At 72.7% G+C, this 57,671-nt stretch carries 46 protein-coding genes; 26 read left to right on the top strand and 20 right to left on the bottom strand.

All coding sequences use genetic code 11. From position 1 onward, the window contains the following. Positions 1–21 precede the first annotated feature (21 nt). The 3 genes from ABVB68_RS26880 (at position 22) to ABVB68_RS26870 (ending at position 3,831) form a co-directional block, all read left to right on the top strand. Positions 22–1,653 carry an ABC-F family ATP-binding cassette domain-containing protein gene (locus ABVB68_RS26880; protein ID WP_353603721.1) on the top strand — a complete coding sequence of 544 codons (1,632 nt, stop codon included), beginning with the start codon at positions 22–24 and terminating at the stop codon, positions 1,651–1,653. A gap of 204 nt (positions 1,654–1,857) precedes the next feature. Beyond that, the gene (ddaH, locus tag ABVB68_RS26875) at positions 1,858–2,634 is read left to right on the top strand and encodes a dimethylargininase (RefSeq protein ID WP_353603720.1); all 777 of its coding nucleotides are present in this window, start codon (positions 1,858–1,860) and stop codon (positions 2,632–2,634) included. 222 nt (positions 2,635–2,856) lie between these two features. Then, positions 2,857–3,831: an acyl-ACP desaturase gene (locus tag ABVB68_RS26870; RefSeq protein WP_353603719.1), complete on the top strand. Its 975-nt coding sequence runs from the start codon at positions 2,857–2,859 to the stop codon at positions 3,829–3,831. 47 nt (positions 3,832–3,878) lie between these two features. Here ABVB68_RS26870 and ABVB68_RS26865 read toward each other — a convergent pair whose 3' ends face one another. After that, a complete protein-coding gene (locus tag ABVB68_RS26865) occupies positions 3,879–4,127 on the bottom strand; it encodes a WhiB family transcriptional regulator (RefSeq protein WP_353603718.1) in 249 nt (82 codons plus the stop codon). Positions 4,128–4,395: 268 nt separating this feature from the next. Between ABVB68_RS26865 and ABVB68_RS26860 the strand changes: the two genes are divergently transcribed. Beyond that, complete coding sequence (locus ABVB68_RS26860) at positions 4,396–5,190, top strand: VOC family protein (RefSeq protein WP_353603717.1); 795 nt, start codon at positions 4,396–4,398, stop codon at positions 5,188–5,190. A gap of 220 nt (positions 5,191–5,410) precedes the next feature. On the opposite strand, the gene ABVB68_RS26855 is transcribed toward ABVB68_RS26860, so the two are convergent. Continuing rightward, positions 5,411–6,571: a LacI family DNA-binding transcriptional regulator gene (locus ABVB68_RS26855; RefSeq protein ID WP_353603716.1), complete on the bottom strand. Its 1,161-nt coding sequence runs from the start codon at positions 6,569–6,571 to the stop codon at positions 5,411–5,413. Positions 6,572–6,816: 245 nt separating this feature from the next. Further along, positions 6,817–7,836, bottom strand: a complete 1,020-nt coding sequence (gene ligD, locus ABVB68_RS26850) for a non-homologous end-joining DNA ligase (RefSeq protein WP_353603715.1) — start codon at positions 7,834–7,836, stop codon at positions 6,817–6,819. 73 nt (positions 7,837–7,909) lie between these two features. Between ligD and ABVB68_RS26845 the strand changes: the two genes are divergently transcribed. Beyond that, the gene (locus tag ABVB68_RS26845) at positions 7,910–8,983 is read left to right on the top strand and encodes an ATP-dependent DNA ligase (protein WP_353603714.1); all 1,074 of its coding nucleotides are present in this window, start codon (positions 7,910–7,912) and stop codon (positions 8,981–8,983) included. A 191-nt stretch (positions 8,984–9,174) separates the two neighbouring features. On the opposite strand, the gene ABVB68_RS26840 is transcribed toward ABVB68_RS26845, so the two are convergent. Continuing rightward, a complete protein-coding gene (locus ABVB68_RS26840; RefSeq protein WP_353603713.1) occupies positions 9,175–9,639 on the bottom strand; it encodes a MarR family winged helix-turn-helix transcriptional regulator in 465 nt (154 codons plus the stop codon). 183 nt (positions 9,640–9,822) lie between these two features. Here ABVB68_RS26840 and ABVB68_RS26835 point away from each other — a divergent pair, with 183 nt between their 5' ends. From ABVB68_RS26835 to pcaDC, 6 genes are all read left to right on the top strand, one after another. Further along, positions 9,823–10,578 (top strand): CoA transferase subunit A, encoded by a 756-nt coding sequence (locus ABVB68_RS26835; RefSeq protein WP_353603712.1) that lies wholly within the window; start codon positions 9,823–9,825, stop codon positions 10,576–10,578. Then, positions 10,578–11,222 carry a CoA transferase subunit B gene (locus tag ABVB68_RS26830; protein WP_353603711.1) on the top strand — a complete coding sequence of 215 codons (645 nt, stop codon included), beginning with the start codon at positions 10,578–10,580 and terminating at the stop codon, positions 11,220–11,222. The genes ABVB68_RS26835 and ABVB68_RS26830 overlap by 1 nt, the downstream gene beginning before the upstream one ends. Before the next feature lie 92 nt (positions 11,223–11,314). After that, the gene (gene pcaH / locus ABVB68_RS26825) at positions 11,315–12,088 is read left to right on the top strand and encodes a protocatechuate 3,4-dioxygenase subunit beta (protein ID WP_353603710.1); all 774 of its coding nucleotides are present in this window, start codon (positions 11,315–11,317) and stop codon (positions 12,086–12,088) included. 5 nt (positions 12,089–12,093) lie between these two features. Beyond that, positions 12,094–12,696, top strand: a complete 603-nt coding sequence (gene pcaG / locus ABVB68_RS26820; RefSeq protein ID WP_353603709.1) for a protocatechuate 3,4-dioxygenase subunit alpha — start codon at positions 12,094–12,096, stop codon at positions 12,694–12,696. After that, on the top strand, positions 12,693–14,024 hold the full coding sequence (pcaB, locus tag ABVB68_RS26815; protein WP_353603708.1) for a 3-carboxy-cis,cis-muconate cycloisomerase: 1,332 nt from the start codon (positions 12,693–12,695) through the stop codon (positions 14,022–14,024). Before pcaG ends, pcaB begins: the two co-directional genes overlap by 4 nt. Continuing rightward, entirely contained in the window at positions 14,021–15,160 is a 1,140-nt protein-coding gene (gene pcaDC / locus ABVB68_RS26810; protein WP_353603707.1) for a bifunctional 3-oxoadipate enol-lactonase/4-carboxymuconolactone decarboxylase PcaDC, read from the top strand. Before pcaB ends, pcaDC begins: the two co-directional genes overlap by 4 nt. A gap of 357 nt (positions 15,161–15,517) precedes the next feature. Here the strand turns inward: pcaDC and ABVB68_RS26805 are convergent, their stop codons facing one another. Further along, positions 15,518–18,199, bottom strand: coding sequence for an ATP-binding protein (locus ABVB68_RS26805; protein WP_353603706.1), 2,682 nt, complete (start codon positions 18,197–18,199; stop codon positions 15,518–15,520). A gap of 172 nt (positions 18,200–18,371) precedes the next feature. Between ABVB68_RS26805 and ABVB68_RS26800 the strand changes: the two genes are divergently transcribed. The 3 genes from ABVB68_RS26800 to ABVB68_RS26790 all read left to right on the top strand — a co-directional run bounded on the left by ABVB68_RS26800 (position 18,372) and on the right by ABVB68_RS26790 (position 22,752). Then, positions 18,372–19,958, top strand: a complete 1,587-nt coding sequence (locus ABVB68_RS26800) for an MFS transporter (RefSeq protein ID WP_353603705.1) — start codon at positions 18,372–18,374, stop codon at positions 19,956–19,958. A gap of 3 nt (positions 19,959–19,961) precedes the next feature. Continuing rightward, the gene (locus ABVB68_RS26795) at positions 19,962–21,149 is read left to right on the top strand and encodes an anhydro-N-acetylmuramic acid kinase (RefSeq protein WP_353603704.1); all 1,188 of its coding nucleotides are present in this window, start codon (positions 19,962–19,964) and stop codon (positions 21,147–21,149) included. 436 nt (positions 21,150–21,585) lie between these two features. After that, positions 21,586–22,752 carry a DUF2510 domain-containing protein gene (locus tag ABVB68_RS26790; RefSeq protein ID WP_353603703.1) on the top strand — a complete coding sequence of 389 codons (1,167 nt, stop codon included), beginning with the start codon at positions 21,586–21,588 and terminating at the stop codon, positions 22,750–22,752. Between the two features lie 454 nt (positions 22,753–23,206). On the opposite strand, the gene ABVB68_RS26785 is transcribed toward ABVB68_RS26790, so the two are convergent. Beyond that, on the bottom strand, positions 23,207–23,848 hold the full coding sequence (locus ABVB68_RS26785; RefSeq protein ID WP_353603702.1) for a TetR/AcrR family transcriptional regulator: 642 nt from the start codon (positions 23,846–23,848) through the stop codon (positions 23,207–23,209). Between the two features lie 257 nt (positions 23,849–24,105). On the opposite strand from ABVB68_RS26785, the gene ABVB68_RS26780 reads away from it, so the two are divergent. Then, positions 24,106–24,906, top strand: a complete 801-nt coding sequence (locus ABVB68_RS26780) for a phosphatase PAP2 family protein (RefSeq protein WP_353603701.1) — start codon at positions 24,106–24,108, stop codon at positions 24,904–24,906. Beyond that, entirely contained in the window at positions 24,903–25,997 is a 1,095-nt protein-coding gene (locus tag ABVB68_RS26775) for a DMT family protein (RefSeq protein WP_353603700.1), read from the top strand. Before ABVB68_RS26780 ends, ABVB68_RS26775 begins: the two co-directional genes overlap by 4 nt. Positions 25,998–26,070: 73 nt before the next feature. Here ABVB68_RS26775 and ABVB68_RS26770 read toward each other — a convergent pair whose 3' ends face one another. From ABVB68_RS26770 to ABVB68_RS26730, 9 genes are all read right to left on the bottom strand, one after another. Next, positions 26,071–26,916: an LURP-one-related family protein gene (locus ABVB68_RS26770; RefSeq protein WP_353603699.1), complete on the bottom strand. Its 846-nt coding sequence runs from the start codon at positions 26,914–26,916 to the stop codon at positions 26,071–26,073. Between the two features lie 66 nt (positions 26,917–26,982). Then, complete coding sequence (locus ABVB68_RS26765) at positions 26,983–29,031, bottom strand: phosphocholine-specific phospholipase C (protein ID WP_353603698.1); 2,049 nt, start codon at positions 29,029–29,031, stop codon at positions 26,983–26,985. Positions 29,032–29,253: 222 nt separating this feature from the next. Continuing rightward, entirely contained in the window at positions 29,254–31,431 is a 2,178-nt protein-coding gene (locus ABVB68_RS26760; protein WP_353603697.1) for a discoidin domain-containing protein, read from the bottom strand. A gap of 51 nt (positions 31,432–31,482) precedes the next feature. Continuing rightward, on the bottom strand, positions 31,483–33,096 hold the full coding sequence (locus tag ABVB68_RS26755; protein ID WP_353603696.1) for a glycoside hydrolase family 13 protein: 1,614 nt from the start codon (positions 33,094–33,096) through the stop codon (positions 31,483–31,485). 37 nt (positions 33,097–33,133) lie between these two features. After that, positions 33,134–34,012 (bottom strand): carbohydrate ABC transporter permease, encoded by an 879-nt coding sequence (locus ABVB68_RS26750; RefSeq protein ID WP_353603695.1) that lies wholly within the window; start codon positions 34,010–34,012, stop codon positions 33,134–33,136. After that, complete coding sequence (locus ABVB68_RS26745) at positions 34,009–34,962, bottom strand: carbohydrate ABC transporter permease (protein ID WP_353603694.1); 954 nt, start codon at positions 34,960–34,962, stop codon at positions 34,009–34,011. Before ABVB68_RS26745 ends, ABVB68_RS26750 begins: the two co-directional genes overlap by 4 nt. A 5-nt stretch (positions 34,963–34,967) precedes the next feature. Beyond that, complete coding sequence (locus tag ABVB68_RS26740) at positions 34,968–36,320, bottom strand: ABC transporter substrate-binding protein (RefSeq protein ID WP_353603693.1); 1,353 nt, start codon at positions 36,318–36,320, stop codon at positions 34,968–34,970. Positions 36,321–36,460: 140 nt separating this feature from the next. Beyond that, positions 36,461–37,459: a LacI family DNA-binding transcriptional regulator gene (locus tag ABVB68_RS26735; RefSeq protein WP_353603692.1), complete on the bottom strand. Its 999-nt coding sequence runs from the start codon at positions 37,457–37,459 to the stop codon at positions 36,461–36,463. 196 nt (positions 37,460–37,655) lie between these two features. Then, positions 37,656–38,327 (bottom strand): MmyB family transcriptional regulator, encoded by a 672-nt coding sequence (locus ABVB68_RS26730; RefSeq protein ID WP_353603691.1) that lies wholly within the window; start codon positions 38,325–38,327, stop codon positions 37,656–37,658. A gap of 240 nt (positions 38,328–38,567) precedes the next feature. Between ABVB68_RS26730 and ABVB68_RS26725 the strand changes: the two genes are divergently transcribed. Continuing rightward, positions 38,568–39,224, top strand: a complete 657-nt coding sequence (locus ABVB68_RS26725; RefSeq protein ID WP_353603690.1) for a helix-turn-helix domain-containing protein — start codon at positions 38,568–38,570, stop codon at positions 39,222–39,224. A 974-nt stretch (positions 39,225–40,198) separates the two neighbouring features. Beyond that, on the top strand, positions 40,199–40,426 hold the full coding sequence (locus tag ABVB68_RS26715; protein WP_353603689.1) for a hypothetical protein: 228 nt from the start codon (positions 40,199–40,201) through the stop codon (positions 40,424–40,426). A gap of 676 nt (positions 40,427–41,102) precedes the next feature. Here ABVB68_RS26715 and ABVB68_RS26710 read toward each other — a convergent pair. Beyond that, positions 41,103–41,783: a 4'-phosphopantetheinyl transferase family protein gene (locus ABVB68_RS26710; RefSeq protein WP_353603688.1), complete on the bottom strand. Its 681-nt coding sequence runs from the start codon at positions 41,781–41,783 to the stop codon at positions 41,103–41,105. Further along, on the bottom strand, positions 41,731–42,636 hold the full coding sequence (locus tag ABVB68_RS26705; RefSeq protein ID WP_353603687.1) for a metallophosphoesterase family protein: 906 nt from the start codon (positions 42,634–42,636) through the stop codon (positions 41,731–41,733). Before ABVB68_RS26705 ends, ABVB68_RS26710 begins: the two co-directional genes overlap by 53 nt. A gap of 693 nt (positions 42,637–43,329) precedes the next feature. Between ABVB68_RS26705 and ABVB68_RS26700 the strand changes: the two genes are divergently transcribed. Both ABVB68_RS26700 and ABVB68_RS26695 read left to right on the top strand, forming a co-directional pair. Then, entirely contained in the window at positions 43,330–44,445 is a 1,116-nt protein-coding gene (locus tag ABVB68_RS26700; protein ID WP_353603686.1) for an ATP-grasp domain-containing protein, read from the top strand. 164 nt (positions 44,446–44,609) lie between these two features. After that, positions 44,610–46,295 (top strand): carbohydrate binding domain-containing protein, encoded by a 1,686-nt coding sequence (locus ABVB68_RS26695; protein WP_353603685.1) that lies wholly within the window; start codon positions 44,610–44,612, stop codon positions 46,293–46,295. A 234-nt stretch (positions 46,296–46,529) separates the two neighbouring features. On the opposite strand, the gene ABVB68_RS26690 is transcribed toward ABVB68_RS26695, so the two are convergent. After that, positions 46,530–47,867, bottom strand: coding sequence for a 6-phospho-beta-glucosidase (locus tag ABVB68_RS26690; protein ID WP_353603684.1), 1,338 nt, complete (start codon positions 47,865–47,867; stop codon positions 46,530–46,532). Between the two features lie 579 nt (positions 47,868–48,446). Continuing rightward, entirely contained in the window at positions 48,447–48,785 is a 339-nt protein-coding gene (locus tag ABVB68_RS26685) for a nuclear transport factor 2 family protein (RefSeq protein ID WP_353603683.1), read from the bottom strand. A 229-nt stretch (positions 48,786–49,014) separates the two neighbouring features. Between ABVB68_RS26685 and ABVB68_RS26680 the strand changes: the two genes are divergently transcribed. Beyond that, a complete protein-coding gene (locus tag ABVB68_RS26680; protein WP_353603682.1) occupies positions 49,015–50,409 on the top strand; it encodes a glycoside hydrolase family 16 protein in 1,395 nt (464 codons plus the stop codon). Between the two features lie 118 nt (positions 50,410–50,527). Here the strand turns inward: ABVB68_RS26680 and ABVB68_RS26675 are convergent, their stop codons facing one another. Further along, positions 50,528–51,463, bottom strand: coding sequence for a helix-turn-helix domain-containing protein (locus tag ABVB68_RS26675; RefSeq protein WP_353603681.1), 936 nt, complete (start codon positions 51,461–51,463; stop codon positions 50,528–50,530). Positions 51,464–51,609: 146 nt separating this feature from the next. Here ABVB68_RS26675 and tkt point away from each other — a divergent pair, with 146 nt between their 5' ends. From tkt to ABVB68_RS26650, 5 genes are all read left to right on the top strand, one after another. Next, the gene (gene tkt, locus ABVB68_RS26670) at positions 51,610–53,685 is read left to right on the top strand and encodes a transketolase (RefSeq protein WP_353603680.1); all 2,076 of its coding nucleotides are present in this window, start codon (positions 51,610–51,612) and stop codon (positions 53,683–53,685) included. A gap of 19 nt (positions 53,686–53,704) precedes the next feature. Continuing rightward, positions 53,705–54,847 (top strand): transaldolase, encoded by a 1,143-nt coding sequence (tal, locus tag ABVB68_RS26665; protein WP_353603679.1) that lies wholly within the window; start codon positions 53,705–53,707, stop codon positions 54,845–54,847. Next, the gene (gene zwf, locus ABVB68_RS26660; RefSeq protein WP_353603678.1) at positions 54,847–56,436 is read left to right on the top strand and encodes a glucose-6-phosphate dehydrogenase; all 1,590 of its coding nucleotides are present in this window, start codon (positions 54,847–54,849) and stop codon (positions 56,434–56,436) included. Before tal ends, zwf begins: the two co-directional genes overlap by 1 nt. After that, positions 56,433–57,359, top strand: coding sequence for a glucose-6-phosphate dehydrogenase assembly protein OpcA (gene opcA, locus ABVB68_RS26655; protein WP_353603677.1), 927 nt, complete (start codon positions 56,433–56,435; stop codon positions 57,357–57,359). The genes zwf and opcA overlap by 4 nt, the downstream gene beginning before the upstream one ends. Position 57,360: 1 nt before the next feature. Next, positions 57,361–57,671: phosphoglucose isomerase-related protein (locus ABVB68_RS26650; protein WP_503006261.1), on the top strand; the 311-nt coding region annotated here is incomplete at its 3' end.

Here is a 57,671-nt window from a genome sequence, read left to right as displayed (position 1 = left end):
CACACCCCTCGCGAGGCCCTCATGTCCGCTTCCCTCACCTGTACGTCCCTGTCCTTCGCCTGGCCCGACGGCACCCCCGTCCTGGACGGCCTCGACATCGCCTTCGGCCCCGGCAGAACCGGGCTGGTCGGCATCAACGGATCGGGAAAATCAACCCTGCTGAAGCTGCTGGCCGGTGAACTCGTACCGGCCCGCGGCACGGTCAAGGCGACCGGCCGGATCGGGTACCTCCCGCAGAACGTCACCCTCGACACCGCGCTCCGCGTCGACCAGGCGCTCGGTATCGCCGACCGGCGGGCCGCGCTGCACGCCATCGAGGCGGGCGACGCGGCCGAGGAGCACTTCGAGACGGTCGGCGACGACTGGGACGTGGAGGAGCGCGCCCTGGCCACCCTCGGCGAACTCGGCCTCGGCCACATCGGCCTGGACCGCACCGTCGGCCAGGTGTCCGGCGGCGAGTCGGTGCTGCTGCGGCTCGCCGCCCTGCTGCTGAGCCGTCCCGACGTCCTGCTGCTGGACGAACCCACCAACAACCTCGACCTGTACGCGCGCCGGCGGCTGTACCAGGCCGTCTCCGGATGGCCGGGCGTGCTGGTCGTGGTCAGCCACGACCGGGAACTGCTCGACCTGGTCGACCAGATCGCCGAACTGCGCTCCGGAGAGGTCGCCTGGTACGGCGGCAACTTCACCGCCTACGAGGAGGCCCTCGCCGTCGAACAGGAAGCGGCCGAACGGATGATGCGCGTCGCCGAGGCCGATGTCCGCAAACAGCAGCGCGAACTGGCCGACGCCCAGGTCAAACTCGCCCGCCGCAAACGGTACGGGCAGAAGATGAACGACCAGAAACGCGAACCGAAGATCGTCATGGGCAACCGCAAGCGCGCCGCCCAGGAGTCGGCGGGCAAGCACCGCATCCTGCACGAGGAGCGGCTCACCGAGGCCAGGGAGCGCCTGGACGAGGCGGCGGAGGCGGTGCGGGACGACGACGAGATCCGCGTCGAGCTGTCCTACACGGCCGTGCCGCCCGGCCGGCGGGTACTCACCCTGGAGAACCTGGCGATGGCCTACGGCGCACGCGTGGACGGCGTCGTCGATCTGCGCGGCCCGGAGCGGATCGCGCTGGTCGGCCGCAACGGCGCCGGCAAGACGACGCTGCTGCGGACCGTCGCCGGGGAACTGGAGCCGGTGGCGGGAGAGGCGCGGGCGCACGTCCCGCTGCGGTTCCTGCCCCAGCGGCTGGACGTTCTCGACGACCGTCTGACGGTCGCCGAGAACGTGGCCCGGTTCGCGCCGGGCGCCGCCAACAACCGCATCCGGGCCCGCCTCGCGCGCTTCCTCTTCCGGGGCGCACGCGCCGACCGGACGGCGGCCACGCTCTCGGGCGGCGAGCGCTTCCGGGCGACGCTGGCCGCGCTGATGCTGGCCGAGCCCGCACCCCAGCTGCTGCTGCTCGACGAGCCGACCAACAGTCTCGACATGGCCAGCGTCCGGCAGCTGACCTCGGCCCTGGAGTCGTACGAGGGCGCGCTGCTCGTGGCCAGCCACGACCTGCCGTTCCTCGAATCGATCGGCATCACCCGCTGGCTGCTGATGGAGGAGGGAGAACTGAAGGAGACCACTCCCGAGGATGTCGGGTCCCCGGCCCGGTCCTGACATCCCGGACGGTGGATCACGGCCCGGTCCTGACATCCCGGACGGGTGGGGCACGGCCCGGTCCTGACATCCCGGACGGGTGGGGCACGGCCCGACGGCAGGGTTTTGCCCCGGCCGGGGCGCCCTGCATGATGGCGGACCGGTGCCGCACCGCCGGCACCGGAAAGACCGCACCACCGCCCCGACCGATTGGAAAGGTCCCTCGTGCCCAGCAAGAAGGCCCTCGTCCGCCGCCCCTCCCCCCGCCTGTCCGAGGGCCTGGTGACACACATCGAGCGGGAGAGGGTCGACGTCGGGCTCGCCGTGGAGCAGTGGGAGGCCTATGTCGAGGCGCTGCGCACGCACGGCTGGGAGATCGTCGAGGTCGATCCGGCGGACGACTGCCCGGACTCGGTGTTCGTCGAGGACACCGTCGTCATGTACAAGAACGTGGCGCTGATCACCCGGCCCGGCGCCGAGTCCCGGCGGGAGGAGACCACCGGCGTCGAGGAGGCCGTGGCCCGCCTCGGCTGCTCGGTGAACTGGATCTGGGAGCCGGCCACGCTGGAGGGCGGTGACGTCCTGAAGGTCGGTGACACGGTCTACGTCGGCCGCGGCGGGCGGACCAACGCGGCCGGCGTGCAGCAGCTGCGGGCCGCGTTCGAGCCGCTCGGCGCGCGGGTGGTGGCCGTTCCGGTGAGCAAGGTGCTGCATCTGAAGTCGGCGGTGACCGCGCTGCCGGACGGCACGGTGATCGGGCACATCCCTATGGTGGACCGGCCCTCGCTGTTCCCGGGCTTCCTGTCGGTGCCGGAGGAGGCCGGCGCGCACGTGGTGCTGCTCGGCGGCGGCAAGCTGCTGATGGCGGCGAGCGCCCCGCGGACCGCGGAACTGCTGACCGACCTCGGTCACGAGGTGATCACCGTCGACATCGGCGAGTTCGAGAAGCTCGAGGGCTGTGTGACCTGCCTCTCGGTACGCCTCCGGGAGCTGTACGCCTGAACAGGGGAACCTCCGACTCCGCAGCCCCGCGACCAGCGGTCCTGGGGCTGGGCCCGACACCGGGGAAAGTCCGTCCACGCGTCCTGATCAGCGATCTTTACGGACGCCTTAACCTACGGCTTCGTAACCTACGGATTCGTAGCCTACGATCTCGTAGGTTTCCCGGCACCGCTCGCCGGACCGTCCCTCCCCCTCATAGCCCGGCGTCCCCCTGGAGTTCTCGTGACGATCACCTCCCCTCACCTCGGCAGCCCGTCCGTCTGGACCGACGCGCGACTGCTGTACGCGCTGGAGGAAGTGGTCGAGAGGGAGCTGAACCGGCACCTGCAGGTCGCCAAGGACTGGATGCCGCACGAGTACGTTCCGTGGAGCGACGGCCGTAACTTCCCCGGCCTCTTCGAGGACGGCGAGGCCTGGGGCAAGGAGCAGTCCAAGGTGACGGAGGTCGGCCGCATCGCCCTCGTGGTCAACCTGCTCACCGAGGACAACCTGCCCAGCTACCACCACGAGATCGCCTCGCTGTTCGGCCGCGACGGCGCCTGGGGCACCTGGGTGCACCGCTGGACGGCCGAGGAGGGCCGCCACGGCATCGTGATGCGCGACTACCTGCTCACCTCGCGCGCGGTGGACCCGGACAAGCTGGAGCAGTTCCGCATGTCCCACATGAGCGAGGGCTTCGAGTCGGACAACCGGCACTCGATGCTGCACTCGATCGCCTACGTGGCCTTCCAGGAGCTGGCCACCCGGATCTCGCACCGCAACACCGGCCACCAGTCGGGCGACCCGGTCTGCGACCGCATGCTGGCCCGCATCGCGACCGACGAGAACCTGCACATGGTCTTCTACCGCAACCTGCTGAAGGCCGCCTTCGAGCTCGCCCCCGACCTGACCATGCAGGCGGTCCGGGACGTCGTGGTCGACTTCCGCATGCCCGGCCACGGCATCCCCGGTTTCGAGCGGGCCGCGGCGCAGATGGCGATCGGCGAGGTCTACAACCTGCGCATCCACCACGACGACGTCCTGCAGCCGGTGCTGCGCTTCCTGAAGGTGCTGGAGATCGACGGCCTCGGCCCCGAGGGGCGCCAGGCGCAGGAGGAGCTCGGTCTGTTCATGGGCGGCCTGGACGCGGAGGCTCTCAAGTTCGACGAGAAACTGGCCGCCCGCAAGGCCCGCATGGCGGCGCGCGCCGGCGGCTGATCGCCGGGCCGGGTGACCGGCGCCCGGGCCGTACCGCGCGGTGGGTGTCAGGAGGAGGCGCGCCTGAGTGCGAGGCGCTCCTTTTCGGACAGTCCGCCCCAGACGCCGAAACGCTCGTCGTTGGCCAGCGCGTAGTCCAGGCAGGCCGGGCGCAGTTCGCACAGGGCGCAGATCCGCTTCGCCTCGCGCACCGAGCTGCCGGGATCGGGGAAGAAGAAGTCCGGCCCGGTCTGCGCGCACAGGGCCTGCGCCCGCCAGGTGTCGTCCGCCGGGGTGATGGTCGTGTCGAAGTGCATGGCCAGGATCGTGCCCTGCGGCGAAAAACGTTCGATCAACGCCGGGTCAACGCGGCCGCCTTGCCTCCGGCCGTCCCGATGATGCTCCTCGGACGTACGCCCGTGCACGGCGGCGCGCGGGGCGAGCGGGAAGACCGGAGGAACGCGTCCGGTCACGCTCGCGGCGAGGGGCCGGTCGGGTGAGTGGCGGTGCTCCGGCGGCGATTGTCAGTGGGCGGTGCCAGACTCGGCAGTGCAGAGGACGAGATCCTTTCCGAGGAGGGCGACGATGCTCACCACCCGTTTCGCCGACGGCGCCCCGAACTGGATCGACGTCGCCACGCCCGACATCGCCGGTGCGGCCTCCTTCTACGGCGATCTCCTCGGCTGGCGCTTCCGGTCGGCGGGACCGGACGCCGGTGGCTACGGCTTCTTCCAGCTGGACGGCAGGACCGTGGCGGGCGGTATGCAGACCGGCCCCGGGCAGAGCCCGCCCGCCTGGACCGTGTACTTCCGCAGTAAGGACGCACAGGCCACCGCCGAGGCGGCCGAACAGGCCCACGGCAGCGTGCTCCGGCAGCCGACGGACGTGATGGACCAGGGGCGCATGGCGGTTCTCGCCGACCGCGCGGGCGTGGTGTTCGGCATCTGGCAGCCGGGACAAACCGAGGGCCTGGACGCGGCGAACGAGCCGGGCGCCCTGTGCTGGGTCGAGCTGTACACCCCGGACATCGCCGCGGCCGCCGCTTTCTACCGCAAGGTGCTCGGCCTGGAGACGTCGGCGGCGTCCTTCCCGGGCAAAACGTACACCTGTGTCAACCCGAGCGGCGCCGACGACGCGGTGTTCGGCGGCATGGTGCCGCTGGCCGACGCTTCCGCCGAGGCGCAGGCCGGTGCCGGTCCGTACTGGCTGCCCTACTTCGAGGTCGAGAACCCCGACGCCGTCGCCGACCGGGCCCAGCGGCTCGGCGGGGCGGTGCGCCTGCCCCCGACGACGGTGCCGGGCGTCGGCCGCATGGCACAGTTGGCCGATCCCTACGGCGCACGTTTCGCCGTGATCAGGAGCGAGTCGGCGCAGGACTGACCGACGTGCCCCGTACCGGTCCTGCCCACCTGACGGGGAGGCCGCGGGACGGGGAGGCCGCGGGACAGGGAGGCCGCGGGACAGGGAGGCCGCGGGACAGGGAGGCCGCGGGACAGGGAGGCCGCAGGACGGGGAGGCCACATGACCGGGACCCCCTGTGATCGTGGGCCGGGTGACCAGGAGGCCGCGTGACGGGGACGGCTACGCGGACGCGCGGCGGCTATGCGGACGCGCGGCGGATCAGCGTCGTCGGCAGGATCACACCGGCGTCCGGCGCGACGCGCGCGTCCGGCGTGACCGGTGCACCCCGCTCGCCCCCCGCACCCCGTGCGCCCTGTCCACCCCGTGCGCCCGCCGCGTCCCGTGCGGCCTCCTCCCGGCCCCGGGCGCCGGACAGGGTGCCCCGCAGCAGCAGCCGGGCCATCAGCCGGCCCATCTCCTCTATCTCCTGACGGACCGTCGTCAGCGGCGGGTCGCTCTGTTCCGCCACGGGCACCATGTCGTCGAAGCCGATCACGGCCACGTCCTCGGGCACGCGCCGGCCGCGTTCGCGCAGCACGCGCAGGGCTCCGAGCGCGGTGATGTCGTTGGCGGCGAACACGCCGTCCACGTCCGGGCAGCGGTCGAGCAGCGTGCGCATCGCGCGCTCACCGCCGGCCGGGGTGAAGTCGCTCTCCACGACCAGCCGGGGGTCACTTCCGCCCGGCAGGCCGTCCATGACGTCCCGGTAGCCGTCGAGCCGGTCCACCGCCGAGGTCTGGTCCAGGGCGCCGGTGATGTGAGCGATGCGCCTGCGGCCGAGGTCCACGAGGTGGCGTACGGCCGTACGGGCCCCGCCCCGGTTGTCGCAGTCGACGTACACGGCGTCCGCGTGCCCCCTCGGGGAGCCGTCGGTGCCGTCGCCCCAGCCCGGCCGGCCGCCGAACACGGTGGGCACACCGGCGTCCTGAATGAGCCCGGGCAGCGGGTCGTCGAGGTGCAGGGAGAAGACGAGCGCCCCGTCGACGTGGCCTCCGGAGAGATACCGGGCCACGCGCGCGTGGTCGTCGCGGCCCTCGGTGAGCAGCAGCACGAGCTGGTTGTCGTGGGCGGTCAGTTCCTTGCTGATGCCGCGCAGCTGGAGGGCGAAGAAGGGGTCGGTGAAGACCCGGGTCTCCGGTTCGGCGATGACGACCGCGACGGCGTCGTGCCGTTTGGTGACGAGGCTGCGGGCCGCCTGGTTGGGGACGTATCCCAGTTCCGCCACCGCTCGGCGGACCCGCTCGGCCAGGGGCTCCCGCACCCCGTCCCCGCCGTTGACCACCCGTGACACGGTGGCCCTGGACACGCCGGCCCGCGCGGCCACGGCCTCCAGCGTGGGGCGCGACACTGCCTCGGTCACTTGGGGACTCCTCATCGGCGGCTGCGGGCCAGGATAGCCGCGAGCCCGGCCCGCCGTACGCGCCACCTCGCCCCTCGCCACCTGACCCTCGGTGCGACGGCGTTCCGGCCAGGACGCCGCCCCTCGTCGCCTCCCCCGCGGCGCGACGGCGTTCCGGCCAGGACGCCGCCCCTCGTGACCTCCCCCGCGACGCGACGGCGTTCCGGCCGACCTGGCCACCGACCCTCGGCGCGACGGCGTTCCGGCTAGGACGCCGCCCCTCGGCGCGCGCGGCTGGGCTGGACCCGCTTCGGTTCGCCCGGCATCTTCGGGTACTCCGGCGGGTACGGCAGGTCGCCCAGGCCGTGGTCGTGTTCGTCGCGGCGGGCCAGCTCCAGCAGCGCGTCCAGCGAGTAGGCGTGGTCGTCCATGTCGGCGTGCACGTCGCCGAGTTCGGCGAAGCGGGCCGGCATGGTGGCGAGGTCGAAGTCGGCGGGGCGGGCCACCCCGACCTCTTCCCAGCGCAGGGGGGCCGAGACGGGGGCGTTCGGGCCGGGGCGCAGGGAGTAGGCCGAGGCGATGGTGCGGTCGCGAGCCGTCTGGTTGTAGTCGAGGAAGATGCGGCGCCCGCGCTCCTCCTTCCACCACTTGATGGTCACGTGGTCCGGCATGCGGCGTTCCATCTCCCGGCCGACCGCGATCGCGGCGCGCCGCACCTGGGTGAAGGTCCAGCGCGGTTCGATGGGGACGAAGACGTGCAGGCCCCGGCCGCCGGAGGTCTTGGGCCAGCCACGCAGGCCGCCGAACTCGTCCAGGACCGCGCGCAGTTCGTGGGCGGCGCGGACGGCGTCGTCGTAGTCGGTGCCGGGCTGCGGGTCCAGGTCGATGCGCAGTTCGTCGGGGTGGTCGACGTCGGTGGCGCGTACCGGCCAGGGGTGGAAGGTGAGCGTGCCGTACTGCGCGGCCCACACCACGGCGGCCGGTTCGGTGGGGCACATCTCGTCGGCGCTGCGCCCGCTGGGGAAGGTGATGTGCGCGGTGGGGATCCAGTCGGGCATGCCCTTGGGGGCCCGCTTCTGGTAGAACCACTCGCCGCCGACGCCGTCCGGGTAGCGCTCCAGGGTGGTGGGGCGGTTGCGCAGGGCGCGCAGGATGCCGGGGGCGACGGCGGCGTAGTACCGGGCGACGTCCAGCTTGGTGAAGCCGCGCTCCGGGAAGAACACCTTGTCCGGGCTGGACAGCCGTACGGTCCGGCCGCCCACCTCCAGTTGCACCGCATCGCCCATGCCGCCACGGTAGGCGCACCCCGCACGGCTCGCACACCGGGCGGCAACGGGCGCCGGCGCGCAGAATCGGACCATGGATCTGCCGGTGATGCCGCCCGTGAAGCCCATGCTCGCCAAGTCGGTGGCGAAGATTCCGCCGGGTATGCAATACGAGGCGAAATGGGACGGGTTCCGCTCGATCGTGTTCCGTGACGGGGCCGACGTCGAGTTGGGCAGCCGTACCGGTAAGCCGTTGACCAGGTACTTTCCCGAGCTGGTCGCGGCGCTGAAGGAGCGGGTGCCCGAGCGGTGCGTACTCGACGGGGAGATCGTGATCGCGCGCGAGGGCCGGCTGGACTTCGACGCACTGACCGAGCGCATCCATCCGGCCCAGTCCCGGGTGCGGATGCTGGCCGAGCGGAACCCGGCGTCGTTCGTCGCCTTCGACGTACTGGCGCTGGACGAGCAGTCCCTGGTCGATGTCCCGCTGACCGACCGGCGGGCCCTGCTGGAGCGGGCCCTGGCCCGGTCGGCCCCGCCGGTGCACGTGGCGCCCGCGACGACCGACATCGACGTGGCGCGGCAGTGGTTCGAGCATTTCGAGGGCGCCGGGCTGGACGGGGTGGTCGCCAAGCCGCTCACCCTGCGGTACCGGCAGGACGAACGGGCCATGTTCAAGATCAAGCACGAGCGGACGGCGGACGTCGTGGTGGCCGGGTACCGCCTGCACAAGAGCGGGCCGGTGGTGGGCTCGCTACTGCTCGGGCTGTACGACGAGCACGGCACGCTCCAGCACGTGGGCGTGTCGGCCGCCTTCTCGATGCGGCGGCGGGCCGAACTGGTCGAGGAGCTGGCGCCGCTGCGGATGGACGACGTGACGGGCCATCCGTGGGCGGCCTGGTCGGAGGAGGCCGCCCACGAGACGGCCCGGCTGCCCGGTGCGCCGAGCCGCTGGTCGGGCAAGAAGGACCTGTCCTGGGTGCCGCTGAGACCGGAGCGGGTCGCCGAGGTGGCCTACGACCACATGGAGAACGGGCAGCGTTTCCGGCACACGGCCCGGTTCCGCCGCTGGCGCCCGGACCGCGCCCCGGAAAGCTGCACCTACGCGCAGCTGGAGGAGCCGGTGCGCTACGACCTGGCGGAGATCCTCGGCGAGAAGGACTCCTGACGGCCTGACACCTGCCGCCGCACGCCCTCACGGCTGCACGAGGATCCTGACCGCGCCGTCCTGCTTGCGCTGGAACATCTCGTAGGCGTGCGGTGCCTCGGTGAGCGGCACCGTGTGGCGAAGTCCTCGACGCCGAGCGGGCCCTCTGCGTTGTGTGCAGGGATGGCCGGGTACGGCCGGACAGGCCGCCGTCAGCTCTCGGTCGCCGGCGGTTCGGCCGGGTGGCGCAGGTCCTCGGCCGCGTCCGCGACCCGGCGGATCAGCTCGAAGAAGACCGTCTGTTCGGCGGCGGACAGCGGGGCGAGGAACACCTGGTTCATCCGGGCGGTGCGCACGGTCAGCTTGCGGTGGGTGCGCAGGCCGTCGTCGGTGAGGCGGAGCAGGTAGCGCCGGCCGTCCTCGGGATCGCGGACCTTGTGCAGGAGCCCGCGGCGGCCGAGCCGGCTGATCACCTCGGCGATGGTCGAACGGTCCAGGCCCACCCGCTCCCCCACGGTCCGCTGGTCGAGACCGGGCTCGGCGACGAGCGCGTTCATGACGGCGAACTGCGGTGAGGTGATCTCCTCCGAGACCATGGTGTTCCACAGCAGGTAGTGCGCCTGCTGGAGCCGCCGGGCGAGGTGCCCGGGATGGGTGGCGAGATCCACCGCGGCCATGTGCACTCCCCTGATCGATTCGTTGGTGTACTGAACGATACTCGTCGCTCGGCCCCGCCGCCTGAGAGCGGTGCCCGTCATCTGTCCCGGCCTTGACGGTCTTCGCCTCCAGTGGCAGCGTGAGAGGCACCTCACTGAAATGCTCAGTGCGCTGACTAATTGCTCAGAGATGGGGCTTCTCAGATGGACAAGGTGGTCGCCACGGCCGCGGCGGCGGTGGCCGACGTCCCGGACGGCGCGTCGCTCGCCGTCGGCGGTTTCGGTCTCAGCGGTGTGCCGAACGTGCTGATCCAGGCGCTGCACGAGAGCGGCGTGGGCGGGCTGAGCGTGGTGTCGAACAACTGCGGGGCGATGGACACCGGGCTGGCCGTGCTGCTGGCCGCGGGCCGGATCGCCCGGGTCACCGGTTCGTACATCGGCGCCAACAAGGAGTTCGCCCGCCAGTATCTGGCCGGCGAGCTGGAGGTGGAGCTGATCCCGCAGGGCACGCTGGCCGAACGGCTGCGCGCGGGCGGCGCCGGCATCCCGGCCTTCTACACCCCGGCCGGGGTCGGCACCCAGGTCGCCGAGGGCGGACTGCCCTGGCGGCACGACGGCCGGGGCGGCGTCACGCTGGCCTCGCCGCCCAAGGAGGTCAGGGAGTTCGACGGCGGGCAGTACGTACTGGAGCGCGCCATCCGCACCGACTTCGCGCTGGTCCGGGCCGCGAAGGGCGACCGGCACGGGAACCTGGTGTTCAACAGGTCCGCCCGGAACTTCAACCCCCTGGCCGCCATGGCGGGCCGGGTCGCGATCGCGGAGGTGGAGGAGCTGGTCGAGCCCGGCGAGATCGACCCGGACGCGGTGCACCTGCCGGGCGTCTTCGTGCAGCGGGTGGTGGCGCTCACCCCCGGACAGGCGGCGGACAAGCGGATCGAGCGACGGACGGTGAGCGCCTGATGGCCTGGACACGTGAGGAGATGGCCGCCCGCGCGGCGCGCGAACTGCGCGACGGCCAGTACGTCAACCTCGGCATCGGGCTGCCGACACTGATCCCGAACCACCTCCCCGAGGGCGTCGAGGTCGTCCTGGAGTCGGAGAACGGCATCCTGGGCACGGGCCCCTACCCGGCCGAGGACCAGGTGGACCCCGATCTGATCAACGCCGGCAAGGAGACGGTGACCGTTCTGCCGGGCGCCTCCTTCTTCGACTCGGCGCTGTCCTTCGCGATGATCCGCGGCGGCCACATCGACGTGGCCGTGCTCGGCGCGATGCAGGTGTCCGCCGGGGGCGACCTCGCCAACTGGGCGGTGCCGGGCAAACTCGTCACGGGCATCGGCGGGGCGATGGACCTCGTCCACGGGGCCCGGCAGGTGATCGTGGTGATGGCCCACACCGCGAAGGACGGCACGCCGAAGATCCTGAAGGAGTGCACGCTGCCGCTCACGGGCAAGGCTTGCGTGAACCGGGTCATCACGGATCTGGCCGTTCTGGACGTCACCGGCACGGGGCTCGTCCTGGTGGAGACCGCGCCGGGTGTGACCGCCGCCGAGGTCACCGCCCGGACGGACGCCGAACTGACCGTCGCGGAGCATCTGCTGTGAACCCGACCCCGTCCCCCTCTTCGCCTTCGCCCTCGTCCCCGTCTTCGCCCTCGTCCCGGTCCGGGAACGGCAAGGAAGCGTCAGGTGGCCCCATGGCCCTCACCCAGCAGGACATCGACCGGGAGATCGCGGCCGAGCACGCGGCGTACGAGAAGCGGGTGGCCGACGGCGCTCCCGTGGAGCACCACCCGCGCCGCGACTACGCGCCCTACCGCTCCTCGGTGCTGCGCCATCCCGGGCAGCCCCTGGTCGCCGTCGACACCGCCAGGGACCCGGAGCTGGTCGAGCTGCACTCCCCCGCGTTCGGGGAGCGCGACATCGCGGAGACCGACAACGACCTCACCCAACAGCACACCGGCGAGCCGGTCGGTGAGCGGATCACCGTCTCCGGACGGCTGCTGGACCGTGCCGGACGGCCGGTGCGGGGCCAGCTGATCGAGATCTGGCAGGCCAACTCCGCCGGCCGCTACGCCCACCGGCGCGAGCAGCACGACGCGCCGCTCGACCCGAACTTCACCGGCGTGGGCCGCACCCTCACCGACGCCGAGGGCCGCTACCACTTCACCACCGTCCAGCCCGGCCCCTACCCGTGGCGCAACCACCTCAACGCCTGGCGCCCCGCCCACATCCACTTCTCCGTGTTCGGCGCGGCGTTCACCCAGCGGCTGGTGACGCAGATGTACTTCCCGAACGACCCGCTGTTCCCGTACGACCCGATCCTGCAGTCGGTGACCGACGACGCGGCCCGGCGGCGGCTGGTCGCCACCTACGACCACGGTCTGTCGGTGCCGGAGTTCTCGCTCGGTTACCGCTGGGACATCGTGCTCGACGGCCCGGCCGGCACCTGGATGGAAGAAGGACGCTGACCACCGTGGCGAAGACAGACACCAGCGGCCCGGACCAGGCGCCGCCCACCCCGTCCCACACGGTCGGCCCCTTCTACGGGTACGCGCTCCCCTTCCGCGGCGGCGAGGAGATCGCCCCGCTCGGCCACCCGGAGACCATCACCGTGCACGGGTACGTCCTCGACGGCGAGGGCGCGGCACTGCCGGACGCCCTCGTCGAGGTGTGGGGACCGCACCCGGACGGCACGGTCCCCCGCACCGACGGGTCCATGCGGCGCGACCCCGCCACCGGCGGCCACCTGGGCCGCAACGGCGTGGAGTTCACCGGCTGGGGCCGCGTCCAGACCGACGCGGACGGCCACTGGTACGTCCGTACGCTGCGGCCCGGCGCCCGCGGCGGCAACGCGCCGTACCTCAGCGTCTGCGTCTTCGCCCGCGGGCTGCTCGTCCACCTGTTCACCCGGATCTATCTGCCCGGCGACGCGGCCGCACTGGCCGCCGACCCGCTCCTCACCCGGGTGGGCGACCGGCGCGGCACGCTGATCGCGGCCGACGAGACGGCCGGCATCTACCGTTTCGACATCCGCCTTCAGGGCGAAGGCGAAACGGTCTTCCTGGAGTTCCAGTGACAACTGACGACGGCGGCCCCGGACTGCTCGGACCCGGCTGGGCCGGCGCCCCGGCCGCGAGCACGACGAGCGACTCCGCCCATCTGCGGGCCATGCTCGACGCCGAGGCCGCGCTGACCCGCGCCCAGGCGGCGCTGGGCCTGGCGCCCGCCGAGGCCGCCGGCGCGGTGACCGGGGCGGCCGACCCGGCCCGCTTCGACGTCCGTTCCCTCGCCGACCGCGCCCGCGCCGGCGGCAACCCGGTGATCCCGCTCGTCGCCGACCTCACCCGGGCGGTGGGCGAACCGTACGGCGCCTACGTGCACCGCGGCGCGACCAGCCAGGACATCCTGGACACGGCCGCCATGCTGGTCGCCGCGCGCACCCTGGACCCGGTCCTCGGCGATCTCACCCGCGCCGAACGCGCCCTCGCCCTGCTGGCCGCCGCCCACCGGGACACACCGATGCCGGGGCGCACGCTCACCCAGCACGCCGTGCCCACGACGTTCGGCCTGAAGGCCGCCGGCTGGCGCGCCCTGGTCCTCGACGCACGGGACCGCATCACCCGGGTACGCCAGACCCTGCCCGCGCAACTGGGCGGCGCCGCGGGCACACTGGCCGCCTTCCAGGCCTACGGCGCCGAGGACGCGACCACGCTGACGGAGGCCTACGCCCGGGAGGTGGGCCTCGCCGCGCCGCCGCTGCCCTGGCACACGCTGCGCACGCCGGTCGCCGATCTGGCGGGCTGCCTGGCCTTCGCGGCCGGCGCGCTGGGCAAGATCGCCGAGGACGTGCTGACGCTGTCGCGCACCGAGATCGGTGAGGTGACCGAGGGCGGCGGCGGTGGTTCGTCGGCCATGCCGCACAAGGCCAACCCGGTGCGCTCCACCCTCCTCGCGGCCGCCGCGCGCCGGGCGCCGCAGCTCGCGGCCACCCTGTTCGGCTCCGTCGCCGCCGGGGACGAGCGGCCGGCCGGGGCCTGGCACGCCGAGTGGGAGCCGCTGCGCGAACTGCTCCGGGTGACCGGCGGCGCGGCCCGCGACGCCGCCGACCTCACGGAGGGCCTGCGGGTGAACACCACGGCCATGCGCCACAACCTCGGCCTCACCCGGGGCCTGATCGTCTCCGAGCGGCTGTCCGCCGCCCTGGCACCCCGACTCGGTCGCGCCCGCGCCCGGGACCTGCTCACCGAACTCGCCGGCCGGGCCCACGCCGAAGACCTCTCCCTGGACCAACTCCTGGCCGACCAGCCCGAGTTGCGTGGCCTCGACCTCGCGGACCTGACCGACCCCGCCCGCTACACCGGCTTCGCCGGCCGGCTCACCGACCGTGCACTGGAGCGACCTTGAACGTGAAACTCCTGAACCACCTTGACGAGGACCCTTCTTCCGCTCCCCCGCTGCTGCTCGGCCCCTCCCTCGGCACCTCCCTCGCCCTGTGGGACGAGATCGCGCCCGAACTGTCGGCCGCCCACCGGGTCGTGCGCTGGGACCTGCCCGGCCACGGGGGCTCGCCGGCGGAGCTGATCGGGCCCGGGGCGAGCGTCGGCGACCTAGCCGCGCTGGTGCTCGCCCTCGCCGACACACTCGGCATCGACCGGTTCGCCTATGCCGGCGTCTCCCTCGGCGGCGCGGTCGGCCTGCACCTGGCCGTGCACCACCCCGAGCGCCTCTCCTCGCTGGGGGTCCTGTGCTCCTCGGCCCACTTCGGCGGCGAGGCACCCTGGCGCGAGCGGGCGGAACGGGTGCGCCGGGAAGGGCTGGAGTGGCTCGTGGAGAGTGCCGACGCGCGCTGGTTCACGGCCGGGTTCACCCAGCCCCGGCTGGTGCGCGACCACCGCGAGGCCGATCCCGGGGCGTACGCCGCCTGCTGCGACGCGCTCGCCTCCTTCGACCTGCGCGACCGGCTCGGCGAGATCACCGTACCCACCCTCCTCGTGGCGGGCCGGCAGGATCCGGCGACACCGCCCGCACACCTGCGGGAGATCGCCGACGCGGTGCCGTCCGCGACGCTGGTGGAACTGCCCGGCGCCTCCCACCTGGCGCCGGCCCAGTGCCCGCGGGCCGTGCTCACCGCCCTGCGCACCCAGCTCGACGGGCCGCCCGTGAGCGGCATGGCCGTACGCCGGCAGGTGCTGGGCGACGCCCACGTGGACCGGGCGCAGGCCCGGCAGACCCCGCTGACCGCCCGCTTCCAGGACTTCATCTCCCGCTACGCCTGGGGGGAGATCTGGACCGACCCGACGCTCTCCCGCCGCGAGCGCAGCCTGATCACCCTGACCGCGCTGGTCGCCCACGGCCACTACGACGAACTGGCCATGCATGTGCGGGCGGCCCGGCGCAACGGGCTGTCGGCGCAGGAGATCGGCGCGGTCCTGCTGCAGACCGCCGTGTACTGCGGGGTGCCGGCCGCCAACTCGGCCTTCGCCGTGGCCCAGCGGGTACTGGCCGAGGAGGAACCACCCGAGGACGAGAACACCCGCTGAGCGCGCGGGGTGCCCCGGCCGCAGGGACGGCAGGCGAGGCTGAGCGTCGGAGGTGACCTGACCTCACGGGTGGCAGGAACGAGGCCGAGCGTCGGCGGTGCCCCGGCCGCACGAGCGGCAGGTGCGAGGTCCGGCGGTGACCTGACCGCACGGGTGACAAGAGCGAGGCCGAGCGTCGGCGGTGAGCACTCCACGCTCGCCCGCGGTCCGGAGCTGGGGCCCGCGGACCGGAGCTCGGGCCCGCGGACCGGAGCTGGGGCCGCCCGGCATGCCCCGGCCGCACCCGGCCGCGGGCCGGGGCCGGGTGTCCGGGGTGAACCGGACGTACTGCCGGCCGCCGCCGGGCCCGCGGGCGGGCTAGCGTGCCCGTCCCTTCTGCAGGGCCTCCTGGGCCTGTGCCACCAGGCCGTCCGCTCCGCAGGCGCGGGCGAGGTCCAGGCCCCGGCCCAGCTCCGCCGCCGAGCCGGCGGCGATGCCGTAGCCGACCCGGGCCGCGGCGTGTTCGTACTGGCAGGGTGAGGCCTCCAGGTAGGTGACGGCCTGGGCGTGGAGGGCGACCGCGCGCGGTCCGGTCTCCAGCGCGGCGGCGCACCGCAGGGCCTCGCCGATGGCGGTGTCCGTGCCGAAGCGCTCGGCCTGCCGGCGGGCTTCGGCGGCGAGCTGGGCGGCGCGGGCCGGGTCCCGGCCGGCCAGGGCCTTGGCGAGGTCGATGGACCAGGGTGCGAGGACGGGGTTGTGGCCGCCGCGCGAGACCGCGGTCTTCTCGGCGGCCTCGAGCTCGTTGACGCCCTCCTCGGTGCGGCCGACGGCGAGCAGCAGCCGGCCGCGCACGGAGCGGATGTCGGGCAGCACGATCGTCGACGGGTACGGCGGCGCGAACCCGTACTGCCGGGCGATCGCCCACGCCTCGTCGACCCGGCCGCGGGCCAGCAGCGTGTCGACGAGTCCGCAGGTGGAGGACCAGTACAGGGGCAGGCGGCGGCCGACGCGCTCGGCGAGGGCCAGGCCCTCGCGCAGCGTGGTCTCGGCGTCCTTCAGGCGGCCCTGCCTGCGGTAGGCGAGACCTAGGAAGGCGTTGGCGAGGGAGAGGTGGCCGCCGCGCCAGCCGGCGCCGGTGTAGACGCGGCGGGCCTCGGCGAAGAGGCTCTCGGCACGGTCGAGCCGGTCGGCGTAGGCATAGGAGCTGCCCAGCATCATGAGCAGCTCCATGCCCCATTCGGGGTCGGTCCAGCCGAGGCCGGGCGCGAGGCGGCCGTTGACGAGGGCCCGGTCGCACAGCGCGACGACCTCGGCGGCGCTCTCGCCGTGGGTCATCGCGTCGAAGCCGCGCAGGATCAGCAGGGCGCGTTCGGCGTTGTCCCGGCCGGTGCAGGTGCGGGCGAGTTCGGCGAGACTCTGCGAGCGGGCCGAGGAGACGATCTCGCCGTGGATGCCCTCCCACATGTACTGGAAGGCCTGCAACCGCATCCGGACCGGTCCGGCCTCGTGCCGGGCCGCCTCCGCCTCGACCGTGCGGACGGCCTCCTCCAGCTGGTCGTTGTGGAGCAGTGCCTGGGAGAGCCGGACCACGGCGTCGACGCGGTGGTCGCCGTCGAGGCCGGGCATGCCGAGCGCGCTCTGCAGGTGGTCGATGGTGACGGCGGGCGCGGTCAGCAGGGTGGCGCAGCCCAGTTCGTACAGGACCTGTGCGTGGACCTCGGGTAGGGGCGGTTCTTCGAGGGCGCGTTCCAGGCAGCGGCGGGCGGCGTCCGGCGCGCCGACGGCGAGGTGTTCACGCGCGGCCTCGCGCAGTTGCTCGACGAGTTCCTCGTCGTCGTCCGGGTGCACCTTGAGCAGGTGCCGGGCGGCCTCGGCGGCGCCGCGGCCCAGCTCGGTGATGATCTGCGCGGCGACACCGTGCATGGCGGTGCAGACGCCGGGCGGGATGGAGTTGTAGACGGCGGTGGCGATCAGCGGATGGACGAACTCCAGCTCGCCGTCCTCGTGTTCGGCGCCGGACGCGTGGACGGGCTCGGTGAGGATGCGGGAGCTGCACAGCCGTTCGGCGCAGTGCCGGGCGACGTCGTCGTCCATGGTGGCGAGGCGGGCGACCATGTCGACGGTGATGTTGGTGCCGAGGATGGCGGCCGCCCAGGCGAACCGGGTGGCCTCCAGGCCGAGCCCCTTGAGCCGGTCGACCAGTCCACCACCGCGCGCGGCGCGGTTCAGCGCGCGCAGCTCCGCGGCCTGGGCCTCGACCGGCTGCAGTTCACTGTCCTGCACCTTGGCGAGGAGTTCGACGGCGTCGTAGGGATTGCCGGCGGTGACCGCCCAGACCTCGCGGCAGAAGGCGTCGTCGGCGTGCCGGCCGACGGTGGCCCGGGTGATCCCGGCGGTGGCGTCGGGAGTGAGGGCGCTGAGGTTGTTGACGGGGCGGCCCGCCGCCGCGGCCACCGCGTCGAGGTGACGGGCGCTCTCGCCGCTGACCTCGCCGGGCCTGCGGGCCACCACGACGAGCACGGACAGGTCCTGCAGGCGTTCGGCGAACGCGGCGAGCCAGCGCAGCGTCTCCTGGTCGGCCCAGTGCGCGTCGTCGACGAGCAGCACGAGCGGCCACTCGCGGCGGGCGAGCCGGCGTACCGCCGCGACGAGTCCGTCGCACACGTACTGCGGGTCCGGGCTGCCCTCCTGGGGGTCGGCTATACCGAGAGCGGGACCCGCGATGTCGTACCAGTCGCCGAGGTACTCTCGGGCCTCCTCGGGCAGCAGGGACAGCAACGCGGGCTGGAGCAGCTGCCGGACCACGTTGAACGGCACGGATCTGAGGGTCTCCGCGCCGCGGGCATACCAGACCGTGCAGCCGCGGCGTTCGGCGATGCGGCGCGTCTCGTTCAGCAGTGCCGTCTTGCCGAGCCCCGCTTCGCCGCGGAAGACGAGCAGGCTGCCCGCGGAGGACTGGTCGGCGCACAGGACATCGAGTGCCTGTGCGACGGTGGCGATCTCCGCGTCCCGCTCCCACAGAGAAGCCGAGGCGGCCGCCGGCGGCCGTCCCTCCGTCATCCCGTTACCTCCCCAGGTCGCCCGAATGACGTACAGACCACGAGCGTAGCCGTCCGGTGGGATGTGTGGTGGCCGGTCGGGGCACCTGTTGCCCCGCCGGGTGAAAACGGGTGCCGCCGGGCAACGCGCACCCGCCCCGACCACCCGGTCAGCAGCGGACGGAGCGTCAACGGTGTCTGGGACGAAGCCGGTTTCCGGCGACCGCGCGGTGACGCGGGGGCCGCGGGTGCGCGCGGTGGCGGCGGGGTCGGTGGGGAACCTCGTCGAGTGGTACGAGTTCGGTGTCTACGGCTTTCTGGCCACGGTGCTGGCGGAGCGGTTCTTCGCCCCGGCGGGCGGCGGCACGGCCGCGGCGCTGGTGCGCACGTACGCCTCGTTCGCCCTGGCGTTCTTCTTCCGGCCGGTCGGCGCGGTGGTGTTCGGCAGGCTGGGCGACCGATGGGGACGGCGGCCGGTGCTGATCGGGGTGGTCTCGCTGATGTCGGGTGCGACCGCGCTGATCGGCGTGCTGCCGACGTACGACGCCGTGGGCGCCCTCGCACCGTGGCTGCTGACGTCGCTGAGAGTCGTGCAGGGACTCGCGGCGGGCGGGGAGTTCGGTGGCGCGGTGGCGCTGCTGACGGAGTCCGCGCCGCCGGGCCGGCGGGGACTGTACGGGGCGTGGCAGTCCTTCACGGTGGCGCTCGGCCTGCTGGGCGGGGCCGCGGTGACGGCGGTGACGGCGACGGTGCTCAGCGATGCCCAACTGACCTCGTGGGGATGGCGGTTGCCCTTCCTGCTGGCACTTCCACTGGGACTGGTGGCGCTGTGGCTGCGGACAGGACTGCCGGAGTCGCCGTCGTTCGCGGCTCGCGGGGCGGAACCGGAGCCGTCGCCGTCACACCTGGCACGCGGGACGGAACCGCAGCCGTCACCGTCACACCTGGCACGCGGGACGGAACCGCAGCCGTCGCCGTCACACTTGGCACGCGGGGCGGAACCGGAGCGGCCGCCGTCGCACCCGGTACGCGCGGCGGAGCCGGAACCGGAGCGGTCGCCGTCGCCGTCACACCTGGCGCGCGGGGCGGAGCCGGAACCCGAGCGGTCGCCGTCGCTGTCGCACCCGGCACGCGGGGCGGAACCGGAGCGGCCGCCGTCGCACCCGGTACGCGCGGCGGAACCGGAGGGTTCGGTGGTGCGGCTCGGGGGCGGGGCGCTCGCGCTGGCCGCGGCGCGGGTGATGGGCTGGTCCGCGGCCGGTTACACCTTCCTGGTGGTGCTGCCGTCGTATCTGCAGCTCACCCTGCACACGGGCGTCCGGCACGCACTGCTCGCCGCGGTGCCCGCGAACGCCGGGTTCGCGGTGGCGATCCTCCCGGCGGGGCTGCTCAGCGATCGGGTGGGACGGCGGCCGGTGCTGCTCACCGGGGCCGTGCTGGTGGTGGTGACGGCACTGCCCCTGCTCGGTCTCCTGCGGGATCCGGGCACGTCGAGCGCGGTGAAGGCGTGGGCGCTGTGTGCGGCGGGCGTGATCGTGGGGCTGATGGCGGGGCCGGGACCCGCGCTGCTCGCCGAGATGTTCCCCACCCGGGTGCGCTGGACCGGACTCGGGCTCGCCTACGCCCTGTCGAACGCGCTCTTCTCCGGCTGCGCGGGCCTGATCATCACGGAGGCGGTGCGGCGCACCGGCAACCCGGACGTGCCCGCCCTCTACGCGGCGGCGGCGTGCGCGGTGAGCGCCGCGGCCCTCCTGAAGCGAACCTCCGGAACGGGGAGTTGACCCATGCTGGTGATCGGGCTGATGTCGGGAACGTCGTACGACGCGGTCGACGCCGCGGCGGCCGGCCTGCGGCTCGACGGCGGCACACTGGTGCTGCGGCCGCTGGGGATGGTGAGCACCCCGTACGACGACGGCCTGCGGGCCGCCCTCTCGGCCGCCCTGCCGCCGGCCTCGCTGCCGCTCGCCGAGGTGTGCCGGCTCGACACCGGCATCGGACGGGCCTTCGCGGCGGCGGCCGTCCACGCCGATCGTGAACTGTGCGGGGGCCGGGCGGAGTTGGTGGCCTCGCACGGGCAGACGGTGTTCCACTGGGTGGCGGACGGCCGGGTGCACGGCACGTTGCAGCTCGGGCAGCCGGCCTGGATCGCGGAGGCGACCGGGCTGCCGGTGGTCGCCGACTTCCGGGCCCGGGACGTCGCGGCCGGCGGCCAGGGCGCGCCGCTGGTGAGCCTGTTCGACCTGCTGTGGCTGCGGGGCCGGCCGGGCAGACCGGTGGCCCTGAACATCGGCGGCATCGCCAATCTGACGGCCCCGGACGGGACGGCCTTCGACACCGGGCCGGGCTGTGCGCTGCTGGACGCGGCGGTCCGCGAGTTCAGCGGTGGGCGCCTGGCGTACGACGCGGACGGCGCGCTGGCCGCGCGGGGCCGGGCGGACCGGGGGTTGCTGGAGCGGCTGCTCACGGAGCCGTACTACGCGCTGCCGACGCCGAAGACGACCGGCAAGGAGCTGTTCCACGCGGGGTACCTGCGGGCGTCGGGGCTGCTCGACGGGGTCCGCCCCGAGGACGCGCTGGCGACGCTCACCGAGCTGACGGCCCGGACCGTCGCCGACGCGGTACGGTCCGTCGGCGCCACCGAGGTGATCGCGTCCGGCGGGGGCATGCGCAACCCGGTGCTGGCCGGGACGCTCCGCCGGCTCCTCGCCGGGGTCCCGCTGCGGGCCTCGGACGAGCTGGGGCTGCCCGCCGCGGCGAAGGAGGCGTACGCCTTCGCGGTCCTCGGCTTCCTCACCGCGCACGGTCTGCCGGGTACCGACCCGCGCAGCACCGGCGCCCGCCACGCCCGCGTCCTGGGCTCACTGACCCCGGGCTCCACCGGATTCCCGTCGCCCCCGCCCCCGCACCGCGCGCCGGAACGCCTGGTGGTGGAGGCGCCGGCGGGCACACGGGGGCCCGACAGCGCACCCTAGCGACGCCGCAGCGGGCAGGTGCGGGCCGGACAGCGGCAGACCGTCATCCCGCCGCAACGGGCAGGGTCCGAGCCGGACAGCGGCAGACCGTCATCCCGCCGCAGCCGACAGGATCCGAGCCGGACAGCCGCAGACCGTCGACCACCGCAACGGGCAGGGTTCCGAGCCGGACAGCCGCAGACCGTCGAACCACCGCAACCAACAGGATCCGAGCCGGACAGCCGCAGACCGTCGACCACCGCAGCCGACAGGGTCCGAACCGGACAGCCGCAGACCGTCGAACCACCGCAACGCGCAGGTGCGAGCCGGACAGCGGCAGACCGTAGTACCGCCGTAGCGGACACGGGAGGAAATTGCGTGGCGAAGCGGGCGGGTCGGCCGGCTTCGCGTGGGATCCTCTCATCCCTCTTTCACGGTCGCCTCTTACGGTGGGGGCATGACGCAGGTGACTCCCCCCGGGTGGTACCCCGACCCCGGGCAGACGAATGACGGGCCGCCCACCGAGCGCTGGTGGGACGGCGCGGCCTGGACGGACCGGACGCGCCCCGCCGGGACGGCCGCCGCGTGGGGGCCCCCGCCGCAGCCGGCGCCCGGCGCCCCGCAGCCGGGCCACCCGGTACCCCCGGCCTACCCCGCTCAGCCCGCCGGTGCCACGCCCTCGGCTCCGGGTGGCTACGGCCCGCCCACCGGTGCGGCACCCCCGGCTCCCGGCGGGTACGGCCCGCCCACCGGTGCGGCGCCCACGGGTCCCGGCGGGTACGGCGCCCATCCGGGGTACGCGGGCTTTCCCCAGCCGCCCGGGGCCGGTTCGCGGCGCGGGCTGCGCACCGGCACCGCCGTCGCGGTGGCGGTCGCGGTGCTGGTGAGCATAGGCGTGGGCGTCTACGCCCTGGCCAAGGACGACGGGGGCGGCGGCGCCCGCGCCGGGTCGCAGGGGCAGGGCCAGGACGGCGGCCGGGGCGGCCCGTTCGGCGGGCCCGGTGGATCCGGCGGGACAGGTGGGTCCGGCGGGTCCGGTGGCTCCGGTGGTGGCGGCTCGCCCTCGCCCGGTCCCTCGGAGGCGCCCAAGGTCCAGGGCGGCGGCACGGTGCCGGACCCGGTCGACGGCATCAGCCTGCCGGTGCCCGAGGGCTGGACCGGGCAGACGCTCAAGGTCGGCGCGCAGATCACGTCCGGCGGCGCCTACAAGTGCCCGGGCAGCAGCGACCAGACGTGCACCCCGGGCGGCGCCTACACGGCACCGGCCGCGCTGCTGGGCCACAAGGGCGCCACGGCCGAGGAGGTCGCCAAGGCGGACGTCGGGGCCAACGCCGAGCAGTCGTACGGCGGCGCCACCTACGGCGCCATCACCTCGCACAAGGTGCTGGCGTCCAAGGCGGTGACGGTGGCCGGGCAGAAGGGCTACCGAGTGCGCTGGAAGGCGGTCACGAGCAAGGGCGCCGACGGCTACGTCGAGTCGGTCGCCTTCCCCTCCCCGGACAACGCCCGGCAGATCGTGGTGGTGCGCTTCGGCGTGGACGTCGGCCAGAAGGTGTCCGTCATCGACGAGATCCTGAAGGGGATCAAGGTGTCGTCGGGCGGGGGCGCGGGCCAGGACGTCTGACGGTCCCGGCGCGAGAAGTGACCGGCCGGTTGTGACATTCCCCCGGCACCGGAAGTCCGCAAGGGCTGACGGTTCCCGGTGCACCAGGTCGGCCAGGGCCGACCGTTCCCGGCACAGGGGATCGCGCCGGATCCGACGGTCCTGGCCGGTCCCGGCAGAGCAAATCGGCCGGGTTCGACGATCCGGTCAGGCCCGGCAGGCCCGGGAGCCACAGTAGGCCTGGGAGCCACGGCAGGCCCGGCAGGCCCGGGAGCCACAGTAGGCCTGGGAGCCACGGCAGGCCCGGCAGGCCTGGGAGCCACGGCAGGCCCGGACACACCGGGTCGGCCACAAGCGACCGGTCCCGGCGCGACGAGTCGGCCGGGTGGGGCGCCCCTCCGCTCAAGGGGGGCCCCACCCGGCCGGGGGTGCGCGCCGCCCCCGTCCCCACGGTGCGGCGCGAGCAGGTCACCGTTCAGTCATCCCGTGAACGGCGGCCTGGGTCCTGGGTCAGTCCGAGCGCGGGCAGCACGGTGGCCTCCACGAAACGGACGAGGTAGTCGGCGTCGGCGTACTGGCCGCTGAGCACGGGCCGGACGCGCAGGACGCCGAACATCATGGCGGGGACGTACTCCAGCGCGGGGTGGCCCGCCGCCACCTCACCGCGCTCCACGCCCCGCTCCAGCATGGCCTGGAGCGCCGCGATCTCGGGCAGCACGAGCGCCTCGCGCAGCGCCTGGGCCAGTTCGTGGTCGGCCGTGACCGCGTGTCCGAGGGCCTGCATGAGCGTGGCGTCCTTGTTGGACCAGTCACCGGCCGCCCGGGCGGCCTGGCGCAGGTCGTCCGCGAGCGATCCGGTGTCGATGCCGGCGAAGCGCACCTTGCGGCTGGCGCGCAGGGCGGCCGCGACGAACTGCGGCTTGTTCCTCCACTGCCGGTACAGCGTGGACTTGCTGCAGCGGGTGCTGGCGGCGACGCCCTCCATGGTGACGGAGTCGTAGCCGCACTCACGGATCTGCTCCAGCACGGCGTCGAAGAACTCCCGCTCACGCTCCGGCGTGATCTTGGAGCGGCGCGAGGAGGCAACCGCCTCCGGTCCGTGCGCCTGCGACGTCATGCCGTTCTTCCCCTCACTCGTGTGTGGCCCGTTTCCCTGCGCGTGCGGCGTCCTGGATCCGGGCTCGAGCCGGTCTCCAGCCCGCGTCTCCAGTGTGGCGCACATCAATCGATACGCCAGTGTACCGGTACTCGACCGTATCGGTACACTGGCGTATCGGTACGGCAACGTATCGATGAGTTTCCGGGCCCGGTTCCGGACTCGCATGGACCACCCACGCACCGCACACGCACCACCGTCAGCGAAGGGGCCGGGGGATGACTGCCCGAACCGAGCCCGCAGCGGCAGAAGCCGGGCCGGACGCGACCGCGCGCCCGGCTCTCATACGTGAGTTTCTGCTGGTCGCGGGACTATTCCTCGTCTACAAGCTCGGCCGTCGGCTGGCCGTCGGCCACACCGGGGACGCCTTCCGCGACGCCCACCGCGTCTGGGATCTCGAACGAGCGGTGCACCTGCCCGACGAGACCTCCGTGCAGTCCGCACTGCTGCACGGCAAGGCCCTGGTCCACCTCGCGAACACCTACTACGCGACCGTGCACTTCCCGGCCACGGTGGCCTTCCTGGTCTGGCTGTACCTCAGGCGGCCCGCGCACTACGTGTGGGCCCGCCGGGTCCTGGCCGTGCTCACCTCGGCCGCCCTGGTACTGCCGTTCACGTTCCCGCTGGCCCCGCCGCGGATGCTGACCGGGACGGGCCTGGTGGACACCGCCCGGATCTACGGCCCCTCCGTGTACGGCCCGCCGTCCAGCGACCACCTGTCCAACCAGTTCGCGGCGATGCCCTCGCTGCACTTCGGCTGGGCGCTGATGGTGGCGGTCGGCCTGATCGCGGCCATCCGGTCCCGGTGGCGCTGGCTGTGGCTGGCACACCCGCTGATCACGCTGCTGGTGATCGTCGGCACGGCCAACCACTACTGGCTGGACGCGATCGCCGCGACGGTCATGCTCGGTCTCGCCCTGATGGTCATCCACCGGCCGCAGCGGACGCCCGGCACGGCGGAACGCGGCACGGACCGGCTCGCCGCCGGCCCGCCGGTCCTCGTGGGAGCGGGCCGATGAGTGCCGCCGCCCTGGTCGCCGTGGGCCTCTCGCTGGTCTCGGCGGTCGCCTACGCGCTGGCCGCCGTCGCCCAGGAACGCCTCGCCTCCCGTGACGCCGGAGCCGGCCTGCTGCGGCTGCTGGGCACCGGTGCCTGGTGGTCGGCCGTCGGGCTGAACGCGGCCGCCGCCCTGCTGCACGTCGTCGCCCTCAAGTACGGCCCGCTGACCGTCGTACAGCCGCTGGGCGCGCTCACCCTGGTGGCGGCCGTACCGCTCGGGGCGCGGGCGGCCGGGCGCCGGGTCGACGCGGTGGAGTGGCGAGGGACGGCGCTGACGCTGCTCGGGCTGGCCGCGCTGCTGGTCACCGCCTCCGGTCCGGCGCCCGCTCGGGTGCTGTCGCTGACCGGGGCACTGGCCGTCGCCGGTACGACCGCCGCCGCGATCGGTGTGCTGTCCCGGCCCGGCACGAAACCGGGGCTCAGGCACGCGACCGCGTCCGGGTTCGCCTCGGGGGTCGCCTCGGCGCTGACCCAGACGGTGACCGTGGCGGCCACCCGGCGCTCCGGCCCGGCGCCCGCCGTCGAGGTGATCGTGGTGGCCGTGCTCGTGGCCGCGTTCGCCGTCGGCGGCCTGCTGCTCTCGCAGACGGCCTACCGCGGCGGCCTGGGGGCTCCGCTGGCGGTGGTCACCCTCGCCAACCCGGTGGCCGCCGCGGTCATCGGCCTCACCCTGCTGGGACAGGGACTGCAGGGCGGCGTCGCCGGTGTGCTGCTGGCCGTGGCCGGAGCGGGCGTGGCCGCGTGGGGCGTGCTCCTGCTGGCCCGCAGGGCTCGGGCACCCGAGCGCACCGGCCGGCCCGGGGAGGCCGGGGAACACGACGGTCCCACCGGGCGTGAGGGGTACGGCGGACACGGCGAACGCCCCGAGCAGACCGGGCGGTACGGCGTGCAGGACGAGCACGCCGAGCGGCGCGACACGCACGACGCGCACCCGGTCGCGGCGGTCCTCGCGCTGGAGCCGGGGACGGCGACGACGGAACCGGCACTGGTGCCCCGGCAGCCGGGACAGCCATGCCGGCCGGGACATCCGGGGCATCTCACCGCCCTGTGAGCGGGGACGGCGGCGGCCGGTGCCCGGGGAGACCCGCGCACCGGCCGCCGCCGTCGCCGTACCCGGGGCTGTCTCAGCCCAAGCCGCGCGCGTCCTGCTTGAGCGCGGTGTCGACGGTCAGCGCCGTCGCCACCACGAGGCTGAGCAGCGGCTCGGGCAGCTGGTAGTGCACCTGCAGGACGTAGTTGTCCGCGGTCGTGAACAGGGCCTTGGCCAGACCCTCCCAGGTCTTGGTGATCCGGGCGACCTCGTTGTCCGCGTGGTCGACGATCGCGAAGTTCCAGGCCCGCCAGTTCTCCGCCTTGATCGCGCCGACCTGCCGGCCGTCCACGTTCATCGCGAAGTTGATCTTGCCGATCATGTTCTTCTGGACGATCTCGCCGACCGGCGAGCCGTCCGGACGGCTCACGATCACCCGGGACTTGAAGATCTTCGCCGGCCGGGTCAGCAGCAGCTGCGGCCGGCCGTGGGCATCGCGGATCTCCAGCTTGTGCGTCATGAACTGGTCCAGGCTGGAGACGAAGCGAAGGATCTTCTTCAGCACGCCCTGGCCGACCTGGGTGACCGAGCCGATCTCACGGCCGTTCTGATCCATGACCTTGTACTCGTTGGTCACCTCGATCAGCTTGGCCTTCTGGTTCACCACGAGCACCGGCTCGGTGAACAGGGTGCCGCCACCGGGGCCGCCGGCCGCGACGCCGGCCTGCTGCCGCACCTGGCGCTGCACCCTGGCGTCGGCGGTCTGCTGCTGCGGGAAGGCCGGCTGCCGGGGAGCGGCCTGCGGCGGCGCCTGCCCGGCGGCCTGCTGCGCCGGGTTGGTGTGGTCGGTCCACTGCGAGCCGTCCCAGTAGCGGAGCGTCTGAGCCGCCCCGTGCGGGTCCGGGTACCAGCCTGCAGGAGTCTTCGATTGCGTGGTCACCGGGGCACACTACCCCGCTGTGACCGGTACCTGACCAGTCCGCACGAATGGGTCTTCATCGCCCGTTCACCCCGTCACGATCGCCGGGTCGCTGACGCCGGGCAGCCCGTTCTCGACGTGCCCGGCGAAGCCGCGCACGAACGCCGGATCGGTGTCGCAGGTGACGGTCAGGTCGTACCAGCGCCCGCTCGCCGTGAGGTCGACGCTCTGCCTCACGGTGGCACCGGACCGTACGGTCACCGTGTTCGCGCTGCCGCCGTAGCCGCTCGTGACCTTCAGCCGCACCGTGCCGGATGCCTTGTTGGTGAACGTCAGCTCCAGACAGCCGCCTGCGTACCGCGCGGTGACCTCGGGGCCCGCGACCTTGTTGCGTCCCCTGAACACGCGCAGGAAGCCGTTCGGACCGTGCACGGCGAGGTCGTACGAGCCGTCCGAGTAGGTGGAGTTCCAGGTGTCGGACAGGGTCTTGCCGGCCTCGGTGGTGTAGGGCCAGGGGCCGTCGGTGCGATTGCCCGAGGTGACGAGGAAGGCCGCGCCCGCCTCTGCTCCCGAGGCGAAGGTGAGCGTGAACTTCCCGGCCGCGGTGTCCGCGGAGCCGTCCACCACCGGGGCGTACTTCAGCGGGCGGGCGGGCCGGCTGCCGGGTTCCTGCCTGGGCAGGGAGGGGTTGGCGGGCGGAGTGGGCACATAGTCGGGGTGACGGTCGCGGTCCGGCGGCTGGTAGCCGGCCGTGGAGGGCAGCGCGGCCGGTGCGGTGTCCGGGCGGGAGAAGTCGAAGGCGCTGGTCAGGTCGCCGCAGACGGTGCGCCGCCAGGGGGAGATGTTCGGCTCCCGTACGCCGAAGCGGCGCTCGATGAACCGGATGATCGAGGTGTGGTCGAAGGTCTCGGAACAGACGTAACCGCCCTTGCTCCAGGGAGAGACGACCAGCATGGGCACCCGCTGGCCCAGCCCGTAGGGTCCGGCGGCGTGACCGGCGTCGCCCTTGAAGAGGTCCAGGGAGGCGTCGACGGTCGACCGGCCCTGGGCGGCGGAGGCCGGCGGGTAGGGCGGGATGACGTGGTCGAAGAAGCCGTCGTTCTCGTCGTAGGTGACGAACAGCGCGGTCCTGCCCCAGACCTCGGGGTTGGAGGTGAGCGCGTCCAGCACCTGGGCGATGTACCAGGCGCCGTAGTTCGCGGGCCAGTTGGGGTGCTCGGTGAAGGCCTCGGGGGCGACGATCCAGGACACCTGCGGCAGGTTGCCGGACTTCACGTCCGCCTTCAGCCGGTCGAAGTAGCCCTCGCCCTTCCTCGCGTCGGTGCCGGTGCGGGCCTTGTCGTACAGCGGGTTGCCGGGCTGCGCGTTCCGGTACTGGTCGAAGTAGAGGAGCGAGTTGTCGCCGTAGTTGCCGCGGTAGGCGTCACCGATCCAGCCCCACGAGCCGGCGGCGTCGAGGCCGTCGCCGACGTCCTGGTAGATCTTCCAGGAGACGCCCGCCTGCTCCAGGCGCTCGGGGTACGTCGTCCATCCGTAGCCCGCCTCCTCGTTGCCGAGGACCGGACCGCCGCCCTTGCCGTCGTTGCCGGTGTGTCCCGTCCACATGTAGTAGCGGTTGGGGTCGGTGGAGCCCATGAACGAGCAGTGGTAGGCGTCGCAGACGGTGAACGCGTCGGCGAGGGCGTAGTGGAACGGGATGTCGTTCCGGGTGAGGTACGCCATCGTCGTCGCGGACTTGGCGGGCACCCACTTGTCGTACTTGCCCTGGTTGAAGGCCACATGGCCGTCGTTCCAGCCGTGCGGCAGGTCCTGGATGAAGGCCAGTCCCAGGTCGTCGGCGTCCGGGTGGAACGGCAGGATGTCCTTCTTGCCGTCGGACTGCTTCCAGACGGACCTGCCGTTCTGCGTGACGGGGCGCGGGTCGCCGAAGCCCCGGACTCCCTTGAGTGAGCCGAAGTAGTGATCGAAAGAACGGTTCTCCTGCATGAGCACGACGATGTGCTCGACGTCCTCCACCGACCCCGTGCGGTACCGGGCGGGCAGGGCGGCCGCGCGCTGGATGCTGCCGGACAGCGCCGTGAAGGCCGTGGTGGCTCCCGCGAGCTGCAGGAATCGCCGCCGATTGACTTCGGACATAAATAAGGACCCTCTCATCCTGACGTACGTGATGCCGTCGGATGACGGAATCTGCTGCGGAGTGAGTGTTCCAAGAGCAACAAACGTCAGGGAAGGGTCCGGTGGCGCCTATGTGAATCTCGGCGGTCCGTGCGGTGCGGCATCCGGCCACCGTCCACGCCGTCGATGCCGCGTCCCGGGACACCCTCGTTCCCCCGGGGACGCGGCGGACGGCAGCGGCGGTCAAGGTGTCAGGTAGGCCTCCACCTCGCTGAACTGGGCGGCCGGCCAGCCCGTGTTGGCGCTGACGCTGAGCCGGAGATGGCGCAGACTGGTGGACGCGGGCAGGCTGATGGCGGCCGTGTTGCCGGTGGCCGGGTCGAAGCGGTACGCCTGGGCGCCGAGCACGGTGGTGTACCGGGAGCCGTCGGTGCTGCCGAGCACGGTGACGGTCTGGGTGCGCGCGCCCCAGGCCGAGGACGGGGGCAGCTTCAGCACCAGCCGGCGCACGGCGTAGGAGGATCCGAGGTCGACCGTCAGGGCCTGCGGGAAGGCGTTGTTGGCCGACTCCCAGTAGGAGTCGGCGTCGCCGTCGACGGCCCTGCCGGGGGTGTAGACGTCCTGGGAGCCGGTCGCGGTGGCCGGGCGGCCCTTGGCGAGGTTGCGGCCCGGGTCGGGATCGGGGTTGCCGTGACCGGGCTGGGGCCAGCTGGAGCAGTCCGACCAGGTGCTGGACCAGCCGGAGTTGCCGCCGCCGTCGGTGAGCGTGAAGGGGCCCGAGTTCGCCGGGTAGGGGCAGTTGTAGACGCCCGCGGCGCCCACCTGGGTGGCGGTGACGTTCCGGAAGGTGGCCGCGCCCTGTGCCTCGGCCTGGACGACGACCGTGCCGGTGTTGCGCACGGTCGCGCCGGTCACGTTGACGTTCCGGACCGGGTACTCCTGTCCGCCGCCGGCGACGAACTCGAAGGCGCTGTACGGGCTGTCGGTGATCGTCGTGTTGGTGATGTCGACGGTCGCGTTGATGGCGCTGTCGTAGGAGTCGACGCGCAGCGCGCCCATCGGATGGTTCCAGTTGGGGTTGATCGCGCCGGTGCGCACCAGGGTGTTTCCGTCGACCGTGATGGTGCCGGACAGCGGGGAGAACGGGTCGGCGAACTTCTGGTTGGAGATCGCGATGCCGCTGCCGAGGGCGTTGGTGTCGGAGATCAGGTTGTTGCGTACGGCGATGTCGGTGCCGCCGTAGACGGCGATGCCGTTGGCGAGGTTGGGCTGCGAGATGGTGTTGTTCTCGAAGCTGCTGTTGGTGTCGGCCGAGTACAGCGACCACATCGCGAGCGAGTCGTCGCCCTGGTTGCGCAGGAAGTTGTTGCGGACGCGGACCCCGCGGGCGTTGCCGTTGAGGTTGAGTCCGTCGGCGGTGGTGTCGAGGATGCGGCTGTTCTCCACCACCAGGTTGTCGTTGTTGCCCGTGAGCCACAGGCCGACCTTCAGGTGCTGGATCCACATGCCGGACACGGACGAGTTGGGGCCGAGGGAGCCGTTGACGAAGTTGTCGGGGCTGGAGTCGACGCGTTCGGTGACCTCGCCGATGACCGCGAAGTCGCTGATATGGACGTTGCCGGCGGAGCTTGACTGGTCGATGAAGCGGGAGGTGTGCACGACCGAGTACCAGCTGCCGGCGCCCCGCAGGGTCACGTTCTGCACGCCGTTGAGGGAGGACGTGACACGGTAGTCGCCCGGCGGGATCCAGACCGTTCCGCCCTGGGCGGCGGCGATGGCGTCCCGGAACGCCTGGGTGGAGTCGCCGTTGCCGCTGGGGTCGGCGCCCTTGGACACGACCGACACCGACCCGGCGGGCTGGGCGGCGGCCGCGGCGACCTGCTCGAAGTCGGCGACGTCCACGGTCACCTGGGTGCCGGTCGACTCGACGGCGACCCGGTCCCCGGCCTGGACGCCCTGCCCGAGCAGCAGCCGGGCGTTGTCGAAGAAGTGGTGTGTCTTCGCGCCGGTGATCCAGCCGGTGTCCACGTACGAGTACTTGGAGGTCACCGGGATGGTCCTGGCGATCTTCGTGCCGTTGACGTACACGTTCAGCGAACCGGACTGGCCGTCGGGGACGCTGTAGGCGACGTTCACCGCGTTGGCCGCGCGCGGCACGGTGAACTCCACGCGCTGCCCCGAGGTGAGCCGCACGGCCTGCCGTCCGGAGGCCTCCGAGGCGAGCGAGCCCTGGGTGTGGTCGGGGCCGATCCGGGTGCCGGTGGTCGTCGCGGACTCGGCCTCCACGGAGGTGAAGGGGAGCGTGGCACCGGCGGCCGCGTGTGCGGCCGGGGCCACGGTGACGAGCATGCCGGCGGCGAGGGCGACGACCGCGCCGATGGCCGACATGCGCCTGACGTGTCTGGCGGTGCTGCTGTGCATGTGCTGATCCCTTCGTGGTGGGGGTGCGTGGGACAGCTGCGGGTGGTCGGCTCAGGCGCGCAGCCAGGCCGCCGTGTCCCGCGGCAGCCGGCCGGCGTCGTCCAGCGGGCCGCTGCTGAGCAGGATCCGGGAGTGGGCGGGGAGGTCGGCGGGGGCGGGGGCGAGGTTGACCACGCACACCGCGCCGGCACGGGCGAAGGCGAGCACGCCGTCGGGGGCGGGCAGCCAGGTGAGGGGGCCGTCGCCGAAGACCGGGCGGGTGGCGATGGCCTCGCGGTAGAGCGAGAGCATGGACCGCGGGTCGTCGCGCTGGCGGTCGACGGCGTACGCCGGCCAGCCGGCCGGCTGCGGCAGCCACGGCTCCTCGCGCGAACCGAAGCCCGCGTACGGCAGGTCGGCGGCCCACGGCAGGGGCACCCGGCAGCCGTCGCGGCCCGGATCCACGCCGTGCGACCGGAAGTACATGGGGTCCTGGATGCGGTCGGCCGGGATCTCGGCCTCCGGCAGGCCCAGTTCCTCCCCCTGGTAGACGTACACCGATCCGGGCAGTGCCAGCGACAGCAGGGCGGCCGCACGGGCCCTGCGGGCGCCGAGCGCGAGGTCCGTCGGGGTGCCGAAGGCCTTGGTGGCGAAGTCGAAGGCGGTGTCCGCACGGCCGTAGCGGGTGACGGTGCGGGTGACGTCGTGGTTGCACAGCACCCAGGTGGCCGGTGCTCCGACGGGGGCGTGCTCGGCCAGGGTGGTGTCGATCGAGGCGCTCAGCCGCTCGGCGTCCCAGGGGCAGGAGAGGAAGGAGAAGTTGAAGGCGGTGTGGAGTTCGTCGGGGCGCAGGTAGCGGGCGAAGCGCTCGGCGTCGGGGAGCCAGACCTCCCCGACGAACACGCCGTCGTAGGCGTCGGCGACGGATCGCCAGGAGCGGTAGATGTCGTGGAGTTCGTCGCGGTCGACGAACGGGTGCGGCTGCGGGTCCGCCGCGAGGTCGGGCAGGTCCGGGTCCTTGACGAGCAGGGCCGCCGAGTCGATGCGGACGCCCGCGACACCCCGCTCGAACCAGAACCGCAGGATCTCCTCGTGCTCCTGGCGGACCGCCGGGTGCGCCCAGTTGAGGTCCGGCTGCTCGGGCGTGAACAGGTGCAGGTACCAGTCGCCGTCGGGCAGCCGGGTCCACACCGGTTCGGTGGAGCCGACGAACTGCGACGGCCAGTCGTTGGGCGGCAGTTCGCCGTTCGGGCCGCGTCCGGGCCGGAAGTGGAACAGCTCCCGTTCCGGGCTGCCGGGTCCGGCGGCGAGCGCCGCCTGGAACCAGGGGTGCCGGTCGGACACGTGGTTGGGCACGATGTCGACGATGGTCCGGATGCCCGACTCACGGGCCTCGGCGATGAGTTTCTCCGCCTCGGCCAGGGTGCCGAAGGCCGGGTCGATGGTCCGGTAGTCGGCGACGTCGTAGCCGCCGTCCTTCAGGGGTGACAGGTACCAGGGGGTGAACCACAGGGCGTCGACGCCGAGTTCGGCGAGGTACGGCAGGCGGGCGCGGACGCCCGCGAGGTCGCCGGTGCCGTCGCCGTCGCCGTCCGCGAAGCTGCGGACGTACACCTGGTAGATGACGGCGGAGCGCCACCAGTCCTGGTCCGGCTGGGGGTTGCGGGCAGGGGTGGGCTGTCCCACGGTGCGTGCCTTTCTGTCTCGGGGGCTCCAGGGCGGTTCAGCCCTTGGTGCTGCCCGCGCTGATCCCGGCGATGATGTGCCGCTGGAAGACGAGGAACAGCGCCACCATCGGGATGCTGGCGATCACCATCGCGGCGATGAGCACGGTGAGCTGGATGTTCTGCGACAGCTGGACGAGCGCCACGCTGATCGGCTGTTTGCCGGTGTCGGAGAAGACCATCAGCGGCCACAGGAAGTCCTGCCAGACGGCGACCAGCGCGAAGATGGACACCACCCCGAGGACCGGCCGGGACATGGGCAGCACCACCGACCACAGGATGCGCAGCTTGCCGGCGCCGTCGATCTCGGCGGCCTCCAGCACGTCGCGCGGCAGCTGGTCGAAGAACCGCTTGAGCAGGTACAGGTTGAAGGCGTTGGCGGCGGCCGGCAACCAGATGGCGAGGGGGTCGTTGAGCAGGCTGGTGTGGAGGATCGGCAGGTCGGCGACGGTGAGGTACTTGGGTACGACGAGTGCCTGCGCCGGGACCATGAGGGTGGCGAGGATGCCGCCGAGGATCACGTTGCCGAAGGCGGGCTTCAGCTTGGACAGGGCGTAGGCGGCGGCCGTGCAGAACACCAGTTGGCAGGCCCAGGCACCGGCCGCCTGCACCACCGTGTTCCACAGGTGCTGCGGCAGCTGCATCAGGTCCCAGGCGTCGGTGTAGCCGCCGGTGTGCCAGTGCTTCGGTATCAGTGTCGGCGGGGTCTGGGCGACCTCGTCCGGGGACTTGGTCGCGCCGGTCACCATCCAGTAGACCGGGAAGAGGAAGGCGAGCGCGAAGAGGAGCACGACGGCCGTGAACACCGCCCAGTAGACGGCCTTTCCGCGGGGGCGGGCGAGGGTGGCCGGGGAGATCAGGGTGCGGGTCTCGCTCATGCGTCCCCCTCGTTCCGGGTGAGCCGCAGGTAGAGGGCGGAGAAGACGCCGAGCAGGGCGAGGAGCATCACGCTGAGCGCGCAGGCGCCGCCGAAGTCGTTGTAGAGGAACGCGTACTTGTAGATGAGGTAGAGGACGGTGACCGTCGCGTTCTCGGGGCCGCCGCCGGTGATGACGAACGGTTCGGTGAACACCTGCATGGTGGCGATGATCTGAAGCAGCATCAGCATGAGGATGACGAACCGGGTCTGCGGGATCGTCACGTGCCGGATGCGCTGGAGCAGGTTGGCTCCGTCCAGCTCGGCGGCCTCGTACAGCTCGCCCGGGATGGACTGCAGGGCGGCCAGGTAGATGAGGACGGTGCCGCCCATGTTGGCCCAGGTGGCCACGATGACCAGGGAGACGAGCGCGGTGTCGGCGCCGTTGGACCAGTTCGAGGTGGGCAGGTGCGCGAAGCGCAGCACCTCGTTGGCGAGGCCGGCCCCCGGGTCGTAGAACCACTTCCACAGCAGGGCGCTGACCACCGGCGGGATCATCACCGGCAGGTAGACCACGACCCGGAAGAAGGCCTTGGCGTGCCGCAGTTCGTTGAGGACGAGCGCGAGGACGAAGGGGACGGCGAAGCCGATGAGCAGGGCCAGCACCGTGAACGTGAAGGTGTTGCGCCAGGCCGCCGTGAACTCCGGGTCGTGCAGGACGCGGGTGAAGTTGGCGGTGCCGACCCACTCGGGCGAGGAGCCGGGCGTGTACTTCTGGAAGGCGATCACGACCGCGCGGATCGCCGGGTACCAGGAGAACAGGGCGAAGCAGAGCAGGCCGCCGAGGAGGAAGCCGTACGCGCGGGCCTGGTCGATGAGGCGGCGCCGCCTCCGGTCCCCCGCCGGGGGCGGCGCCGGGACCGGGTGGGCGGCCGGCTGTGCCTGGATCCGCCGTTCGGCCGTCTTGGTCATGGCGGTCAGCTCCGGGCCAGGATGCTGTCGATCTTCCCGGAGGCGTCCTCCAGGAGCCGGTCGATGTCCGCGTCCTTCTTGGTGAGGACGGCGGAGACGACGCCGTCGAGGACCGAGTAGATCTGCTGGGCGTTCGGCGGCTCGATCTTCATCCGCAGCCGCTGGTTGCCGTCCAGGAAGGCCTGGTAGTTCTCCACCGGCACATTGGCGTTGGCCTTCTTGACCTGCTGGTCCTTGGCGTCGGCGGCGCCGGTGAACAGGCGCGGCTCGGGCAGGCCGACAGGGGCGTCGCTCTGCTTGGCCCGGGCGTAGTCGCCGAGGAAGCCGGATCCGGGGGTGAGGAACATGTGGTCGAGCCACTTCAGGCCGGCGCGGATCTGGGCCGGGCTGTCCTTCTTGTTGAACATGTAGCCGTCGCCGCCGATGAGGGTGCCCTTGCCGCCGGGCATGGGGGCGAGGGCGAGGTCCTTATAGTTGCCGCCCTTCTCCTTGACCAGGATCGGGATGTTGTCGGGGGCGCTGAGGTACATGCCGAGCTTGCCCGAACCCATCATCTGCTGGACGTCGTTGATGACGAGGAGCTGCTTGCTGCCCATCGAGTCGTCCGTCCACCGCATGTCGTGCAGGTTCTGCAGCACCGCGTGGCCCTCGGGGGTGTCGATCGTCGCCTTCTTGCCGTCGGGGCCGACGACGTCGCCGCCCTGGGAGTAGAGCTCGGCGGTGAAGTGCCAGCCGCCCTGGTTCTGGGCGCTGTAGTCGGCGTATCCGACGGTGCCGCCGCCGAGGGCCGCGATCCTCCTGGCGTCGGCGCGGACCTCTTCCCAGGTCGCCGGCGGCTTGTCCGGGTCGAGTCCGGCCTTCTGGAAGAGCTTGCGGTTGTAGATCAGCCCCATGGAGTAGCCGGTGCGCGGGATGCCGTAGACCTTGCCGTCCACGGTGTAGATGTCCCGCAACTGCTTCTGGAGGGTGCCGTAGCTCTTCAGTTCCTTCAGGTACGGCGTGAGGTCGGCCGCCTGGTTGATGTCGACGACGTGGCCCGCGTCGGTGAAGTACGTGTAGAAGACGTCCTCCATCTGACCGCCGGCGAGCTTGGCGTCGAAGGTCTTCGGGTCCTGGCAGGGGAAGGCGTCGTGGGTCACGACGTCGATGTCCGGGTTCTTCTTCTCGAAGGAGGCGACATCCGCCTCGAAGAACGTCCGGTCGACCTTGGCGCTCTTCGGCGGCTCGCAGTTGACGGTGATGCGCGTCTTGCCGTTCGCCGCGTCGTCGTCACTCGACCCGCAGGCGGTCGCGGCAAGCGCGAGGGCGGAACAGACGCCGATCGCGACATAGGTACGGCGGAACCCGGTGCTTCTCATCGGTGGACCCCTTGTGGCACTCATGGCAGGAGCGGTGGGCGCCGCACACTCAAGCACCGCCGACAAGCGACCGCAAGATGTCGCGCAGAATCTGTAATTATTTGACAGCGGATGGAAGGACTCCGGCGCGTTCCCGCTTCTCAGGTGCGCGGTGCTTGCGCGGTAGAGCCGCGCACCACCAGCTCGGGCTCGAAGAGCAGTTCCTCGGCCGGTACGGCGGTGCCGCCGATCTGCGCGTTCAGCAGCTCGACGGCCGCGCGGCCCATGGCCTCGATCGGCTGGCGCACGGTGGTCAGCGGCGGTTCCGTGCAGTTCATGAAGGCCGAGTCGTCGTAGCCGACGACGGAGATCCGGCCGGGGACGTCGTACCCCTTGCGGCGGGCCGCCCGGACGGCGCCGAGCGCGAGCGGGTCACTGGCGCAGATGATGCCGGTGACGCCGCGGTCGATGAGCCGGGAGGCCGCGGCGTGGCCGCCCTCGATGGAGAAGATGGCGCGGGCCGTGAACTCCTCGGGCAGGTCGCCGGCGATCGCCCGCGCGGCCGCCAGCTTGCGGGCCGAGGGCACGTGGTCGCCGGGGCCGAGCACCAGGCCGATGCGCTCGTGCCCCAGGGAGGCCAGGTGCCGCCAGGCCTGTTCCACGGCGACGGCGTCGTCGCAGGACACGCTCGGGAAGCCGAGGTGCTCGATGGCCGCGTTGACCAGCACGACGGGGATGTGCCGGTCGGCGAGCAGCCGGTAGTGGTCGTGGGGTGCGTCGGCCTGCGCGTACAGACCGCCGGCGAAGACCACTCCGGAGACCTGCTGTTGCAGCAGCAGTTCGACGTAGTCCGCCTCCGAGACGCCGCCCTTGGTCTGCGTGCAGAGCACCGGGGTGAGGCCGAGCTGGGCGAGGGCGCCGCCGATGACCTCGGCGAAGGCGGGGAAGATGGGGTTCTGCAGCTCCGGCAGGACCAGGCCCACGAGCCGGGCGCGTTCGCCGCGCAGCTGGGTGGGCCGCTCGTAGCCGAGCACGTCGAGGGCGGACAGCACCGACTGCCGGGTGGCTTCCGAAACCCCGGGTTTGCCGTTGAGCACCCGGCTGACCGTCGCCTCGCTGACCCCGACCTTCTTCGCCACTTCCGCAAGTCGTCGCGTCATGAGCGCAAGCGTAGCGCAAGAAACGCAAACAGTTTGCGTAAAGGCGTGGCCGCCTCATGGGGGTGGGGTCGCCGGGCGGGAGGGGGCCACGGAAGGGGGCGGAGGGTCGTGCCGGGACGAGGGGGCGGAGCGCCCCGGAGGGAGGGGGTCGTTTCGACCCGGCGCCGCCGGTGACCTGAACACCGGCGGTGCCGGGTCAGTCCTCGGGCGCCGAGACGACCGTCAGGTGCGTGCCCGTGCCGCGGTGCCGGCGTGAGCGGCGCGCCGGCGCGGCCGTCCGGCGGGGCTCGCGCAGGACCATCGTCAGGCGCCGGTGGCCGAGGTCCCGCAGGGTCTGCGGGGTCTCCTCCACGATGCGGCACTCGACCGGGCCCCGGCGCGGGTCGGGGTGGAGCAGCAGCCGGACGGCTCCGTCGAGGCGCGTGGCGGCCTCACCGACGGCCCGGATCCAGTGCGGCAGACCCTGCCGGTAGGCGGCCTCCATGAGCGGGTCCTGACCGATGTCCCGGCGGATCGCCTGGAGTTCGTGGTCGTGTCCCCCGCTCTCCAGCGCGGCGCGCAGATGGGCCAGCATCGGCAGGCACCAGCCCGGCTCGTGCTCGCCGAGGATCTCCCCCGCGTCGGGGTGGAACAGGACGAACCGCAGGAAGTTGTCGCCGGGCATGGCCGTCGGGTGGGGGCGCATGCCGCGAAAGAGCGTCGCGAAGGCGTTGTTGGCCATGACGACGTTCCAGTGCCGGTCGACGACAAGGGACGGGTAGGGCACGGACTCCAGCAGCGTGGCGTAGTCCTGCAGGTACGACTGGGTCTCGCAGGTCGCGGGGAGGGGCCGCGGTGCCGGCCGCTGCCCTCCTGCCTGATGTGCCATCGGGAGGTCACCCCTCTTGCCTCTGCGGCCTTCACGCGGCGATGTGATCCTGGTGCCCCGCCACGATCGGTGTCAACTATCGTGGCATTTCATGCCGCTCGACGGCTGAAATTCGCCACAGTTGTGGCGAGACCTGGATGTGAGTTCGAGGCACCCGCTACTCTCCGGGAAGTTCACGGCGACCGCTTGCGAGAAGCACGCACGCGTCTGAAACCCTCGAGAGACGTAGGAGTTCTGTCGGTGACGGATGGCTACGAGGATCCGGGCGCCGCGGCGACCGCCCAGCTGCCGGCCGTCGTCGCCCGCGTCACCGCGCTCGCCGACCGGCTCGGCGTCCCGCACGCCGAGGTCTTCGACGTCGCGCGGCTGTGCACCGCCTGCGGTGTGCCCGAGCCGGTGGTCAAGGCTCTGCTCAGCGGGCGGCCGGCGGGCGAACCCGACGTCCAGGCGCGGTTCCTGCAGCGCCTGGACCTGTTGCGGCGCACGCGGCTGAAGCCCAACGGCCGCAGGTACACCCAGCAGGAGATCGCCGACGGCGCGGGCATGTCCCGGCAGCAGGCCGGCGCCCTCATCAACGGCGACCGGCGGCCCACGATGGAGCACTGCGACGCGCTGCAGCGTTTCTTCCGGGTGCACGCCGGCTTCCTCACCGCTGAGGACCCCGAGGCACTGGCGGGTGCGCTGCAGCGCACCGAGCAGGAGTTGCTGCAGAAGCTCGCCGACCGGGAGCGGGCCGCGGCGGAGGTGGCCGAGGACCCGCTGGAGCGGCTGCTACAGGACCACGGGGTGCGCGGAATCGCCTGGCGGGCCGCCCAGTTGCCCACCGATCAGCACCGGGACAAGGTCGCCGAGTGGCTCGACATGCTGCTGGAGAGCGTCAAACGACCCGAGTCGTGAGCCGGGGGTGGACCGTGGGCGTCGCCAGGGAGATGCGCCGGTGTGCGACGACCTGGTGGGCGGGCTGACGAGGCCCGCACCCGCGCCGCCGCACGAGCTGTACCGCGCGCGGTGCGAGGCGATGAGCGGACGCCGCGGACGTCCCGTGCTCTGCCGTACGGCCGTCCTCCCACCGGGTACGGCGAGCGGACTCTGGCTGGATCTGGCCGATCGCGATCTCGTCGTGGTGGAGGAACGCACCGCTCCGGAGCATCAGTTGGTGATCCTGGGCCACGAACTGTGGCACATGCGGGCCGACCGGTGTGTTGCCGACGGCGGCCGCGGGGGCGGCCCCGGCAGCGCCGCGCGGCTGCTGCGGGCCGGCGCGGCCGGTCCGGCGCCCGCGGACCGCGGACCGCGGACCGCGGGCGGCGGGGCATCGGGTCGCGGCCCGTACCCGCTTCGACCACGCCGAGGAACGCCAGGCCGAGACCTTCGGGCTGCTCCTGGCCGGCAAGTGCCGTAGGCGGCTTGCCGGTTCGGCGCCACGCGGCCCGGCGCGACGCGACGGTCTCGCCGGCCGCATCGGCGCGTCCCTGGCTGAGCCGGACGCGGGGCGCCGCGGACTGACCCGGTCCGGGGCCACAGGAGTTGACCGGACGCGGCGCCTGCCCCCGCCTCGGGTGCGAGCCGTTGCGCGCGTCCGGTCCGACGGCAGCGCCGTCCGCGGGCGCGGCCGCCCCGCACGCGCCGGTTGCTGCCGCTCCACGCGCGTCGGCCGCGCCGCCGCATCGTCATGCGCCCCGTACAGCCGCACGTCCGGGACCTCGTCCGCCGGGTGCGGTGCGGTTTCAGCTCCGCTGAGCGGGCGAACCGACGCCGCGGCGGACGGCGTTGTCAGTGGTGGGCGGCAAGCTGGAGGCGTGCGCCGTACGACTCGGCGCACGGCGCCGCAGGGCGCGTGACCGTGACGCCTACTCGGGGAGAGCCGACCGATGCCCACCGCCGTACTGACCGACCGTGAGCGCACCGCCGTGCAGGCCTACCTGCGGCTGCTGCATACGGTGCGCGCCGCCTTCGACGGGCCGCCGGACGGCGACCGGCCCGCCGTCGTCCCGCCCAGCGCGCTCGCCGAGGCGGAGGCGGCCCTGGCCCGGGCGGGGCTCTCGGGCAACGAGGAGCGGTTCTTCCTGCTGCTGCGCGAGTGGTGCCCGGCCTCCTGACCGGCCGGAGCCGGTCCGCCGCCCCCGGGGCCTGCGCGCGTGTCGCCGTCGGCGAGGGGTCCCGCGACGCGCGGCAGGGGGCGGCGGCCGTATCGGCGGGTGCCGCCAGGGGGCTCGGCACGTCGTGACGGGCGCGTGCGCGGGCAGGAGCGGCGGCCGCTCGGGCTGCGTGCCGCTGGCAGCGCCGTAACCGTTCGGGATGCGTACCGCTCACGGGCACTGGCCGTCCGCGCCACGCGTCCGGGATGCGTGCGCCCAGGGGAGGTGGCCCTCCGCGCCGCGCGTCCGGGATTGGTGCCGCTGGCAGCGCCGGTAACCGTTCGGGATGCGTGCGCTCAGGGGCGGTGGCCGTCTGCCCCGTGCGTTCGGGATGCGTGCCGCTCACTGGCACTGGCCGTCCGCCCCGCGCGTTCGGGATGCGTGCCGCTCGCGGGCACCTGGCCATCCGCGCCGTGCGCCCGGGCTGCGTGCCGCTGGCAGCGCCGGTAACCGTTCGGGATCCGTGCCGCTCACGGGCGCTGGCCGTCCGCGCCCGGCTCGGGGACGTGGCCGCGCGCGATGCGCGCCGCTCCGGGCGGCGGCCGCCGGTCGGCGTGGTGGCCGTGGACGGACCGGCCGGGCGCGTCCGGGGGCCGGCGTCGCCTGCGGCGGCCGGGCGCGCGTCCCGGCCGGCGTGTCAGGAGTGCGGTACGACGACGGTCGTGGCCACCACTCCGTCGCGTACGGCCCAGCGGCCGTCGAAGGACTGCAGCCGGCGGCCGCCGACCAGCGGCCCGGGGACGAGGAGCTCGGCCCGCAGGGTCCCGGCCGGCCCGCCACCGGCGTGCGGGCTGAGGATGATGTCGGCCTCCGAGAAGTCCAGCCACTTGCGAGTGAGGGGGTACCACGCCTTGTAGACGGACTCCTTGGCGCTGAACAGGATCCGGTCCCAGTGCACGGCGGGCCGCTCCTCGGCGAGCCGGGCCAGCCGTTCGGCCTCGGCGGCCAGGAAGACGGTGGCGCCCACGCCGTCCGGCAGCGGCCCGTGCGGTTCGGCGTCGATGCCGAGGGAGGCCAGGTCGCCGGCGCGGACCAGGGCGGCGGCGCAGTAGCCGTCGCAATGGGTCATGCTGCCGATCAGGCCGTCCGGCCAGCGCGGGGCTCCGCGCTCGCCGCTGACGATGGCCTGCGGCGGCACGCCGAGCTTCTCCATGGCACGCCGGGCACACCCGCGCACGGCCGCGAACTCGCGGCGGCGCTTCGCCACGGCACGCGCGACGAACGCCTGCTCCTCCGGGTGGAGCGGGGCGTCCCACAGCGGGTCGTCACGGAGTGCCTCCACTGCCACGACCGACTCCGGGAGCAGCTCCTCGATCACCGGTTTCGACCTCCATCGGCAGGATACGACGCAGCGTCCCCGGGCGCCCGGGGCGCTTGCGCCACTCGCGGGGATACCCCACGGAGACCTCTTCGAAGCGGACTCCGTCGTGCCACGTGGTGCGCGGGATGTGCAGATGGCCGTAGACCACGGTGGCGACGCGGAACCGGCGGTGCCAGTCGGCGGTCGCGCTCGTCCCGCACCACATGGCGAACTCGGGGTGCCACAGGACCTCGGTGGGATGCCGGTCCAGCGGGTAGTGATTGACGAGCACGGTCGGCAGGTCCGCGGGCAGCGCCTCGAGCCTGCGCTCCGTCTCGGCGACCCGGGCCCGGCACCAGTCCTCACGGGCGGGATAGGGGTCGGGGTGCAGCAGGAACTCGTCGTTGCAGACGATGCCCGTGCCCTCCGCGTAGGCGAGTCCCTCGGCCTTCGTGGCGCAGCCGGCGGGCAGGAACGAGTAGTCGTACAGGAGGAACAGCGGGGCGACGGCGACCGGGCCGCCGGGGCCGTGCCACACCGGGTACGGGTCCTCGGGCGTGAGCACGCCCAGTTCCCGGCACAGCTCGACCAGGTGCTCGTAGCGGGCTGCTCCACGCAGGGTGACCGGGTCCTTCGGGTGGGTCCACAGCTCGTGGTTGCCGGGCGCCCACAGCACCTTGCGGAAGCGGGCCGCGAGCGTGCCGAGCGCCCAGCGGATGTCGGCGACGGTCTCCGCGACGTCGCCGGCCACGATCAGCCAGTCCTCGTCGCCTTCGGGGCGCATGCTCTCGACCAGGGCCCGGTTCTCCGCATACCCGATGTGCAGGTCGCTGACGGCCAGCAACTGGCCGGCCCCGGCCCTCGGCTCCACCCCGCACCCCCTTTTCCGATCACGGCTCGCGGACACCACCTGAACACATTTCCATACGGCGGACAAGACGGTTCGGTCCGGCCACCGGCTCACACCGGGCGCCGAACACCCGCCCGGCGTAAGGAAGACGGCCCGGCCGGGCACATCCCGGACCACGCCGGGAGCCGGGGACGCACCGACCGGCGCACCCACCCCGCGAGCCCGCGCCCGCCGACCGGCGGACGCGCGGGGCAGACGCGCTTCGGGAGCCGGGCCCACCTGCCGACGGACGCGCCGGGCGGAGGCACTTCGGGATCCCGGGGCAGCCCACCGGCACACGTTCCCGACCCCGGGCACGCGCCCCGGCAGCCGCACTCCGGCATCCCGTGCACACCGCCCGGCGGGCGCGTCACGGCATCCCGGGCACGCCGCCCGACAGACGCACTCCAGGCCCCGGACACGCCGCCCGACAGACGCACTCCGGCATCCCGGGCACGGCGCCCGGCGGAGGCGTCACGGGCCGGGGTCGCGCCGGGCGGAGACCGGGAATCCGTAATCTGCGCGTTGCACGCGGGCACCTTTGAAAGCCGTATGATCGGCCCAACGCCAGCACCCCTCATCCCCCTTCGCACGGGGCTGTTCGGCGTCCCTTCCTCCCCTCTGCCCGGGCACGGGTCGCTCAGCCCTGCCCGCACCCCGTGAAAGGCGGCCTGCATGGTCTCTCGCGTACGCGTCTGGCTCAACCGCACGTACGCGGAGAACGTGTTCTTCATGGATCAGCTGCGGAGAAATCCCAGCGACCGCGCGGTGGAGATCCACGCCACCCACGCGGACCCCGACTCCCCCGTGCTGGCCGCCGCCGACACTGCCGACCTGGAGCCGGAGGGCCTGTCCCCCGCCGGATACGTCGAGTACGCCCTGGACCAGTGCGCGCGGCGCGGCATCGACGTCTTCGTGCCCAGGCTGCACCAGGCGGCGATCGTGGCGCACCGCGCCGAGTTCACGGCGGCCGGTACGGCGCTGCTGGCGCCGACGCCCGAGGCGGTGGCCGTGTTCGAGGACAAGGCCACGGCGTACGAGGCGGTCCGTTCCGTCGGCGTCCCGGTGCCGCCCTGGTGGCGGGTGCGTACGGCCGACGAACTGCTGTGCGCCGTCGAGGAGTTGGAGTCAGCCGGGCACAAGCCCTGCTTCAAGCCGGCGGCCGGCGCGGGCGGCGTCGGCTTCCGGGTGATCACGCGCAGCCCCTTCTCGCTGGCCGACCTGGCCGGCTTCCCCGGTCCGTACGTGCGCCTGGACTCGGTGATCGAGGCGCTGACCCGGACCGAGGAGCCGGTGGACTGGCTGGTGATGCCGCGGCTGGAGCAGCCCGAGGTGTCCGTCGACTGCCTCACCGGCACCGACAACCGGGTCCGGCTCGCGGTGGGCCGCACCAAGAACGGCCGCCGCCGCGGTTTCACCGTGGACGAGCAGTGGCTGGAGCCGGCCCGGCTGGTCGCCGAGGGCTTCGGGCTGCACCACCTGTCCAACATCCAGTTCCGCATGTTCGGCGACCGCCCGGTGCTGCTCGACGTCAACACGCGGCCCGCCGGCGGCCTGCACCAGCTGTCCCTCTGCGGGGTGAACGTGCCCTGGGCGGCCGTGCGGTTGGCGCTCGGCGAGGACCCGGGGTTCATCGAGCCGCCGTTCCTCGGGCCGGACTACACGGTGGTGTCGGGATCGCACCCGCTCCTGCCCGCTGCGCGTCCGCGGCAGCGGGTGGAGCCGGCGGAGACCCTGCTGCCGGCGGTGCCCATGCAAGCGGCCTCGGCGGCCGAGGTGCTGCCGCTGTAGGGGGAGGCGCGGGGACCGGCGTACGGGAGCCGCTTCCCCGCACCCGAACCGATCAGTTTCGTTCACCCGCTTGACAGCGGGATTGGTCCATACCAAATTCATGGGCGCACCTCTTTCGCACTTCCCCGCACTCCCCAACACCCCCGTCCCCACAGGGAGATCGCGTGCGTCACATACTCGGACGTCCCAGACGCCGGCTTCTTGCTCTGCTCGGTACCACGGTCCTCGCGCTCGGCGGAGCCGTCGCCCTGCCCGGTACCGCCCAGGCGGCCAACGTCCTCACCAACCCCGGATTCGAGTCCGGTGGCCTCTCCCCCTGGACCTGCACCGGCAACCTCGGCTCGGTCGTCTCCTCCCCCGCGCACACCGGATCCAAGGCGCTGCAGGGCGCCGTCACCTCGAGCGACAACGCGCAGTGCAGCCAGACGGTCGCCGTGCAGCCCAACACGACCTATTCGCTCAGTGGTTGGGTGCGCGGCAGCTATGTGTACCTCGGCGTGGACGGCGGTGCCTCCACCTGGACGACCTCCCCCTCGGCGTACAGCCGGCTCAGCGTCTCCTTCACCACGGGCGCCTCGCAGACCAGCGCCACCGTCTACGTCCACGGGTGGTACGCGCAGGGCACCTACTACGCCGACGACGTCAGCCTGGACGGCCCGGGCGGCGGAGGCGGCGGCGACACCCAGGCCCCCACCGCGCCCGGCGGGCTCACCTCCACCGGCAAGACCTCCTCCAGCGTGTCACTGAAGTGGAACGCCGCCACGGACAACGTGGGTGTGACGGCGTACGACGTCTACAGCGGCTCCAACCGGCTGCTCAGCGTCTCGGGAACGTCCGCCACGGTCGCCGGTCTGTCGCCGAGCACGGCCTACACCTTCACGGTGAAGGCGCGGGACGCGGCCGGGAACACCTCGCCCGCCTCCAACTCCGTGGCGGTGACGACCGATGCGGGCGGTGGTGGCGGCACCGGGTTCACACAGGCGGCGCCGTACCTGTTCGAGGGCTGGGGCGATCCGCCGAGCCCGACGACGGTGATGAGCGCGACCGGGATCAAGTGGTTCACGATGGCGTTCGTGCTGGACTCCGGCGGCTGCACGCCGTCCTGGGACGGCAGCCGGCCGCTGACCGGCGGCGTGGACCAGACGGCCATCAACCAGATCCGGTCCGCCGGCGGTGACATCGTCCCCTCGTTCGGCGGCTGGCAGGGCAGCAAGCTCGGCGCCAACTGCTCCTCCGCGAGCGCGCTGGCCGGCGCCATCCAGAAGGTGATCGACGCCTATGGGCTCAAGGCCGTCGACATGGACATCGAGAACACGGACGAGTTCGAGAACGAGGCCGTGCAGGCGAGGATCCTGACCGCGCTGAAGACGGTCAAGGCCAACAACCCGGGCCTGAAGACCATCGTCACCTTCGGTACGTCCACCACCGGGCCGACGTACTACGGCAACCGGCTGATCGAGCAGGCGCAGTCGCTCGGCGCGAACATCGACGTGTTCACCATCATGCCGTTCGACTTCGGCGGCGGCGCCGACATGTACGGCAGCACCGTGAACGCCGCCGAGGGGCTGAAGAACAAGCTGAAGTCCACCTTCGGCTGGGACGACGCCACCGCCTACGCCCACATCGGCATCTCCGGCATGAACGGCCTGTCCGACCAGCAGGAGACGACCACTCCGGCGATCTGGACCCAGATCCGCGACTGGGCGAACTCCCACCACATCGCGCGGCTCGCCTTCTGGGCGGTCAACCGGGACCGGCCGTGCGCGGGCGGCGGCGTGGTGAGCAACTGCTCCGGCATCAACCAGAACACCTGGCAGTTCACCTCGATCACGGCCGGTTTCACGGGCTGACGATCGGGGGGGACGACGGAGGGCCGCTCGGCGGAGCGGCCCTCCGCGCGTCCGATGACGGGGGCCGGGCCCGCGTCCGATGACGGGGGCCGGCCCCGCGTCCGTGACAGGGACCGGGCCCCGCGTCCGTGACAGGGACCGGGCCCCGTCCGTGACGGGGGCCGGGCGGACGGCCCGTCCGTGACGGGGGCCGGGCGGACGGCCCGTCCGTGACGGGGGCCGGGCGGACGGCTGCTATGTCAGATACGCCAGCCCCGGATGGACCTCGGTGTAGCCCTCCACCAGCCTGCGGGCCACGGTGACGGAGTCCACCAGCGGGTGCAGCGCGAAGGCCTTCACGGCCGTCGCCCGGGAACCGGACTCGGCGGCGGCGAGCACTTCGCGCTCGACGGCCTTGACCGAGCAGACGAGTCCGGTGGCGTGCCCCGGCAGCGGCTCGGCGGCCAGGGGATGCGCTCCGCCCGCGTCCACCAGGCAGGGGACCTCGACGACCGCGTCGGCGTCGAGGGCGGACAGGGTGGAGCGGTTGCGCACGTTGAGGATCAGGGTGGTGCGCTCGTCCCGCGCGATGGCCCGCATCAGGGCGAGGGCGACCTTCTCGTAACCGCCGGACAGGTCGTCGGCCTCGCGTTCGCCCGCGCCGGCGCTCTCCCGGTTCTCGGCCATGTAGGTGGCCTCGCGCTCGGCGCGGGTGCGGTCCCAGGCGAGCAGGGCGGAGACGCCGGGGTTCCCCGCCTCCCGGTAGAACGCCGCCTGCTGGTCGCGCAGGAACGCGCCACGGGTCCGCTCGGCCTCCTGGTAGGCGCGGACGGTCTCGCGGTTGAAGTAGTAGTAGTGCAGGTACTCGTTGGGGATCGCGCCGAGCGACCGGAGCCAGTCGGTGCCGAACAGCCGGCCCTCCTCGAACGAGCCGAGCAGCGCCGGGTCGGCGAGCAGGTGCGGGAGCCGGTCGCGCCCGGCGACGCGCAGGCCCCGTACCCAGCCGAGGTGGTTGAGGCCGACGTAGTCGACGAAGGCCTCCTTCGGGTCGACGCCGAGGACGCGGGCGATGCGGCGGCCGAGGCCGACCGGCGAGTCGCAGATGCCGATGACGCGCTCGCCGAGGTGGCGGGACATGGCCTCGGTGACCAGGCCCGCCGGGTTGGTGAAGTTGATGACCCAGGCGTCGGGTGCGAGGCGCGCCACGCGCCGGGCGATGTCGACGGCGACCGGGACGGTACGCAGGCCGTACGCGATACCGCCCGCGCCGACGGTCTCCTGGCCCAGCACACCCTCGGCGAGCGCCACCCGCTCGTCGGCCGCCCGTCCCTCCAGGCCGCCCACCCGGATGGCCGAGAAGACGAAGTCGGCGCCGCTCAGAGCCTCGTCCAGGTCGGTGGTGGCCGTCACCTCCGGCGCGTCCGGGATGCCGGCGGCCTGCTCGGCGAGGACCCGGGTCACCGCACGCAGCCGGCCGTCGTCGAGGTCGTGCAGGACGACCTCGGTGACCCGCCCCTCGGCGTGGTCGGTCAGCAGTGCCCCGTACACCAGCGGCACCCGGAACCCGCCGCCGCCCAGAATCGTCAGCCTCACGCCTGCACCCTTCCCGGTTTCCCGCCACGACCACCTCACCGGCGGCCCCCGGCGACCCGGCCGTGCGCGGCCGGCCACCGCGCGACCGTCCCCCACACCGGGCCGCGGACCGTCCCGGGCGAACTGTACGGGGCGGCGCGAGTCGTCCGCGAAGCCGCCGCCGCCCTCCGTCGCACGCCGTACCGGCCGCCCGCCGGCCCGGGCCGCCACCGAGTCGGCGCCGAAGCCTCAGGGGGGCGCGTCACCCGACGGTTCCGAGGCCAGGCGATCCTGCGGTGCGTGAACGACGGAGGACGGGCCGGACGCCCCGGCACGGGACCCCACGAACGGCGGAGGACCGGCCGGGATGCCCGGGCACCGGACCCCACGACGGCAGAGGCCAAGCCGAACACCCCCACACCGGACCCCACGACGGCAGAGGCCAAGCCGAACACCCCGACACCGGACCCGTCGGCACCGCGAGGCACGGAGGTGTGCGCGCCCCGGGTACGGCCGCGGGCACCCGACGCCCTCGGGTCCGGCGCGGCGCCGAGCTGCGCCGGGGCCTCCCCCGCGTCCCGCGTGCCGCCCCGTGCCGGTTCACGCCCTGCCCCCGAAGAAGACCTGCACCTCCCTGATGAGACCGTCCCGCACCGTGATCGCCTCGACGTTGCGGTACCGCTCGCCGGTGGTCAGCTCGTACTCGTAGCAGGCGAGGACCAGTTCCTCGTCCGCGGCGACCAGGTGCGTGATCCGCTGCTCGGTGAACCGGTCGGCGGTGGGGAAACAGCGCTCGAAGAACGCCGCCTTGCCGATGTGGTCGTCCTGGGGGCTGGTGAAGGTGAAGTCGTCGGCGTAGAGCGGAAGGGCCGCCGCGCGGTCCTGTGACCGGTAGTGCCGGAACGCCGCTTCGACGACGCCGGCCGGAGAGCCGTTCATACGCTGTCCTGGGTCGCAGGGGTGACCGTACCCCGCCACGATAGCCCCGCGCGCGGACAGGCGCCTTCGATCCGTGAACTGCCGGGCCGCGATGGGACTTTCTCTGCTTCAAGCCTTGACGCCACACGGGGCGCGGAGCACATTGTCGGCATCATGAGAGCGCTCTCAAAACTCCATGGGAGCGCTCTCATGCAACTCTCCCGCTCTCCCCGCATCCGAGAGGCTCCCCATGAGCGCATCCTCCGGCACCTCCAGACGCCGCCCCCTGCGGCGCGCGCTGGTCGCCGTCGCCGCAACGCTGGGCCTGGCCGCGGCCCTCGCCACGGCCGCCACCGCACCCGCCGGCGCCGCCGCGCCCACGCCCCCCGCGGGCTGGACGCAGGTCTTCGCCGACGACTTCAACGGCGCGGCGGGCACCGGCGTCAACACCTCCGACTGGCAGTACGACACCGGGACTTCGTACCCGGGCGCGGCCGCCAACTGGGGCACCGGCGAGGTCGAGACGATGACGTCGAGCACGAACAACGTCGCACTGGACGGCAACGGGAACCTGCTCATCACCCCGCGCCGCGACGCCTCCGGCCAGTGGACCTCCGGCCGGATCGAGACCAAGCGCACCGACTTCCAGCCCCCCGCGGGCGGCAAGCTGCGCGTCCAGGCCCGGATCCAGATGCCCAACGTCACCGGCGCCGCCGCGAAGGGCTACTGGCCGGCGTTCTGGATGCTCGGCTCGCCCTTCCGTGGCAACTACTGGAACTGGCCGGGCGTCGGCGAGCTCGACATCATGGAGAACGTGCAGGGCCTGAACACCGACTGGGCCACGATGCACTGCGGCACCAACCCGGGCGGCCCCTGCAACGAGACCTCCGGCATCGGCAACTCCACCTCCTGCACCGGCGCCACCTGCCAGGCAGGCTTCCACACGTACGCGATGGAGTGGGACCGCTCGACCAGCCCCGAGGAGATCCGCTTCTACCTGGACGGCGTCAACTTCCACACGGTGAGGGCCGACCAGGTCGACGCGACCACGTGGGCCAACGCCACCAACCACGGCTACTTCCTCATCCTCAACGTGGCGATGGGCGGCGGCTTCCCGGGGGCCTTCGGCGGCGGCCCGGACGGCGGGACGGAACCGGGCCACCCGATGACCGTCGACTACGTGCAGGTCCTGCAGTCCTCGGGCGGCGGCACCACTCCCCCGCCCTCCGGCAACCGCGACGCCTACAGCCCCATCCAGGCCGAGTCCTACGACAGCCAGTCCGGCATCGCCACCGAGACGACCACGGACACCGGCGGCGGCCAGGACATCGGCTTCGCGGCCAACGGCGACTGGGCGCTGTACAAGGGCGTCGACTTCGGTTCGACGGCGGCCACGCAGTTCAACGCCCGGGTCGCGAGCGGTGCCGCGAGCGGGGTCAGCGGGCTGGTCGAGGTACGCTTGGACAACCGGGGCAACGCGCCCGTCGGCAGCTTCGCGGTGGGCAACACGGGTGGCTGGCAGTCCTGGCGGACGGTCCCGGCGAACATCAGCGCGGTGACCGGCACCCACGACGTCTATCTCACCTTCACCAGCGGCCAGCCGGCCGATTTCGTCAACGTGAACTGGTTCGACTTCGGTCACTGAGCCGGTAGTCCGGTAACCGGCACCGGGCTTCCGGCGCGGTTACGCCGAACGGCCGGCCCCCTGCCAGGGGGCCGGCCGTTCGGCGTACCGCGTGCCGGTGTGGACGGCCCGCGGGGCCTCAGCGCAGTTCCGCCCGGAAGGCCACCGGCGTACGCCCGGTGTGCAGCTGGAAGAACTTGGAGAAGTTCGCCGCGTCGGGGAAGCCCACGGCCACGCCGACGCGGCCGATCGGCAGCTCCGTGTGGGCGAGGAGGCGTTTGGCCTCCAGGACGACGCGTTTGTCGATGAATCCCTTCGGTGTCTCACCGGTGGCCGCGCGGACGGCGCGGACGAGGGTGCGGCGGGAGTAACCGAGGGCGTCGGCGTAGGCGCTGACGCTGTGGTGGGTGGGGAAGCCCTGCTCGACCGCGTCCCGGAAGCGGGTGAACGTGTCCCCCAGGGCGGTGCCGGCGCCTTCCGGGGAGGCCTCCCCCGAGCCGGCCGCGAGGTGGGCGAGGCGCAGCAGAAACGCCGTCAGGGTGTGCCGCAGGACGGCCGCGTGCAGGCCGGGCGGGAGCGTCGCGGTGTCCTCGTACTCGCGGCGCAGATGGTCGAGGGCCGCGCGCAGCGCGGCGAGCCGGGCGGGGTCGGGGCGCAGCAGCGGCGGGAGGTCGTAGCGGTACAGGCCGGTGGCCTCGACGGTGGCGCGCGGCAGGAAGCCGGGCTGCATGGTCAGCACGGTTCCGCGGTACCCGGACTCCCTGGAGAACCGGTGGACCTGTCCGGGGCGGATCCACAGCAGCTCGCCGGCGGCGGGCTCGTACTCGGTGAAGTCGACCATGTGCCGGACGGGCCCTTCGGTGAAGAGCATGACGACATGGAAGTCGATGCGGTGGACGCGGTGCAGGGGGGCGTCGGAGTGCCAGGTGCGGTCGGTTCCCATGGGGCCGATCCGCATGCCGACGCCGCCGGCCGCCAGGTCGGCCGGGAAGGGGAAGGTTCTGATCCCGTCGCGGTCCGTGACGCCTCCGCCGTTCGTGCCGTCGGCGGAGGCTTGGCGTGTTCTGTCGCCCATGTCCCGTTCGTGCCGTCCCTGTCGCGTGATCACTGTCCCAGATTCACCACAGGCTGACACACCCCGACCTACCGTCAAAAAAGTCAGACTTTTAAGTTTGAACACGTCAGGCCCGCTATCCCGTACTGAACGAGGACTTCTTGAAGATGACTGCTCAGACACCCGACAGCTTCGAGTGGACCGACCTCGACCGGCGTGCCGTGGACACGGCCCGCTTGCTGGCGGCAGATGCGGTGCAGAAGGTCGGCAACGGCCACCCGGGCACGGCGATGAGTCTGGCGCCTGCCGCGTACACGATCTTTCAAAAGGTGATGCGTCATGACCCCGCCGACCCGGAGTGGGCCGGCCGGGACCGCTTCGTGCTCTCCCCGGGCCACACCTCGCTGACCCTCTACACCCAGCTGTACCTCGCCGGGTACGAGCTGGAGCTGGACGACCTGAAGGCGTTCCGCACCCACGGCTCCAAGACGCCGGGCCACCCCGAGTACGGGCACACCGCCGGTGTGGAGACCACCACCGGCCCGCTCGGCCAGGGGGTCGCGAACGCCGTCGGCATGGCGATGGCCGCCCGCTTCGAGCGCGGGCTGTTCGACCCGGAGGCCCCCGAGGGCACCTCCCCCTTCGACCACACCATCTGGGCGATCGTCTCCGACGGCGACCTGGAGGAGGGTGTCTCCGCCGAGGCCTCGTCGCTCGCCGGCCACCAGAAGCTCGGCAACCTGGTCTTCCTCTACGACGACAACCACATCTCCATCGAGGGCGACACCGCGACCGCCTTCTCCGAGGACGTGCTGGGGCGGTACGAGGCCTACGGCTGGCACACCCAGCGCGTCGAGCCCACCGCTGACGGCGACATCGACGTGGCCGCCCTGTACGCGGCGCTGGAGGCGGCCCGGGCGGAGACCGGGCGGCCCTCGATCATCTCGATGCGCACGATCATCGCCTGGCCGGCCCCGAACGCCCGGAACACCGAGGCCTCCCACGGTTCGGCGCTCGGCGAGGACGAGATCGCCGCCACCAAGCGCCTCCTCGGCTTCGACCCGGAGCAGACCTTCGAGGTCGCCGACGAGGTCCTGGCACACGCCCGCCGGGCCCTGGACCGGGGCGCGGAGGCCCACGCGGCCTGGGACAAGCGGATCGCCGAGTGGCGTACGGCCGACCCGGCGCGGGCCGAGCTGTTCGACCGCGTCAGCAAGGGCGAGCTGCCCGAGGGCTGGCAGGACGCCCTGCCGGTGTTCGAGGAGGGCAAGGCGGTCGCCACGCGGGCCGCCTCCGGCAAGGTGCTGCAGGCGCTCGGCGCGGTCATCCCCGAGCTGTGGGGCGGCTCCGCCGACCTCGCCGGGTCCAACAACACCACGATCGACAAGACCCGCTCCTTCCTCCCCGAGGGCAACCCGCTGCCCGAAGCTGACCCGTACGGCCGTACCGTGCACTTCGGGATCCGCGAGTTCTCGATGGCCGCCGAGATGAACGGCATCGCCCTGCACGGCAACACCCGGATCTACGGCGGCACCTTCCTGGTGTTCTCCGACTACATGCGCAACGCCGTGCGCATGTCGGCCCTGATGCAGCTGCCGGTGACGTACGTCTGGACGCACGACTCCATCGGTCTCGGCGAGGACGGACCGACCCACCAGCCGGTCGAGCACCTGGCCTCGCTGCGCGCCATCCCGGGCCTGAACGTCGTCCGCCCGGCGGATGCCGGCGAGACCGCGATCGCCTGGGCCGAGATCCTGAAGAGGCACGCCACGAACCCCGCCCCGCACGGGCTCGCGCTCACCCGCCAGGGCGTGCCGACGTACGCGCCGGACGAGGACGCGGCCAAGGGCGGCTACGTACTGCGCGAGTCCTCGACGGAGGTGCCGGAGGTGATCATCATCGCGACGGGATCCGAGGTGCACCTGGCCGTGTCCGCGCGGGAGCGGCTGGAGGCCGAGGGGGTCGGCACGCGGGTGGTGTCGATGCCGTGCGCGGAGTGGTTCGAGGAGCAGCCGCGCGCGTACCGCGAGCGGGTGCTGCCGCCGGCCGTGAAGGCCCGGGTCGCCGTCGAGGCGGGCATCGGCCTGACCTGGCACCGGTTCGTGGGCGACGCGGGACGCATCGTCTCGCTCGAGCACTTCGGGGCCTCCGCCGACGCCGGGACCCTGTTCGCCGAATTCGGCTTCACCCCTGAGAACGTCGCCGCCGCAGCCCGCGAGTCGCTCGCTGCCGCGCGCGCCTGATACCGACGCGAGAAGAAAGATGAACACTGTGACCGAAGCAATCGCCGTCCCGGGAGCCCTCAAGCGCCTCGCCGACGAGGGTGTGTCCGTCTGGCTGGACGACCTGTCCCGCGGGCGGATCACCTCCGGCAGCCTCGCCGACCTGGTGGCGAGCGGCAGCGCCGTCGGTGTCACGACGAACCCGTCCATCTTCCAGGCCGCCATAGGCTCCGGGGAGGGCTACGAGGAGCAGCTGGCCGACCTCGCCGTACGGGGGGTCACGGTCGACGAGGCCGTGCGGATGATGACGACCGCCGACGTGCGCGACGCCGCCGACGTCCTGCGTCCCGTGTACGACGGCTCCGGCGGCCGGGACGGCCGGGTCTCCATCGAGGTCGATCCCCGGCTCGCCCATGACACCAGGGCCACCGTCGCCGAGGCCAGGCAGCTGGCCTGGCTGGTCGACCGGCCCAACGTGATGATCAAGATCCCGGCGACGAAGGCGGGCCTGCCGGCCATCACCGAGGTCATCGGCCTCGGTATCAGCGTCAACGTGACCCTGATCTTCTCCCTGGAGCGCTACCGTGAGGTCATGGCGGCCTACCTGGCCGGCCTGGAGAAGGCCCGGGAGCGCGGGGTCGACCTGTCGACGGTCCACTCGGTGGCGTCCTTCTTCGTCTCCCGCGTGGACAGCGAGATCGACAAGCGGCTGACGGCGCTCGGCACCGACGAGGCCCTCGCGCTCAAGGGCCGCGCCGCCCTCGCCAACGCCCGACTCGCCTACGCGGCCTACGAGGACGTCTTCTCCTCCGCGCGCTGGCTGGCGCTGGCCGGGGACAGGGCGAACAGGCAGCGCCCGCTGTGGGCGTCCACCGGGGTGAAGGACCCCGCGTACAAGGACACCCTGTACGTGGACGAGCTGGTCGCGCCGGACACCGTCAACACCATGCCGGAGGCCACCTTGTACGCCGTGGCCGACCACGGCGAGATCACCGGCGACACGGTCACCGGTGGCTACCCGCAGGCCCACGCCGACCTGGCCGCCCTGGAGCGGCTCGGCATCTCCTACGACGAGGTCGTCCAGCAGCTGGAGGACGAGGGCGTCGCCAAGTTCGAGTCGGCCTGGCAGGACCTGCTGGACGCCGTCTCCACGTCCCTGGACAGCAAGGGAGTTGACGCGTAATGACGAACCAGTCCCCTGACGCCCCGGCCGGGCAGGCGGAGGTGCGCGTGCCGGTGGCCCCGGCCGCCGAGTGGGTGAACCCGCTCCGGGACCCCCGCGACCGCCGGCTCCCCCGCGTCGCGGGCCCTTCCGGTCTGGTCATCTTCGGCGTGACCGGCGACCTGTCCCGCAAGAAGCTGATGCCGGCCGTGTACGACCTGGCCAACCGCGGCCTGCTGCCGCCGGGCTTCTCCCTCGTCGGGTTCGCCCGGCGGGACTGGGCGGACCAGGACTTCGCCGAGGTCGTGCACGACGCCGTCCGCGAGCACTCCCGCACGCCCTTCCGCGAGGAGGTGTGGCAGCAGCTCGCCGAGGGCATGCGGTTCATCCCCGGCGACTTCGACGACGACACCGCGTTCAAGCAGCTGAAGGACGCCGTCGACGAGCTGGACGCCTCCCGCGGGACCGGCGGCAACTTCGCCTTCTACCTCTCGGTGCCGCCCAAGTTCTTCCCGAAGGTCGTCCAGCAGCTGAAGAAGGTCGGCCTGGCGACCCCGCCCCCGGGCTCCTGGCGCCGCGCGGTCATCGAGAAGCCGTTCGGCCACGACCTGAAGTCGGCCCAGGAGCTGAACAAGGTCGTGCACGACGTGTTCGATCCGGAGCAGGTGTTCCGGATCGACCACTACCTCGGCAAGGAGACGGTCCAGAACATCCTGGCGCTGCGCTTCGCCAACCAGATGTACGAGCCGATCTGGAACCGCAGTTACGTCGACCACGTGCAGATCACCATGGCCGAGGACATCGGCATCGGCGGCCGGGCCGGCTACTACGACGGCATCGGCGCCGCCCGTGACGTCATCCAGAACCACCTGCTGCAGCTGATGGCGCTGACCGCCATGGAGGAGCCGATCGCGTTCGACGCGGAGGCGCTGCTCACCGAGAAGCTGAAGGTGCTGAAGTCGGTGCGGCTGCCCGACGAGCTGGGACTGCACACTGTGCGCGGCCAGTACACGGCCGGCTGGCAGGGCGGCCAGAAGGTCGTCGGCTACCTCGAGGAGGAGGGCATCGACCCCAACTCGAAGACCGACACCTTCGCCGCGGTCAAGCTGGGCATCGAGAACCGCCGCTGGGCGGGCGTGCCCTTCTACCTGCGTACCGGCAAGCGGCTGGGCCGCCGGGTCACCGAGATCGCGGTCGTCTTCCAGCGGGCCCCGCACTCCCCCTTCGACCAGACGGCGACCGAGGAGCTCGGGCAGAACGCGATCGTCATCCGCGTCCAGCCGGACGAGGGCATGACCGTACGGTTCGGATCGAAGGTGCCGGGCACCTCGATGGAGATCCGGGACGTGTCGATGGACTTCGCCTACGGCGAGTCGTTCACCGAGTCGAGCCCGGAGGCGTACGAGCGGCTCATCCTGGACGTGCTGCTCGGCGACGCCAACCTGTTCCCCCGTCACCAGGAAGTGGAAGAGTCCTGGAAGATCCTCGACCCGATCGAGGAGTACTGGGCGACACACGGCAGGCCGGCCCAGTACCCGGCGGGCACCTGGGGTCCGAAGGAAGCACACGAGATGCTCGCACGAGACGGACGGAGCTGGCGCAGGCCATGAAGATCGACCTGACCGACACCACGGCAAGCAAGATCAACAAGGCGCTGGTGCAGGGCCGCCGCGCCATCGGCACCCCTGCCGTGGGCATGGTCCTGACGATGGTCATCGTCACGGACGAGGAGAACGCCTACGACTCGATCAAGGCGGCCGAGGAGGCCTCGCACGAGCACCCCTCGCGCACTCTGGTCGTCATCAAGCGGCACGCCCGCACCCTGCGCGACCGCACCTCCTCCCGGCTCGACGCCGAGGTCCGGGTCGGTTCGGAGGCCGGCACCGGCGAGACGGTCGTGCTGCGCACCTACGGCGAGGTGTCCGACCACGCCGACTCGGTGGTCCTGCCGCTGCTGCTGCCGGACGCGCCGGTCGTCGTGTGGTGGCCGGTGGAGGCGCCCGACGCCCCGGCGAAGGACCCGCTGGGCGCGCTGGCCCAGCGCCGGATCACCGACCTGTACGCGGTCGAGCGGCCGATGGAGATGCTGGACACCCGCGCCCGCAACTACGCTCCGGGCGACACCGACCTGGCCTGGACCCGGCTCACGCTGTGGCGGTCCATGCTGGCCGCCGCCCTGGACCAGGCCCGGACCGAGGTGACGTCGGCGGCCGTGGAGGCCGAGCAGGACAACCCCAGCGCCGAACTGCTCTCGCGGTGGCTGGAGGTCCGCCTGAAGGTGCCGGTGGACCGTGTGGTCTCCGCCGGGCCGGTGGTGACGGCCGTCCGCCTCGGCACCGCCGGCGGCGATATCGTCATCGACCGCCCCGAGGGCCCGCTCGCGACCCTGACCCTGCCGGGGCAGCCGCCGCGCACCCTCGCCCTGAAGGTCCGTCCCACCTCCGAACTCATCGCCGAGGAGCTGCGCCGCCTCGACGCCGACGAGATGTACGCCATCGCCCTCAGGGCAGAGGCCGCCAAGGAGAACGCCTGACATGTCCGACGCCCCGTCAGACACCCCCGAACTCAACCGCAGGCCCGAGTGGACGGCCCTCGCCGACCACCGTGCCAAGGGCCAGCCGCACCTGCGCGAGCTGTTCGCGACGGACCCCGGCCGCGCCGAACGGTACGTCGTCACGGTCGGCGACCTGCGCATCGACTACAGCAAGCACCTGATCACCGACGAGACGCTGGCCCTGCTCCAGGAACTCGCCGTCGCGACCGACGTGTTCGGGCTGCGGGACGCCATGTTCCGCGGGGAGCGGATCAACGTGACCGAGAACCGGGCGGTGCTGCACACCGCGTT

The sequence above is a fragment of the Streptomyces sp. NPDC096012 genome (genome assembly GCF_040426375.1).
Classification (GTDB): domain Bacteria; phylum Actinomycetota; class Actinomycetes; order Streptomycetales; family Streptomycetaceae; genus Streptomyces.
This window is presented reverse-complemented; position numbering and strand designations above follow the sequence as displayed.

Excerpts from the sequence above, each read along its gene's own strand:
- ABVB68_RS26795 (WP_353603704.1), top strand. The coding sequence starts at position 19,962 with ATGCTGGTGATCGGGCTGATGTCGGGAACGTCGTACGACGCGGTCGAC.
- ABVB68_RS26685 (WP_353603683.1), bottom strand. The coding sequence starts at position 48,785 with ATGAACGGCTCTCCGGCCGGCGTCGTCGAAGCGGCGTTCCGGCACTAC.
- ABVB68_RS26735 (WP_353603692.1), bottom strand. The coding sequence starts at position 37,459 with ATGACGCGACGACTTGCGGAAGTGGCGAAGAAGGTCGGGGTCAGCGAG.
- ligD (WP_353603715.1), bottom strand. The coding sequence starts at position 7,836 with ATGGGCGATGCGGTGCAACTGGAGGTGGGCGGCCGGACCGTACGGCTG.
- ABVB68_RS26785 (WP_353603702.1), bottom strand. The coding sequence starts at position 23,848 with ATGACGTCGCAGGCGCACGGACCGGAGGCGGTTGCCTCCTCGCGCCGC.
- ABVB68_RS26805 (WP_353603706.1), bottom strand. The coding sequence starts at position 18,199 with ATGACGGAGGGACGGCCGCCGGCGGCCGCCTCGGCTTCTCTGTGGGAG.
- ABVB68_RS26740 (WP_353603693.1), bottom strand. The coding sequence starts at position 36,320 with ATGAGAAGCACCGGGTTCCGCCGTACCTATGTCGCGATCGGCGTCTGT.
- ABVB68_RS26865 (WP_353603718.1), bottom strand. The coding sequence starts at position 4,127 with ATGCACTTCGACACGACCATCACCCCGGCGGACGACACCTGGCGGGCG.
- ABVB68_RS26840 (WP_353603713.1), bottom strand. The coding sequence starts at position 9,639 with ATGGCCGCGGTGGATCTCGCCACCCATCCCGGGCACCTCGCCCGGCGG.
- ABVB68_RS26760 (WP_353603697.1), bottom strand. The coding sequence starts at position 31,431 with ATGCACAGCAGCACCGCCAGACACGTCAGGCGCATGTCGGCCATCGGC.
- opcA (WP_353603677.1), top strand. The coding sequence starts at position 56,433 with ATGAAGATCGACCTGACCGACACCACGGCAAGCAAGATCAACAAGGCG.
- ABVB68_RS26675 (WP_353603681.1), bottom strand. The coding sequence starts at position 51,463 with ATGGGCGACAGAACACGCCAAGCCTCCGCCGACGGCACGAACGGCGGA.
- pcaH (WP_353603710.1), top strand. The coding sequence starts at position 11,315 with ATGGCCCTCACCCAGCAGGACATCGACCGGGAGATCGCGGCCGAGCAC.
- ABVB68_RS26745 (WP_353603694.1), bottom strand. The coding sequence starts at position 34,962 with ATGACCAAGACGGCCGAACGGCGGATCCAGGCACAGCCGGCCGCCCAC.
- ABVB68_RS26845 (WP_353603714.1), top strand. The coding sequence starts at position 7,910 with ATGGATCTGCCGGTGATGCCGCCCGTGAAGCCCATGCTCGCCAAGTCG.
- ABVB68_RS26775 (WP_353603700.1), top strand. The coding sequence starts at position 24,903 with ATGAGTGCCGCCGCCCTGGTCGCCGTGGGCCTCTCGCTGGTCTCGGCG.
- ABVB68_RS26835 (WP_353603712.1), top strand. The coding sequence starts at position 9,823 with ATGGACAAGGTGGTCGCCACGGCCGCGGCGGCGGTGGCCGACGTCCCG.
- ABVB68_RS26780 (WP_353603701.1), top strand. The coding sequence starts at position 24,106 with ATGACTGCCCGAACCGAGCCCGCAGCGGCAGAAGCCGGGCCGGACGCG.
- ABVB68_RS26750 (WP_353603695.1), bottom strand. The coding sequence starts at position 34,012 with ATGAGCGAGACCCGCACCCTGATCTCCCCGGCCACCCTCGCCCGCCCC.
- ABVB68_RS26680 (WP_353603682.1), top strand. The coding sequence starts at position 49,015 with ATGAGCGCATCCTCCGGCACCTCCAGACGCCGCCCCCTGCGGCGCGCG.
- ABVB68_RS26860 (WP_353603717.1), top strand. The coding sequence starts at position 4,396 with ATGCTCACCACCCGTTTCGCCGACGGCGCCCCGAACTGGATCGACGTC.
- tal (WP_353603679.1), top strand. The coding sequence starts at position 53,705 with ATGAACACTGTGACCGAAGCAATCGCCGTCCCGGGAGCCCTCAAGCGC.
- ABVB68_RS26700 (WP_353603686.1), top strand. The coding sequence starts at position 43,330 with ATGGTCTCTCGCGTACGCGTCTGGCTCAACCGCACGTACGCGGAGAAC.
- ABVB68_RS26730 (WP_353603691.1), bottom strand. The coding sequence starts at position 38,327 with ATGGCACATCAGGCAGGAGGGCAGCGGCCGGCACCGCGGCCCCTCCCC.
- ABVB68_RS26880 (WP_353603721.1), top strand. The coding sequence starts at position 22 with ATGTCCGCTTCCCTCACCTGTACGTCCCTGTCCTTCGCCTGGCCCGAC.
- ABVB68_RS26715 (WP_353603689.1), top strand. The coding sequence starts at position 40,199 with ATGCCCACCGCCGTACTGACCGACCGTGAGCGCACCGCCGTGCAGGCC.
- tkt (WP_353603680.1), top strand. The coding sequence starts at position 51,610 with ATGACTGCTCAGACACCCGACAGCTTCGAGTGGACCGACCTCGACCGG.
- ABVB68_RS26790 (WP_353603703.1), top strand. The coding sequence starts at position 21,586 with ATGACGCAGGTGACTCCCCCCGGGTGGTACCCCGACCCCGGGCAGACG.
- ABVB68_RS26830 (WP_353603711.1), top strand. The coding sequence starts at position 10,578 with ATGGCCTGGACACGTGAGGAGATGGCCGCCCGCGCGGCGCGCGAACTG.
- zwf (WP_353603678.1), top strand. The coding sequence starts at position 54,847 with ATGACGAACCAGTCCCCTGACGCCCCGGCCGGGCAGGCGGAGGTGCGC.
- ABVB68_RS26765 (WP_353603698.1), bottom strand. The coding sequence starts at position 29,031 with ATGTCCGAAGTCAATCGGCGGCGATTCCTGCAGCTCGCGGGAGCCACC.